Source organism: Streptomyces sp. NPDC047841, from assembly GCF_040704085.1.
Lineage (GTDB): Bacteria > Actinomycetota > Actinomycetes > Streptomycetales > Streptomycetaceae > Streptomyces > Streptomyces argyrophylli.
Genome location: NZ_JBEYRP010000039.1, coordinates 1 through 54,326, shown reverse-complemented (window position 1 = coordinate 54,326; position 54,326 = coordinate 1). Strand labels below are relative to the sequence as shown.

Sequence of the window (54,326 nt, the reverse complement as noted above, 5' to 3'; positions counted from 1 at the left end):
GCGCCGTTGCGAAAGGCGCTACCTCCTGCCACTCCTGGTCCTTGACGGCGCGTACGTCGTGAGGGCTGTAGACCAGGACGGTGGGCGCGTCCGGGGCCTCGGCCGGCCAGCGGGCGAACACGGTCTGCAGGCCGTCGGTGTCCCATTCCTCGACCTCGGGAAAGCCGGTCTCCCGCAGGTGGGCCGGGAGCCAGCGCGCCGAACGGGGCACGTCCCGCTCGTGTGCCGGGTCGGCGGACACCGACGGGATGCGCACCCAGGCGGCCAGATCGTCCTGCAGTGCGCCGACGCGGTCGTGCGGATAGCAGCGGACGGCGGGGTCGGGGTCCTGCATCACGTGCTTCCTTCCTGGCCGGCGGGTGGGGCGGTGGGGGCCGACACCGGCGGGAACAGCGCCGAAAGGTGGTCCCTCAGCGCCTTGCGGAGGTCGCCCAGACCCTCGCCCGTGCGGGCGGAGACGGCGACTGCGCCCGGGTGGAGGCGCCGCAACGTGACCATCTGTTCGGGTTCGGCGAGGTCCGCCTTGTTCAGCACCAGCAGTTCCGGCACGTCCTGCGCACCGATCTCCCGCAGCACCTCGCGCACGGTGGCGATGTGCTGGGTGGCCTGCGGGGAGGAGGCGTCGACGACGTGCAGGGCCAGATCGGCCCGCGTGACCTCCTCCAGGGTCGACCGGAAGGCGTCGACGAGCTGGTGCGGGAGGCGGCGGACGAAACCGACCGTGTCGGTGAGGGTGTAGGACAGTCCGTCGAGGGTGCGGACCTGGCGTACGAGCGGGTCCAGGGTGGCGAACAGGACGTCGGCGACCTCGGCGTCCGCGCCCGCCAGGCGGTTCAGCAGGGCCGACTTGCCGGCATTGGTGTAACCGGTGATCGCCACGGACGGCACGCGGTCACGCACCCGGCGCCCGCGGGTCACCTCACGGCGGCGCGCCGTGCGGCGCACCTGCTCGCGCAGGGTCCGCATCCGCCGGCGCAGATGGCGTCGCCGGATCTCCAGACGCATCTCACCACGGCCGCGCACACCGATCCCCGCACCGCCGGCGACCCGGCCGCCGCCGATCCGGGACATCTCCCGGCCGTGGCCACGCAGCCTCGGCAGCTCGTAGGCGAGCTGCGCCAGCTCCACCTGTGCCTTGCCTTCCGAGCTGTGGGCGTGCTCGCCGAAGATGTCCAGGATCAGCCCCGTCCGGTCCACCACCCGCGCCCCGACGCCGTCCTCCAGACCTCGTACCTGGGCCGGGGTGAGCTCACCGTCGGCGATCACCAGGTCCGCCTGCCGGGCCTCGGTCAGCTCCGCGAGCTCGCGCACCTTGCCCGAACCGAGGTACGTCGCCGGGTCCGGGCGCTCCCGCACCTGTACGACCCGGTCCGTCACCTCGATCGCGTCGGTCGCGGCCAGGCGCTCCAGCTCGTCCAGGGAGTCCGCCGTCGCGGAATCCGGGCTGTCGCGGTCCGCGAGTCCGACCAGCACCGCCCGCCACCCGCGTGCTTCCGCAGCGTCCGCAGGGCTCGTCGCGCTCGTCGCTCCGGGCTGCCCGCCTGTCAACCACGTGCCTGGCATGATCGTCTCCGCTCCTGCCGAGGTCGGTGCACTCCCAGCCGGAGCCCGGTGCCTCGCCGAGTGAGGAGCCGGCTCCTCTGACCGCGGCAGGGGCCGCGCGGCCGGGGAGGACGACAGGATTCCCAAGTACCCCGGGACAGCCGTGCATGCTTCCGCGCCGGCACCCAGCCGTCGGCGGCCGGTGCGTCGTGCCGGGGCCAGGAGGCGGGTCGTTCGTGCGCGCCCCCCTCGATCGGGGGACCAGTCGGCTCCGCGGACCCACGGTCGGCTGAGCCCGGCGGCCTTGGCAATGGGTGCCGGGCGGCCTATGGGTGCCGGGCGGCCTGCGGGTGCCGGGCGGCCTTGGCCAGACAGGCGGGAACACGGCTTCGGACTACCGGGCCGTCACCCGCAGGGTTTCGGCACTGGGGTCGGCAGCGTCGGGGATGAGCATGCCGGCGGCCACGCCGCTGGTCAGGTAGTCGACGACCTCGCGGGTGATGACCTCGCCCGGGGCGACGACGGGGACGCCGGGCGGGTAGGGGCTGATCGTCTCCGCCGCGACGCGTCCGACGGCGTCCCGGGCCGGGACGTGCTCGGCGCTCGCGAAGAAGGCGTCCCGGGGCAGCATGGCCTGCTCGAGTTGCAGCGCGCGGGGCTCGGGCAGGCGGACCGAAGGCCGCGTCTCGATGGTGTCCGCGTGCTCGACGAGGCGGTACAGGGAGTCGATGAGGAGGTTCTCGGTCCGGTCGTTGTCGGCGTGGGTGATCTGTGCGCTGATCCGGCAGGTGTCGGAGGAGCCGATGTCGACCTGGCAGTGGGCGCGCAGCCATTCGGTGGCCTGCATGCCGCTGATGCCGAGCTCCCGCACGTCGATGGTGATCTTCAGCAGATCCAGTTCCGTCGTGAGGCCCTGTTCGACGACCTCCTGGCCCATCAGGCGCAGGCCGGGCATCCCGGCGACGGCCTTGCGGATGCGTGCCGTGCGGTGCAGCGCCGCGTCCAGCAGGCCGTGGCCGTGCTGGACCATGTGGCGGCGTCATCCGTCGAGGGTGGCGTACACGAGCGACGAGGAGCTGGTGGTGCCGAGCAGGTCCTCGCGCTGTTTGAGCACTTCGGGTGAGACCCGGTCGCCCTGGAGGTGGAAGACGGAGCTCTGCTCGACGGCGCCGCCCATCTTGTGGACGCTGGTGACGACGAGGTCCGCGTCGGCGTTCATGCCCCTGGCCGGCAGGTCGGGGTGGAAGGGCAGGTGGGCTCCCCAGGCTTCGTCAACGATCAGGGGGGATGCCGTGGTCGTGGCAGACGGCGGCGATGCCGCGGATGTCGGCGCACGAGCCCCAGTCCGTGGGTGTGATCAGCAGCATGCCCTTGACGTCCGGGTGCTCTCGCAGCGCGCGGCGTACGTCGTCGGGCTCCGGCGGGTGGGCCAGGTGCCACTCGGTGTCGAACTTCGGGTGCACCCACACCGGGTGGACGCCGTTGACGATCACGCCGGCGATCACGGACTTGTGGACGTTGCGCGAAACGAGGAGTTTCTCGCCCGGTCCGGCCACCGCCAGCATCGCGGTCTTCACCGACAGGGAACTGCCGCAGGTGGAGAAGAAGGCCTGTTCCGCTCCGACCGCGTCCGCCATCAGCTCCTCCGCCTGGGTGAGGACCCCTTGCGACTGGCGGCGGTCGTCGAGGCCGTTCAGGGACAGCACGTCCGAGGTGAAGACGCCCTCCCCGACGATGTCCAGGACGCGGGGATCGGCTCCCAGGCCCTGCTTGTGGCCGGGAGGTCCGTACACCACATCGCCGCGGCGCCGGAACTCCTGCAGTGCTTCCAGCACGGGGACACGAGAGTGATCCATCACTGTCCTCCTCATGGGTGTCACGGCGGCGTAGGCCCATCCCGGCCGGAGCGCGTACCGGTGTCAGGACGACCGGGTGGCACGGAGACGAGGGCCGAAACTGGTGGCGGGCCGGCACACGCGGGACGGGTATCGGGCGTGTGCTCCGGCGGTCCCCGTCAGTCGGCGGTCAGCAGTCGGCGTCCTCCGATCAGCGCGTGGTCGGCGCGACTCCACCGCGGCGTCGGTGCCAAGCGTCCGGGCCGCGGGCGGCAGGGGCCGTGGGCGACCCCGTCTATGCACGTCACGGGCCGAACGGGCCGCCGCGCCCGGACGAGCGGGTGCGACCCTCGCCGAGCGGACGCGCGGCCCGCGCCCGGACGGCGGGCACGGTGGCGGGCCTTGCCTGGCCCGCGCACGCCGCGCGGCTACTCCTCCGGCATGTCCTCCGGACGTACCCCGGCCTCTTCCAGGGCCTCGGCCATATCGCGGCTGCTCGCCCCGCCTGCCGCCGATTCGGCAGTGCCCCGTTCGTCGCGCTGATCGACGACTTAATCGGTCGTCGTGGTCTTGGGCTGGTTCTCCTCGGGCACGGTCATGATCTTGTTCCTCCGCACGCTGTCGATCTCAGCGGCCGGACACGGGATGGTCCCCGGCTCGCCCGGAGCGCCGGGTAGCCCGGCGCCTGAGCACGCAAACGGGCACGAGCGGCAGCGTCAGCCGAGGACCGCCCTGGCCGGAGGACGGCCAGAGGCGGGGTCATCGTCAGCGGCCGGCGCACGATCAGCGGTACCCGGCGTCGCAGGAAGCCCCGCATGATGACCTGCCCGGCGAAGGTGCCGACGCCTGCGGAGGCCAGTCCGGACGCGAGCAGGGCCAGGGCGAAGGCGAGGGCCGCTCCTGGGCCGAGCGCGATGCCCAGGCCGTCGTGCAAGCCGTCGAGACTCTGCTCGCCCCGGCCGCTTCGGCCACCGGCAGGGCGCAGGGTCGCTGCGGCGAGGGTGAGCATGCCGGCGTTGACCAGTCCGGCCAGGGCGAGCGTGGCGATCAGCGAGGTGCGCTGTCCGCGCAGCACCCGCCGCTGCTCCGCCGAGGACCTGGCGGCAGGCAGTCTGCCGAGGTGGGAGGGCAGGTAGATCACGTGGGGCATGATCGTGGCGCCGACGATGCCGGTGGCCGGCATCAGGCTCTGGCTCCCGGCCAGCTCGGGGCGCAGACCGGAGAGCACCGCGTGCCAGGACCCGGCGCGCACGCACTGGTAGGCGAAGCCGGGGACGAGCACCAGGAACAGAAGCGCGGTGACGGTCTGGAAGCGGCCCCGGCCCTCGGGCGCCAGGACGAGCAGCAGCAGGGACAGGCCGGCGACCAGGAGCGCGGCGGGCAGCAGCGGCAGTCCGAACAGCAGGTGCAGGGCCACCGTACCGCCGACGAATTCCGCGAGGTCGGTCGCCATGGCGACGAGTTCGGCCTGGACTCCACAGCGCGTAGGTGACGGGGCGGGGGGTGTGCTGCGACTCTGGCCAGCACGATGACCCAGAGGAGCAAGGGCCCGAAGAGGCTGCCCGCGGTCATGTTCGTGGCGAAGTTGCCGAGGGCGACGCCACCGAGGCGCTGCGGCACTTCGTGTCGTACCGGCGCCGGCTGCGCCGGGAGCTCGGCCTGGTGCCCTCCACGGAGTACCGCCGCCTGCTCTCCCCGTACCTGAGCCACCCTTCCGGCACGCGGTGACGCCCGGCGACCGGCAGCAGGGCGGGACTCCCCCGCTCCGCGAGCACGCCGGGCGCCAGGATGCCGACGCCAGCCCGGTCGACGGTGAACCCGGCGGACAGCGAGCCGTGCCGGGACGGTCCCCGCACGTCACACGCCCGTCCCCGTCTGCGGCCGGCCCCAGGGGGTAGCCGGGCATGGTGACACCCCCTACCACTCCTTCCACGCCTTCCACTGCCGAGACGGACGGTTCACCGCACAGCGGAGCCCCCGCGCTCAAGAAGGCCCTGACGACCCCCCTGCTGTACTTCTTCATCCTCGGCGACGTGCTGGGCGCCGGTGTCTACGTCCTCGTCGGCCAGATCGCCGCGGAGTCGGGCGGCGCCGTGTGGCTGCCCCTGCTCCTGGCGCTGCTGCTGTCGCTCCTGACGGCCGCCTCGTACGCCGAACTCGCCACGAAGTACCCGAGGGCGGGCGGCGCCTCCCACTACGCGACCCTCGCCTACGGGCCGTTCACCGGCTTTCTCGCCGGGTTCTGCATGCTCGCCGCGGGCATCGTCTCCGTCGCCGCGCTGGCGCGGGGTTTCGCCGGCGACTACCTGGCCGTCTTCGTCAGCCTGCCGGTCGTGCTGGTGGCGGCCGCCTTCCTGTGCGCCCTGGCCCTGCTGAACGCCCGCGGCATCAGCGAGTCCACCCGCGCCAACGTGGCGGCGACGGTGGTCGAGGTCGGCGGTCTCCTGCTCGTCGTCGGGCTCGGGGTCTGGCTGTTCCTGCGCGGCGACGGCGACCCCGGCCGGCTCGTCCACCTCGGCACCGCGCACACGGGAGCCGCCGCCGGTGTGCTGGGCGGAACGGTGCTCGCGTACTACTCCTTCGTCGGCTTCGAGACCTCCGTCAACGTCGCCGAGGAGACCCGTGACCCGCGCCGCTCCTACCCGCGGGCCCTCTTCGGCGCGCTGGTGACGGCGGGAGCCGTGTACGTCCTGGTCGGTGTCGTGGCCTCGGCCGCCGTCCCCACGGCGACGCTGGCCCGCTCCAGCGGTCCGCTGCTGGAGGTGGTGAAGGAGGCCGGCGGGGTGCCGCCGAAGGTGTTCGGCGCCATCGCCCTCGTGGCCGTGGCCAACGGCGCGCTGCTCACCGGCATCATGAGCTCCCGCCTGGCCTACGGCATGGCGCGGGACGGGCTCCTGCCCCGCTTCCTGACCCGCGTGCTCCCCGGCCGCCGTACGCCGTGGGCCTCGATCGCGGCGACGACCGTGCTGTCCTTCCTGCTGGCGCTCACCGGTGACGTGGCCAGCCTCGCCTCCACGCTCGTGCTGCTGCTCCTCGTGGTGTTCTTCATCGTCAACACCGCGGTGCTCGTCCAGCGGCGCGACCGCTGCGACCGCCCGCACTTCCGGGCGTACACCGCCGTCCCCGTCCTGGGGGCGGCCTCCTGCGTGGCGCTCGCCACGCAGGTCGAGGCCGAGGTCTGGGCGCGCGGGCTGATCGTCATCGCGGTCGGTGTGGTCCTGGGGGCCGTCGCCGCCCGGCGCCGCCGCCGGGTCTCCTCCTGAGCGACGCTGGGGCCTGCGGCCCAGGTTCTCCCGCCGCGTCGCCGATGAGCCGGCACGCCGATGGGCGAGCCGTTGCCCCGGGCCGGCCCGGACAGCGCCGGTCGGGCTGCGCGGCCCGCGCGGCGGTCCTGCTGTGCTCACTCGCCGCCGGCCGGGACGGCGACGCGGCGGCTCGGGCCGCCCGGCCGCGGGCCGAACCGCGTCACGGCCACGGAGCCGGCGGCGAGGCCCCGCTCCGGCGAGGACCGGTGTCGGAGGGGCGTCAGCCGTCACACCTTTCGGTTCTCGGATGCCCGTCCCGGGTCTCCTCTCCCGTCACGGGGACGGTGAGGTGTTCCAGCACGTTCGTCAGGCGCAGCAGGCGCAGCAGGCGTTCCAGGACGTCGGGCCGGTGGTCCAGGTGCAGCGTGGCGCCGACGGCCCGGGTACGGCGGCGGACCATCAGCAGCGCGGCGGACCATCAGCAGCGCGGTCAGGCCCCGGACGGGCGGTGCCGTCGGGCGCCGCGGCACCGCCTCGTGCGGCAGGCGCGGGGTGCGGGGGGGACGGACGTGCGGAGCTGCTGGGGCGTGGCTGGCTGCGAGAGTGTCGGCGGTCCGGGGCGGGAACGCGGTGGAGATCCCGGGGTCGTCGACGTGGGGGGCCGGGGTCAGGGCCGGGCCCTCGTGCCATCGCGGTCCGCCAAGCAGGTCGTCCGCCCCGTTTCGGACGGCCGGCCACCCGTCGGCGCCCCGGACGCGGGCGTGGCTGCCGTCCGTCAGGACGGGGGCGATGACCGTGGCATGGACGGCCGGCAGGACGGCGTCGGGGTTGGTGCGGTGCGGGTGGGCGACCAGATGCGGTGTGGGGGTTCGGGTGCCGGGATGGTCGGCCCGTGGGCCGCGCGGGCGGACTGCCTCGGCGACGAGCCGGGCGGGGACGGCGTGCCGTTCGCCGTCGACGCAGCCGACCGTGACCCGGCCCTGACGAGCAGCGTGGCGTCCCGGTGCCGGACGGCGGTGGGCGAGGGTGGCGACCACCTGTCCGCCAAGGACGGTAGCGGCGTGTTCCTGTGCCACGGTGGTGCGGCCGGCGGCCGAAGGCAGAATCTGTTCGCCCGCACCGTCACCCGCTGCCTAGTGCGGGATGTCGACGGCCGCGTGTGCGTCTTAGGCCGCTGCCGCCCACAGCCGGTCCGGCAGATCGGCCGCCGCGGTGGGCTACCTCACGTGCTGCTCGTGTTCCTCGCTCGGGAGCGCCCGTTGACAACGGTCAGGGGGCCGGTCCGGGGGACGCTGATGGCGACGGCGGCCATGTCGTCGTGGCGGCCGGCACCCAGCCAGTGGGCGGCGAGCATCTGCACCCGTTCGACGACCGCTTCGGCCGGGAGGCCCGCGCACTCCGACAGGGCCCGGCGCAGGCGGTGCTCGCCGAAGAACTCGTCGCCGAGCGGGCCGCCGCGCGCTTCGGTGATGCCGTCGGTGTAGAGCAGGCAGGTCTCTCCCGGCGCCAGCACCGTCTCGACCGTGTGTGCCGTGACGGCGGGCAGTGCCCCGACGAGGGTCCCCCTGGCGGGTACTTCTTCCACCGTTCCGTCGGCGCGGAGGATGAGCGGCGGCAGGTGTCCGGCGCTGGTCAGGCGGAGCCGGGCCCGGCTGCCGCGGCGGCGGACGGAGGCGAGGACCAGTGTGGCGAAGCGTGTGTGACGGGAGGTGAGAAGGGCGCCGTTGAGCAGGTCGAGGACCCGCTGATGGTCGTCGGTCAGCGGCAGCAGCGCGTGCAGCGTGTTGCGGATCTTGCCGGTGAGCACCGCCGCGTCCAGGCCCTTGCCCGCGACGTCGCCGAGGACGACGAGGGTGTCCTGGGAGGGGTCGGAGCCGGGGTGGACGTCGTAGAAGTCCCCGCCGACCCGTTCGTGGTCCTTGGCCGCGCGGTAGCCGCCGGCGTACTCCACTCCGTTCACGCTGCTCAGCGGCGGGGGCAGCAACTCGCGCATCAGCGTGGCGGTGACGGTGGCCTGTTCGCTGTAGAGGCGGGCGGCGGACAGGGCGGCGCCGGCGCGCGCGGCGAAGAGCCGGGCGAAGACCTCCTCGCCTTCCGTGAAGGACTGCTCGGTGCCGGCGCGCACCAGGATCAGGGCTCCGGCCGGTACGCCGTGGCCGGGGAGCGGAGCGACGATCACGGATCCGACCGGGCCGGCGAAACCGTCCGGGGTGACCCAGCCGGGGAGGTCGGCGGGGTTTATCCAGCGGGCGGGTACCGGCGGGAAGCCTTGCAGGGCTTCGGTCAGGCCCGGTACGCCGGAGACGTCGACCAGTCGCGTGACCTGGGTGGCCGGCCCGCCCCTGGTCGCGTAGGTCAGCGGGTGGCGCCGCCCTTTCGGCGGGGCGACGAGGACCGCGGCGTCGGCGAGGTGTTCCGCGGCCATGGCGGCGGTCACTTCCATGCAGCGGGGCACGTTCAGCGTGGACAGCAGCGTGCTGGACACTTCCGAGAGGATCTCGGTGCGCGTCTGCGCGTCGGTCAGCGCGGTCTGGGCCCGGCGGCGGTCGGTGTCGTCGACCAGCCACCACACGACGTCGCCGTCGTCGGCCGCCGTCGGGTGCGCCTCGAAGTGGCGCTCCTTGATGGGTCCGCTCAGCGGCTCGGCGTGGGTGCCACGCAGTCCCCCACCGACGCGCTGGTGGGCGTCGCAGAGCCAGGACGGGACGTGCTCGTACAGCCAGTCGCCGCTGACGGCACCGGGGAGGAGTTTCCGGGCGGCCCCGTTGATGTCCACGAGGCCGCCGTGCCGGTCGACGACGAGGACGGGACAGGGTGCGTCAGTCCAGGTCGCGCCGACCGTGTGGCCGGCGTCGGGGGAACGGGCGGAGGTACTGGGGGAAGAAGACACAAGCGGAGGCACGCACGTGCGCACCTCACCACCTTCCTGCCATGGGGAAACAGATGTCGTACGGCAACAGTCCCGCACCCGCACCCGCTGTCGCAACCCGTCCCGGAAAGTCGCACCGGACCACTACATCCGTTTCGCCCAGAGTCCTGCGGACGAGTCACGGGCATGTCATCGACGTTTCGGGGAAGGGGAGCCGCAGCCGTGGCAGGGGGAATGACGGAGCGTCGGGGGTGAGAACATCCGCCTCATGGAGGACGGTGACGATCGTGCGGCCGGTTGGGGGGCGGTGCCACCCCGGACACCGGTGGCCGGGCGGGACCGCGACGTCACCGGCCGGGCCGCCGCGCCGGCGCACGAGGCGGCCCGGATCCTGCTTCCGGTGGTCCTGACCCGCCCGGTCGTCGGCCGTGCGCCGCAGGCCGTCCCCGTCGCCTGCCGCGTCCGGGGGCGCGGCGCCCGTGGCGGCCGCCCGAGCGGCGAGCGGGCCGCTCAGGTGCACCTGCCGGGGCGGCCGGGTGGTCCCGCGCCAAGAACGCTGCTTGCCGACAAGCCGCTCGGGTACAGCGAGAGATTATGGGTGGTGCTCGCAGCACCCGGATCCTATGGAAAGTGATGAGTTCGTGACTTCTCCCGGCGGCGCCGACGATCGCGCTGAGAGCTCGGGTGACGTGCCGGGCGCCGGCGCGCGTGAAATCGCCGATGCCGTGGAGAGCCTTGCGGACCTGTGGTCGACGGCCGCCCAGGAGGCGGCTGTGCGGCTGTCGCTCCACCAGCTGCGGGCGCTCAGGGCCCTGGAGACGGCGCCGGAGGTGAATCTCACCGGTCTGGCGGAACGGCTGGACATAGGGCTTCCCACCGCCAGCCGGCTGTGTGACCGGCTGGAGGCGGCCGGGATGCTGGAGCGCTCGCTGCACCCGCGCAACCGCCGTGAGGTGCAGCTGAGGCTCACGGGGCAGGGGCGGCGGGTGCTGGGAGACGTGGCCCGTCGGCGTACCCAGGCCCTGGCCGGTGTGCTGGCACAGATGGCGCCCGCGGAGCGAGCGGCGCTGGTCCGCGGCATGAAAGCTTTCTTCTCGGCACACGGGAAGGTGCCGCCCGGGTCACCGGAGGCACCGTAGGGCCGGCCGGCCCGCCACGCTCTCTCAGGATGCCCCGCCGGGGCGGCCGCTCCAGTCGACGCAGACCACGGCGGCGTCGGCGAGCAGCTCCTGGTGGCCGACGTGTTCCAGGAGGCCGGCGACGACCGAGCGCGCCGTCTCGTGCGGTGGTGTTCCCCGGGTCGCGCTCAGGACCTGGCGCAGGACGCTCTCGCCGAACACCTCTCCGGTCGCCGAACGGGTGCCGTGGGCGCCGGTGCTGATGGCGACCAGGCGGTCGCCCGCTTCGACCTGGAACGCCTGCTCCTCGTAGAGGGTCTCCTCGAGCATGCCGAGCGGCAGCTGGGCCTCCAGTTCGATGCGTTCGATCCTGGTGCCGCGGAGGCGGTACAGCTGGGGGGACCCGGCGTCCACGGCATGGACCCGGCCGGTGGCGAGGTCGAAACGCAGCAGGAGGGTGGAGGCGTACGACTTGCCTCGGTACTGCGAGTAGAGGGCCTGGTCGGCGAGGCAGGCCTGGTCCGCGAGGCCTATCCCGGCACGGCGGGCGTTGCGCAGCGCCCCGACGGCGAGGTTGGTGAGCAGGGAGGCGTCGATGCCCTGGCCCATGCCGTCGGTGACGGTGAGGGTGAGGTGGTCGGCGCTGGAGGACCAGTCGAAGTTGTCGCCGCCGATGGCGTAGGCCGGCTCCAGGTGGGCGCCGATGGCGTACTCGTCGCGCACGCAGCCCGTGCCCGGCAGCAGCTGCCACTGCATTTCGGCGGCGAGGGTGAGCCGGCGGGTCCGGCGTGCCAGGAGGTACAGGTCGGTGTCCCGGCCGGCCGTGGTGAGTTCGTGGCCCAGTGCGGTGGCGAACTCCCCGAGCCGCAGGACCGTACCCGGATCGGTGGCGGTGTCGGGAACGCGCACGCAGAGCACGCCGAGCCGGTCACCGCGTACGGTGATGGGCAGGTGGACCAGCTCGGTGGCCGGTTCGGCGGTGACTTCGATCACCGGGGTCTGCGTGGTGAAGGCGGTACCGGCGGGACCGTCGTGCGCGGAGACCGGATCGCCGGTGTGCGGCAGCTCCGTGACGGGTTGCAGGACGCTCAGGCCGTAGTCGGCGAGGAGGAGCGTCACGTCCCGGGCGCCGAAGCGCTGCGCCAGCAGGCGGCCGGCGGTGGGCACCAGGGCGTGGGGCGGAGCAGCACGCAGCTGGGCTTCCACGGACGGGACCGGTTCAAAGGCGTTCACGGATTCTCCATCCTCTCCCCTTGTGGCCTCCACGCTATCGCGTTCCGGGGCGGCTTCCGGCGTGATCGGCGCGGCGGTGACGGACGCGCGTGCTCGGCCATGACGGCAGGCGCCTCCGCCTTCGCCGCACGGGGAGCGCCGGGTACACGCGGCGGGCCGTCCGGGCGGCGGGTCCGCGCACTGGGAGCGTCCCTCACGGACGCGGGGCCCGTCAGCGGGCGGCCGGCGCCGGGCGGGCCGGGGCGGGCCGTTCGCCGGCTCGGTGCGGCCGGACCGCGGTCGCGGTGGGACGGGCGTCCGGGCGGCATGGACCCCGGCATCGTCGGCTGCCACGTCCCGCACCCGGAAGGAGTCGTGGCCGACAGCTCCCGCACCCGCGTCATCCGCCGTTTCCCGTTGGGCCGGCGGGCCCGCCGGTCACCCAGGCGACGACCGTGACGACGGCGCCCTGCCCTGCCCGGCTGTCGACGGTGAGCTCGTCCACGAGCCGCCTGGCCCCGCCGAGGCCCAGCCCGAGACCGCAGGCGCTGCTGTAGCCGTCGGTCATCGCCAGGTCCACGTCGCCGATGCCGGGTCCGCTGTCGGTGAAGGCCAGCCTGATCCCCCGCCTCGGGCCGTCGGCGAGTGAGGTGATCTCGACCTGTCCCCCTCCGCCGTGGACCAGCGTGTTCCGGGCCAGCTCACTGGCCGCGGTGACGAGCTTCGTCTGCTGCACCAGCCCGAACCCGAGTCCGGCCGCGCACTGGCGTACCCGGTGGCGGACCCACGCGAGATCCGCGTCGGAGGCGATGGGCATGGTGGTCGTGGCGGCGGGGTCGGAGGCGGGCATCACATGCCCCCCGGAGGAACGAGACGACGGCCTCGGGGGGCCGGGAGGACGGCCCGCGGTGCCGCCGGCGGCGCGGTGGGCCGTCCTCTCGGGAGGGGGGCGGTCATCGTGGTGTCGCACCGGCCGCGCGTAGGGAGAGTTCGATGCCCTGCCGGGCGAGCGCGTACTCCAGGGCGTCGGCCAGCGAGCCGCGCGTGTGGACCGGACTCAGGTCGATGCCCAGGTGCACGATCGTCTGCGCGATGGCGGGGCGGATGCCGGAGATGATGCACTCGGCACCCATCAGCCGCACCGCGGCGACCGTCTGCATCAGGTGCTGCGCGACCAGCGAGTCGACCGCGGGGACGCCGGTGATGTCGAGGATCGCGTGGCGGGCCCCCCGCTCGACGACGGCCTGGAGCAGCGACTCCATGACGACCTGGCTGCGGGCGCTGTCCAGCGTGCCGATCAGGGGCACCGCGACGACGCCTTCCCAGAGGCTGATCACGGGGGTGGCCACCTCGAGGAGTTGGTGCCGCTGGCGGGATATCAGCTCCTCACCGGCCAGGACGGCCGTCTCCATGATCAGCAGTCCCAGCGTTCCCGTCAGGACGGTGAGCGCCAGCAGGGCTTCGCGCGCCTCATGATCGGGCAGGTCCTCGCCGCGCAGCAGCTCGGCGGCCGCCGCTCGCAGGCCGGCGGCCTCGTTCGCGATCCGCGCCGGGCTGACGCCCGTGCGCGCACGCGAGGCGGCCATGCGTCCCAGCTGTTCGCGCGCCGAGTCGAATCCGGACGCCGCGACGTTCTCCAACCGGCCGCTCGACGCGACCTCGCGCAGAGCGTCCACCACGACCCTGCAGGCCTCCACGGCCTCGTCGCGGGAGACGGTGAACACGGTGCGGAAGAGGGGCACGTCCGCCCACCGCTGGGCGATCTGTTCGCGGCGGCGTTCCAGGAAGTTCCCCAGTTCCCGCGCCGCCACCCCTTCCGCGGGCTGCTCCGGCACCTGCATCGTCTCCCTCCGCGACGGGCCGCTGCGACCGACGCGTCGGGCACAACAGCGACAATTATTGTCTCATGACAAGTATGGGCGCTGCGGGCGTGGTGAAACGACACAGCATCGACACATCCGGCTCGTGGACGCGACCGCCCTGGCGCTCGACGTCAGCGTCCGTGCCAGTCCAGGCACACCACCAGGGCGTCGTCGTCCGGAACGGAACGGCCCCGATGGCCGGTCAGCTCGCGCAGGATGGCGCGCGGCACCTCGGCGGCCGGCAGGAGGCGGGTGGAGGTGATGGCCCGGGCCAGCGCCGTGTCCCCGTACGCCTCCCCCTTGGGCGAGGCGACCGCGTGCACCCCGTCGCTGACGAAGACGAGGCGGTCCCCCGGCTGGACCTGGAAGTCCTGTGGCACGTAGTCGGTCTCCTCGAACATCCCGAGCGGCAGCTGCGCCTCGAAGGCGACGGGCTCGACCGAACCGTCACGCAGCCGCAGCAACTGCGGTGAGCCGGCGTCCACGACCTTCGCCCGGCCCGTCGCGAGGTCGAAGTCGAACATGAGCACGGAGAGGTAGCAGCGCCCCTGGTAATGGGCGTACACCGCCTGGTCGGCCAGGGCCGCCTGGTCGTCGATGGCGATGCCGGCCCGCCGGGCGTTGCGCAGCGCGTTGATGGCCAGGTTGGTCAGCAGGGCGGCCTCTATGCCCTCCCCCATGCCGTTGGTGACGTAGAGCATGAGGCGGTCCGCGGTGGCGGACCAGTCGAAGTTGTCACCGTGGATGGCGTACGCCGGCTCCAGCTGCGCGCCGAGTTCGTACTCGGGACGGGAGCACGCGCGACCGGGCAGCAGCTGCCACTGCATCTCGGCGGCCAGGGTCAGCCGGTCCTTGCGCCTGGCCCGCAGATACACGTCCGTGTCCCGCTCGGCGACCACGATCTCGTGCCCGAGCACCTCGGCGATCTCCGCGAGCTCGTCGAGGCGGCCGGGCTCGGCCTCCCCGTCCGGCAGGGTGACCGACAGCACGCCCAGTCGGTCCCCCCGCACGGTGACCGGCAGATGCACGCGTGCGGGGCCCTCGTGGACCACCTCCACGAACGGCTCCTGGGCGCCGAACGCACGACCGGCGGCGCTGCCGTGCACCGACACCGGCTCCGCCCCGTGGGACGCCGCCGACACCGGCTGCAGGACGGTGAGGCCGTAGTCGGCCAGGTACAACTCGACGGAGCGCGCGGCGTACTCCTTGGTGAGGACACCGCGCACAGCGTCGAACAACGCATGCGGGGCCGCCGTGCGCAGGGCGCGCTCGGCGGTCACAAATCTGTTCACGACGGTAAAAACACCTATCCTTCGACGGACACGGGCCCGGCCCAGGTGACGAGGCCACCCGGAGTCGAATCGCGCCGTTCGTCCGAACCATCTCTTGCCGCTCCCGGCACCTAGTACGCTGGCGGCCGTCCCAGTGCCTGCGAGAGTGTGACGGTGACTGTCTTCCGCCCCCGCCCAGAGCCCGCCCAAGTCGCACGCGTGACCTTGACGGCCGTGGAGTTGCTGGAAGTCCTCTGGGGGCGGGCCTCGACCGCGCCCGCCTCTCCGTCCCAGCTGCGCGTCCTGCTGATGCTCGAGCACCAGGACGGCATCAACCTGCGCACCCTCGCCGACTCCCTCGCCTCCACCCCGCCGTCCACCAGCCGGCTGTGCGACCGCCTGGTGGCCGCCGGCTTCCTGGAGCGGGTGGTCAGCCCGGCCGACCGGCGCGAGGTGCGGCTGCATCTCAGCAGCCGCGGTCGCGCCTTCCTCGCCGACCTGCGTGCGCGCCGGGAGCGGGAACTGCACGCGGTCCTGGAGCTGATGCCCGCCGCGAAGCGGACCGCGCTCCTGGAAGGACTCGAGGCGTTCTGCGACACGGCGGCACTGCAGATACACGACGCCGCACCGGACGCCGGAGACCAGACGGCCTGAAGACAGGGCCCAGCCACCGGTCGCCCCCGCGGTTCAGGGCTTGGATGGCCGGCACACGGAGCGACCTCCGTCCACCGGAGCATTGCGGTTCCTTCCCCGTGCGTCACGACTCCGACACTTTGTTGCCTCACGGCCATAGTTGTCAAACGGCAACTGTCAGGTCCGTGAGTCTCCCGGTTCGGATACCCCGCCGTCACCGCCGCCCGCTGTGAGCAGCGTCTCGGAGTCACCCGGAAAGCGGAATCGACCACTCCGGCAGGAGCCGATCAGGTGCGGGGCCCGCCGCCGGCAATCGTGCGAGCCGGTGCGGGCCGTGCGTACGTCCCCGCGCGGGGGTCACCGTCTCACCGGGTGTCGTCGGGCGGCTGGCCGTGCCGCGGGGCGTCGGGCGGTGGTTCGAAGTGCACGCGGATCTTCTGGAAGCCCTTGAACGCCTCGGTCGCCGCGTACGACTGGTAGGCGCGGCGGTCCGCCGGGCTCAGGTGCACCCGGTCCGTGAACGGGGACAGCAGACTGCGCGGCCACAGCCGCATGATCTGCACGGCTCCCACCTCGGCGGCTGTGACGAAGATCAGCGCCCCGGCGTAGAGCCAGGCGAGCAGCCCCAGCACGATGCCGAACAGGCCGTAGGTGGCCGTGGCACCGCGCAGGACGTGGCTCACGTAGTAGGAGCCCACCCACTGCAGTGCCTGCCAGGCGACGGCGGCGCCCAGCGCCACACCGAGGAGCCGGCGCAGTGGCAGCGGCCGGTGCGTCAGCAGCTGGTAGCTCAACAGCAGCAGCACCGTGCTCAGACAGACGGAACCTGCCGTGGCGGCGATCCAGGTCGCGCCCCGCAGCCGTGCGCCGAGGACGCCCGTCGCCGAGCCCGCCACGGACAGCAGGGTGAAGGCACACAGTCCGAGTGCGAGGAGCAGCAGGAAGACCAGGCCCTTCAGGCGCGACCGCAGCGGATCGGGGCGGGCGTGCCTCGGTACGGCCCAGATCTTGTTGAGCGCGTACTGCGCGGCCTGGGCGACGCCGAGAGAGCCGTAGAGGCTGCCGACGATGCCGGCGGCCAGGGCCACACCGTTGCCGTGGAAGGAGCGGATGTTCTCCCCGATCTGGTCACCGATGACCGGGAACTCGCTCAGGGCGGAGTCAAGCACCCGTTGCCGCAGGTGGGGGTCGTCGCTGAGGAAGGTGCTCAGGACCACGACGAGGATCAGCAGCAACGGGAAGAGCGAGAGGAAACCGTAATAGGTGAGGAGGGCCGCGAGGTACAGCGCCTGGTCGTCGTAGAACTTGTACAGGACGCCGAGCGGCTGGCCCACCCAGCGGTGCCGTCGCTGATACCGGTCCAGGCGTGCGAGAACACTCATGGTTCACCCCCGGTGAAGGGCGCTCGGCCGCACGGGGAGCAAGCAACGGATGGTCGGCGCCGCGGGCGACGAATCTACGCACCGCACGCCATCAGAAGTCTCCGCCCACACCGTTCCGAAACGGGCGGGCCGGTTCTCCACCCGTGTGGAGTGACCGGCCGTGAGTCGGCGGTGCGGGCCGGTCCTGGTCCGCGGCCGCGGACGCCGGCTGCCTGCGGTGCGGGGCAGACCGCGTGTCACACCGCCGTGTCACAGCGCCGGAGCGCGCCGATGAGGCCGGACCCGGTGACGGTCCGGCCGACGGCCCCCGGTGTCAGGTGGTGCTGAGCATGCCTTCGCGCAGGCGGGTCAGCAGACGCGTGATCAGGCGCGAGACGTGCATCTGCGACACGCCGAGCCGTTCGCCGATCTGGGCCTGGGTCAGTTCCTCGACGAAGCGCCAGTGGATGATCTTGCGGTCGCGTTCGTCGAGCTCGGCGATCATCGGAGCGAGGGCGTGGAAGTCCTCCACCAGACCGAGGGCCGCGTCCTCGTCCCCGATGAAGTCCGCCAGCGCGGCCTCGCCCTCCTCGCTGCCGTTGATGGCGGCGTCCAGGGAGGCCGACCTGTAGCCGTTGGAGGCGAGCTGGGCCTCGACGACCTCGTCCTCCGGGAGGCACATCAGCTCGGACAGTTCCTTGACCGTCGGCGTCCGGCCCAGCCGGCTGCGCAGTTCCTCGTTGGCGCGAGCGAGCTGGACGCGGGCCTCCTGGAGCCGGCGCGGGACGTGCACCGCCCAGGAGGTGTCACGGAAGAAGCGCTTGATCTCGCCGACGATGTAGGGGACGGCGAAGGAGGTGAACTCGACCTCTCGGGACAGCTCGAACCGGTCGATCGCCTTGATCAGGCCGATCATCCCGACCTGGACGATGTCCTCCATCTCCTCCTGCCCGCGGCTGCGGAACCGGGCCGCCGCGAAGCGCACGAGGGACATGTTCATCTCGATCAGCGTGTTGCGGGCGTACTGGTACTCCGGCGTGCCCTCCTCGAGCACCGCCAGCTGTTCGAAGAACAGCTTCGACAGCTCCCGCGCGTCCTTCGGCGCCACCTTGGACGGGTCCGCGATCTCCGGCACCGTCACCGTCTGCTCATAGGTCCGCACGGTCGTCGTCGCCACGGTCGCGCCCCTCCCAGTTGATCGGATTCTCGTCTTCGCCGGTCCGTCGGCCGACAGGCGAGCGTCTACCCCGGCTGTCGGCCGGCATTCCTGGGATGTCCCGGCTTCCGGCGGCACCGGCACCGCGCCGGTCACACGGCGGTGATGACCAGGGCCGCCTGGTCGTCCTCCACGTCCCGGCCGTCGCCCAGGAAACCGCGCACGTCCTCGGCGATCGTCCGCAGGACCTCCGCGGCGGCCGGCCGGGGCGGAGCGGACGCCAGCGCTCCGGCCAGCCGCGTGTCGCCGTACTGGTCGGTTCCGGCGGCCCGGCACTCGGTGATGCCGTCGGTGTACAGGAGCAGGCTCTCGGCGGGGCGGAGGGTGAGGCGGCGGCCGGTGAGCCTGGGCGGGATGCCGATGCCGAGCAGTCCGCCGGGCGCCTCGACCGGCGCGACCGTGTGATCCGCGTCCAGCAGCAGGGGCATCGTGTGACCGGCCCTGACGAGGTGGACGGTGACTCCGTCGGCGGCCGGTGCGAGGTGACCGTAGACGAGGGTGACGAAGCCGTTGTTGTGGTGGGCGTTGCGGTCGTTGAGGGCCTTGTCGACGGCCTTGACGATGTCGACGGGGTCGTCGAGCAGCGGGGCGACGGCGCGTGCGGTGTGGCGGACGAGGGCGGTCGTGGTGGCGGCCTTGGCGCCGCGCCCGCAGACGTCTCCGAGGATGAAGGCCCAGCTGCCGTCGTCCCGGCGGAAGACGTCGTAGAAGTCGCCTCCTATCTCCAGCCCCTCGCCGGCCGGGTGGTAGAAGGCGGCCAGCTCGGCGCCGGGGATGTCGGGCAGGTCGGGCAGCAGCAGACCGGTCTGCAGGTCCCGGGCGATGGCGGCGCGCTGCGCGTACTGGCGGGCGTTGCGGGCGGCCGAGGCGGCGCGGCGGGCCAGTTCCTCCGCCAGGGCGATGCGGTGCCCGTCGAAGCTGTGCTCCTCGGTGGACAGCAGGGTCAGGGCGCCGAAGGGCCGCCCGCGGTCCACGAGGGGCACGCACACGTAGCCGGTGACACCCAGGTCGCGCCAGGGACCGGGCCCGGCCGGGGTACGGCGGGCCACTTCGGTCAGCCCGGTCGCCAGGACCCGGTCGATCGCTTCGTCCCCGCCGCCGGCCGGGGCGTGTGCGTGGAGCAGGTCGCGCGCCTGCTCGGTCGGGGCGGCGGTCGCCACCCGCCGCACGCGTCCGGCCTCCACGACGTCGACGGCGGCCAGCGGGGCCAGGACCGGGCTGGCCAGGGCGGCCAGGCACTCCAGCGTCTGCTTCTCGTCCAGCCGGCCGGCCAGGGCGGTGCTGGCGGTCAGGAGGAAGGCGAGGTCGTCGCGGGCCGCCTTCTCCCTGGCGTCGGCCGCCAGGCGGGCCTGTTCGGCGTGGTGGCGCTCGATGGCGAGGGCCGCGGTGTCGGCGAAGACACGGGCCAGCGCGAGGTCGCTGTCGTAGGGGGCGCGCGGGGTGCGGTGGTACATCGCGAACGTGCCGAGCAGCCGGCCGTCGCGGGCGAGGATCGGCGTGGACCAGCAGGCGGCGAGCCCGGCGCGGTCGGCGAGGTCGCGGAAGTCGTCCCACAGGGGATCGGTGGCGATGTCGTTGACGGCGACGGTCCGCCGCCGGTGGGCGGCGGTTGCCGCAGGAACCCACGCCTTCCCCCGTGGCGATGCCGTCGATGGCCTGGTTGTAGAACCCGGGCAGGCTGGGGGCCGCGCCGTGCCGCAGGTGCCGGCCGTCGTCGTCGGCCAGCAGGACGGAGACGATCACGTCGGGAGACAGCTCCTCGATCGCCCGGCACATGCCGTCCAGCACCTCGGGCAGCGGGGCGTGCCGGGCGATCTGCTCCAGCAGATCGCGCTGCTCGGCGGCGAGTCGCCGGGCGTGCTTGATGTGGGTGGTCTCCACGCCGATCATCCGCACGCCGACGACGTTGCCGCCGGCGTCGCGGCGGGCCTCGCTCCGATGACGGCGCGCGCGTCACGGCCGACGTGCCGCTCCCCCGACCGGTACACCTGGTCCAGGAGGGCGATGAATCCCTGGTCGACCAGTTCGGGCATGAGGTCGGCCAGCGGTACACCGGTGCGCTCCCGCCGGCCGCCCCCGACGGCCGCGAAGAACGCCGGGTTCGCCGCCTCCAGCACGTGCGCGGGCCCCGCCATCGACGCGAACAGCGCGGTCGACGTCCCGAAGAGCAGCGACAGGTCCTCGCCCGTGTCGCGCACGGCATCGGACCGGCTGGTGCCGCCCGTCGGCCGCCGGTCACGTTCAGCCGTCACCTCGCCCCCCTCACCGGCCGCCTTCCGGCAGCCATCATGTCGTTCGGCATCGGTCCATGCCTCACCCGGGATCGTGTGCACCGGGACGACCGGCGCAAGCCTGCCGGAAGGACGCCGCGCTCAGTCCAGCGCCAGGTGCAGGCGTACGACCAGCCCCGTCGGCGGTGTCCGGATCTCCACCAGGTCGCACAGATGGTGCATCATCCACATGCCCCGGCCGCCGGCCGGGGAGAGCGGGTCGGGGCGGCGCCGGCCGACCAGGGGATCCCGGAGCCGGCCGCGGTCCCGTGTCTCGGCGATCAGGGTGCCGTCCGCACGCCACAGCCGCAGGGTGCCGTGCCCTCCGCCGTGCCGCACCGAGTTGCCGGTGGCCTCGTTGACGGCGAGCAGCCAGTCGGTGCGGCGGCGCGCCGACAGGCCCTGCGCGGCCGCCCAGTCCGCGGCGACGCCCCGGACCTTCGCGAGGTCCCCCTCCGCGAAGTGCAGGACGAGGGGGTCCACCGGTTCGGGCAGCGGCTCGTCGCAGTCGCGGCACACCGCGTGTGCGGGCGCGTAGGCCGGGCTGTCCCGGTGGCCCTCCGGATCACCGACGACGGGATGGGTCCGGTGTGCCTGCGCCAGTACGCGCTCCGGCAGGGCGGAGTCGTAGGGGCACAGGATGGTGGCGTCCCGGTCGGCGAAGGCCAGGTTGATCAATGCCTCGTGGCGCGTGGCCTCGCGTGCTTCCGCGGGAGTGCGGCCGACCCAGATCGGTTCGCTGATGATGGACGGACGCCGGTCCGCGTGCTGGTCGGCGAACTCCTGGAGCATCGACAGGATCCGCCCCGGATTGCGTCCGGTCTGCCGCATGTCGGCCCAGGTGACGTCCTCGTGTGCGGTGCCGAGGGTGTCCCGCAGCAGGCGCAGGCGGGCGCCGGGCACGGCGACCAGCAGGGGGCGGCCGCCCGCCGCTTCGGCGCGCACGAAGTCGCCCACGCCTCGCAGGTAGTCCTCCTGCGTGGTGTAGAAGAAGGCGGGGTGGCGGACCGTCCCGGTCCGGCCGGGTGTGACCGACGGTCGTGTGTACGTCGTCACCGACCGGCCTCCTCCGGGCGGGCACCGGGCTCACCGGGTGCGTGCCGGGCGCTCCAGGACACCTCACCGACCAGCCGCCCGGATCGGGCCCCGGCCAGACGGGTCCCGTCGGCGGTGGTCGCCGGCGGCCGTCCGCGCCGCGTGGCGGAAACGGCGTCGACGCCGCGCTCGGCGTGCGTACGCGTCCCGTGACCGCGGCCGGTCGCGTCGGAGAGGTACCGCGCCTGCTCGCCCCCGACGGTCCCGGCCCGCACGAAGGGGACCGGATGACCGGCCCATGCGTCGTCGGTGGGGCGCTGCACCGGCACGTGCCGGGCGGGCGCGGACTCGCCGCGCGCCTGAGCGGGTATGCCCTGCATCAGACCACCGTTTTCCTCCCTCGTACGGCGGGGCCCCGTAGCGTGCGCAGGTGACAAGTTACCGCAGGGTGCTCCCGGCCCGGGAAACCGGACCCCGCCGCGGACCGACCTGCGGCATGACCATGGCACCGCGGGCTCAGCCGGACGCACCGGCGCCGTCGGGCGCGGCGTCGACGGGTCCGTCGGCCAGTGCGTCGGCCACCGTGGGATGGACGGGCAGCAGCTGCGCGATGCCCGTCATGGTCACCATGCGCGTGAGGCGGTCGGGGACGTCGGCGAGGCGGAGCGAGCCACCTGCCTCCCGTGTCGTGTGCAGCAGGGAGATGAAGGTGCTCAGCCCCGTCGAGTCGACGAAGTCCACGCGTGCGAGATCCAGGACGAGGTGGGGCACTCCCCGTTCCACGAGGTCCAGGGCGTGCGCGCGCAGGGATGGCGCCGTGTGCAGGTCCACGTCTCCGGCGACGGCGAGGACGGCGGTGCCGTCGCTGACGTGCTGGACGGTCATGTCGAGGGGCTCGGACACGTCGGTCATCACTCCTGGCCGGGGTTCGGGCACTGCGGTGGTGTGCGCTGGGCGAAGACGTCGGGGGCGGACAGGGCGTGGTTCGCGCTGTGGCGGGTGGTCATGGCCGCGGCGTGTCGTCGGTTCCGCGACCGCGGACGGTGACCAGGTCGGCGAGGCCCGAGACGGTGAGTACGGGCTCCAGCAGCGGGCTGACGACGAGTTCCAGCCGGTCGGCGTGGGCGAAGAGCACGCTCAGCCCGGCGCTGTCGAGGTACTCCACCCCGGTCAGGTCCACGACGAGCGGACCCGATCCCGCCTCCAGGGCGTCGGCGAGGGAGCCCGCGTTGCTCATGTCGATCTCGCCGCTGACGGTGAGACGGGGGGTACCGTCCGGGCGTCGGCCGGGGGTGAGCGTCAGGGCGGTGGTCATCAGGCGATCCTCATCTGCATGTCGACGGTGGTGCCGGACGGGCCGGGAGTGATGGTGACCTGCTGCATCATGGCCCGCATCAGGGTCACGCCCCGGCCGCGGTGGGCGTTGAGCTCCGGCTGCGGCACCTTCCACCGGCCGCTGTCGGCGACGGTCAGGCGCAGGTTGTCCACGAAGGCTTCGGCGCGCAGCCGCACCGCTTCGCCCGGCGCGTGCCGGTGACCGTGCTCGATGGCGTTGGCGCACGCCTCCCCCGCGGCGACGAGCACGTTCTGCACGGTGTTCGGAGGCAGGCCGCACTGGCCGAGCCAGTTGCGCAGCGCCTTGCGGACGGGCGCGAGCTGGCCTGACTCGGCCGGGAAGGACAGCTCCAGCGGCGCCGGATGACGGTAGAGCAGCAGCGCCACGTCGTCGTCGTACCCCCCGACCGGGGCGAGCCGCGCCATGACCTCGGTGGCGAGGTCGTCGACGGGCACCTCGCGGCCCCGCTGCACGGCCTCGCTCGCCTCGTCGATCCCCGTGCTGAGCGGCCGCCGGCGGCGTTCGACCAGCCCGTCGGTGTACAGCAGCAGCGTGGCCCGCGCGGGCAGGGTGCACCGGGCCTCGGGGCGCTGCCGGCCCGGGCGGACGGCGAGGGGCAGGGACCGGCCCTCGTCCAGGAGCCGGGTGGTGCCGTCGGGATGCGCGAGGATGCCCGGGGGGTGTCCGGCGCTGGAGTAGGTCAGGTCGCCGGTGCCGGGATCGAGGACACCGCAGAAGACGGTCGTGCACAGCGCGCCGGGGACGCTCGCCGCGAACTGGTCGAGTGCCATCAGTGTCCGGGACGGGCTGGGCTCGCGCAGCATCAGGGCGCGGCAGGCGCTGCGCAGCTGCCCCATGACGCTGGCCGCCTCCAGGCCCCGTCCGACGCAGTCGCCCACGACGATGCCGATCCGCCCGTCCGGGAGGGCGACGGTGTCGTACCAGTCGCCTCCCACCTCCAGCGGGCGGGTCGCGGGTTCGTACCGCACGGCGAAGCCGTCGGGGAGCCGGGCGGGACCCAGTATGGCGCGCTGGAGCGCGATGGCGGTCTCGCGCTGCTGGTCGATCTGGTGGGCTCGTACCAGGCCCTGTGCGAGGTGCCCGGCCAGCAGGGAGAGCAGGAGCCGGTCCTCGGAGGTGAACGGCCGGTTCTCGCCCAGATCGATCCACACGGCCAGCGGGCCGTGGGGGTGTTCCAGCAGGACTCCGGCGCCGGTGTCCGCGGCGACCGGGGTGAGCGGTGACCGGTGGCACAGTGCGGCGACTTCCTCCCGGCGCTCGGCGGGCAGGTCCTCCCAGCGCAGGTCCGCGTCCGTGGCGGTCAGGGCGGGTACGTCACCGCGTCCGAAGACGGCGGCGACGACGCTCCGCGCGCGCCACAGCGCCCTCAGTTCGGCGAGGGCACCCGACAGTGCTTCGGGCAGGCTGGCGGCCCTGGACAGGGACGTGCTGAGCGCGGCCAGCGCCGTCTCGCGCTGGACGGCGTAGTGCTCGGCGGTGACGTCGCGGAAGGTGCCTACGGTGACGCTGCGTCCGGTGTCGGGGTCCTCGGCCTTGTTGTAGGTGACGGCCACCCACACGCGGTGACCGTCACGGTGGGTGACCGGGACGGTGTAGGAGCCCTGAGGGTGTTCCAGCAGGGCGGTGAAGGCGTCACCGACCTGACGGTGCGCTTCGGGGTCGGCGGCCGCGTCCGGCCACCACGGGTGGACCGGTGCGTACGGCAGGTCCTCGGGACCGTAGCCGAGGATGTCGGTGAACGCCGTGTTGATCTCGACGACGGCTCCGGACTCGTCGCAGACGAAGAACGCCTCCTGGAGGGAGTCGATGAGCGCCGCCCGCCAGCGGACGTGGTGGCTGCGCAGCCGGGACAGTTCGATGTTCGCGCGCACGCGCGCCAGCAGCTCGGCAGCGGCGAAGGGCTTGACCAGGTAGTCGTCGGCGCCCGCCTGCAAGCCCTCGATCGACGCCTCCTGTCCGGCCCTCGCCGACAGCAGGAGGACGGGTACCGAGGCGGTACGGGTGTCGGCGCGCAGCCGGGCCACCAGCTCCAGTCCGCCCAGCCGGGGCATCATCACGTCGCTGACGACGAGGTCGGGGGTGTCGCGGCGGGCGGAGTGGAGGGCTTCCGCGCCGTCGGTGACCGTGGTGACCTGGTATCCCGCTCCGGACAGGATGCGGGTGAGGTATTCGCGCATGTCGGCGTTGTCGTCGGCCACCAGCACGCGGGCGGTCACGGCGGGCACCGGGCCGGAGGCGGTGGTGTTCGCCTCGGCGGGCATCCCCATGTCGTCGGTGTCGGTGCCGGTGGTCCCGCCCGGAAGCCAGCGCAGGGCCTCCTGGACGTAGGGGTCGGCGGTGGCGGACGCCGCGGTGCCGCCCGCTTCGGGCAGCACGGAGTCGGAGGGCAGGTGGGCGGCCCCGAACGGTATGCGGATGGTGAACGCGGTGCCCTTCCCCTCGGTGCTCTCGGCGGTGATGGTGCCGCCGTGCAGAGTGACGAGTTCCTGTACCAGGGCCAGGCCGATGCCGCTGCCCTCGTTCGACCGGGAGCGTGCGTTCTCGATGCGGTGGAAGCGCTCGAACAGCCGGGGCATCTCCGCTTCGGGTACGCCGATCCCGGTGTCCGCGACGGTGACCACCGCGTGCCGGCCGGCTCCGCGGACGCCGACGCGGACCGTACCGTCGAACGTGAACTTCAGGGCGTTGCTGAGCAGGTTGAGGACCACCTTCTCCCACATGCCGCGGTCGACGTACACGGGTTCGTCCAGGGCCGGGCAGTCCACGTCGAACGCGAGTCCGGCCTTCTCCATGGCCGAGCGGAAGACGCTGGCCAGCTCCGCGGTGACCAGGGCGAGGTCGACCGGCTCGTAGCGGGCCTGCATGCGGCCCGCCTCGATGCGCGAGAAGTCCAGCAGCGTGTTGACCAGCTTGCCCAGCCGCAGTCCGTTGCGGTGGATGACGTCGAGCTCCTGCCGTACGTGGCCGTCCGCGCCGGCGAGCCGCGTCCGGAGGTCCTCGACGGGTCCCATGATCAGGGTCAGCGGAGTCCGGAACTCGTGGCTGATGTTCGAGAAGAAGGTGGTCTTGGCCCGGTCCAGTTCGGCGAGTTCCTCCGCCCGCCGCTGCTGGGCCTGGTAGCTGCGGGCGCTGCCGATGCCGGAGGCGATGTGTCCGGCCGTCAGTTCGACGAAGCCCCGGTAGCCCTCGTCCGGCACGCGGTAGCGGTTGAGTCCGGCCACGCAGAAACCGTAGGGGGCGCTGCCCTGTTGCAGGAGCGGGACCACGAGTGCCTGCACGGGTGGCTGGGGCCAGTCGCCGCAGGGCAGGTCGGCGAAGACCTCGCCGTCGAGCGGCACCAGCGCCGTCTCGGCCCCGGCCAGCGCCGCGGCGGGCCACACGGCGTCAGGGTCTGCCACGGAGAGGGCGGTCGGTGCGGCCGGGTGCCCGGCGGGGATCCCGGTCCTGCCGGACAGCCGGGCGGTGTCGCCGTCGAACAGGTAGGTGAGGGTGAAGGGCAGATCCTTCCGGTTGCGGTTCAGCTGCCGGTCGGCGAAGGCCAGCACCTCCTGCTCGGTGCGGATCACGCTGGGGTCCGAGCCCAGGTCCCGCAGCGTGGCCATCCGCCGCTCGCCGATCACCCGCTCGGTGTCCTCGCTGACCACGCAGAGCATGCCGACGACGGCACCGGAGTCGTCCCGCAGGGGACTGTAGGAGAAGGTGTGGTAGGTCTCCTCGCTGTATCCGGAGCGCTCCAGGAAGAGCAGCAGTCCCTCGTCCCAGGTGGCCTTCCCGGTGTTGAGCACGGCTTCGATGCGCGGGCCGATGTCGTCCCAGATCTCCGCCCACACCTCGTTCGCGGGCCGCCCCAGCGCCCACGGGTACTTGCGGCCGAGCGTGTCACGCCGGTATGCGGCGTTGCAGAAGAACGTCAGCTGCTCACCCCAGGCCATCCACATGGGAAACCGCGAGGAGAGCAGGATGCTGACGGCTGTCCGCAGGCTCTGCGGCCACTCCCGCGGCGGGCCGAGGGGCGTGGCCGCCCAGTCCACCCCGGCGAGATCGCCGCCCACCTCCCGGTCGGCGGCGAACACGTCGCCGTCGGCGGCCGTCGGCCGCGGCCCGTGCCCAGCCGTGTGCGAATCCTCCACGCGACACCTGTCCCCTCATGCCCGGCCCGCCCCTGCGGCCGTTGCCATGCCGATCGCACGCCTCATGCCTGACCGCGTGCCTATGTCCCTGACTGCCCCGGAAGCGGCGCCCGACGCCCCCGTGCGCCCACTGCCGTCTCGTACGGTGACGGCCCCTCCGGCCCGGCCGCCATCGCCCCGGACACCACGAACGCATGATTCATACGGGATGCGGGTGATTCCCCGGACGGGCAGTTGCGGCTCATAGCATAATGCGGGCGGGAAAGCCTGTGCGGATGGTGCGGGGCGACCGGGTACCCGCGCGATGGAGTGCCTCTCGCACGACCGACCTCTGCCGAACGGCATCCGCTGCCTCGCCGTAGGTGACTCGCCGCACAGGAGAACTGGTGAACGACACAGGAAGCACCCTCGCCATCGCCACGCAGGCCTGGCCGACGGGGCCGGTGGTGCTGCGGGTGGCCGGGGAGCTGGACCATCACACGGGCCCCCGCCTCCGGCACACCGTCGAAGAGGTGCTGCGCGACCCCGGCACAGGCATCCTCGCCGACCTGTCGGAACTGGACTACTGCGACTCCACCGGAGTCACCGTGCTGATCACGGCCTGCCGGCGCGCCCAGGCCCTGGGCTCCTCCTTCTCGGTGGCGCGGCTCAGCCCTGCCATGACCCAGCTCTTCCGCGTGGTGGGCCTCGACCAGATGTTCACGTTGCACTCCAGCGTCGAGGAGGCCGTGGACGCCCTGAACGAGGGCTGACACACGGTCGCCCGTGGCACGTCCGCAGTGCGGGGGGGGCGCCGTGCGGGCGGGGTCGCGGCGCACAGGATGCCGTCACCGTCCGGTCGTCCGGCGCAGGCCACGGCCGGGCCCCTCCCGACCCCATGCCGCGACCAGGCTGACGCGGCCGCCGGAGCGGTGTGACGGACGCACGGGTGCACTCGGCGGGACCGGGGGAAGACGTGCGACATCGGATGGGAGGGTGCCGTGGGTGAGGGAGATGTGGAGCTGGGTGAGCTTCTGGCCGCGGCGGAGGCCGCGCCGCCCGGGGAGTCCGTCGGCGTGATCGCGGACGACTTGCGCAAGCGCTTCAGGGCCGAGCGTGTGTCGTTCCTGTTCGCCGATCTGCTGGGGCAGCAGCTGCTGCGCCTGGCCGTGTCGCCCGAGGGCGGCGCGTCGCACCGTGCCGAGCGGATCGACTTGCGGGGCAGCGTGTACGACAGGGTCCTCCGCAGCCAGCTGCAGCATGTGGAAGCGGACGGCCCGGGCCGGCGGCGCGTGATCTCGCCGGTGACCAACCGCGGCGACTGCATCGGTGTGCTGGAGGTGACGCTGCCGTACCCCGACGACGGCGTACTCGCGCAGGTCGCGGACGCGGCCCACGCCCTGGCCTACGTCATCGTCACGGACCGTCGTTTCACCGACCTCTACCACGTGGGCCGGCGCACCACCCGGACCAGCCTCGCCGCCGAGATCCAGCACCAGCTGCTTCCCTCGGCCTCCTGCTGCGAGGCCCCCCAGTTCACCCTCGCCGCCGGCCTGGTCCCGGCCGACGACATCGGCGGCGACACGTACGACTACACCCTCGACCGCGACACGCTGCACCTGTCCATCACCGATGCCATGGGCCATGACACGGAGTCCGCACTGCTGGCCACATTGCTCATGGGTGCCCTGCGCGGCGCCCGCCGCAGCGGCTGTGACGCGCTCCAGCAGGCCCGTCGTGCCCACGAGGCCCTGCTGAGCCACAAGCGCGGGCTGGCCACGGGCCAACTGCTGTGCGTACGCCTCGAGACGGGCGTGTGCGAGCTGGTCAACGCGGGACACCCCTGGCCGCTGCGCCTGCGGGCGGGCGCTGCCGAGGCCGAGGAGGTCCCGCTCGCCGTCAACCTGCCGTTCGGCGTGGCGGCGCCCACCTCCTACCGGCTCCAGGAGCTGCGGCTGTGCCCCGGCGACCGTCTGATCCTGCTCACCGACGGCATGCAGGACCGGGGTGCCGCGGCCGCCGACCTGGCCTCTCTGGTGCGCGACACGCGCGACTGCCACCCCAGGGAGGCCGTACGCGCAATGACGACCGCGGTGTGGGAGGTCTGCGACGGCAACCTCAAGGACGATGCCACCGTGCTCATCCTGGACTGGCACGGTCCCAGAGGGTGACCGGCCCCACCGGTCCGGCCCGGCGACGAGGCGCGCCCGTCCCGCCGCATCAGCGGTGTCGCTCCCCGGGCCAGGGCCGAACCCGCGCGGAAGCGGTCGACGGCGACGAGACACACCAACCGAGGTGCCGCGAGGGGACGTTCGTCTTCCCGGGGCCGGGACACCGGCGCCGCTCACGGCGCTACGATCACCCGTGTGACCGCTGCGGAACCGACCATCCTCGCCACGTCCGGAGGGCATCGTGCCGGTACGCGCACCCGGCTGCTCTTCGACGCCCTGGTCCACCACGCGGTCGACCTCTCGGGGGTGCACGGCAGGCGCCCCCGCATCCTGTACGTCGGCACGGCGACCGGCGACGCCGAGCACGTGACGGCGCGGGTGGCGGAGGCGGCCCGGGTGGCGGGGTACGACCTCACTCCCCTGCAACTGTTCCCGATGCCGAACGTCGAGGACGTCGAGGGCACGGTCCTCGCCCACGACGTGGTCTGGGTGATGGGCGGTTCGGTGGCCAACCTGCTCGCCGTGTGGCGGGTGCACGGCCTGGACGTGATCATGCGGCGCGCGTGGCGGGCGGGCGTGGTGCTCGCCGGCGTCAGCGCGGGTTCCATCTGCTGGTTCGAGGGCGGCGCGACGGACTCCTTCGGTCCCGGCTTGCGCCCGGTCACCGACGGGCTGGGCCTGCTGCCGTACGGCAACGGCGTGCACTACGACTCCGACGCGGGAAGGCGTCCGCTGATCCACCGGCTGGTCGCCGAGGGCGCCTTCCGCACGGCCCACTGCACCGACGACGGGGTGGGTCTGGTCTACCGGGGCACCGAGCTGGTCGAGGCCGTGGCGGAGCTGCCGGGCAGGGGCGCCTACGTGGTCGGCCGCTCCGGCACGGGGACGGTGGAGGAGCGCATCGAGCCACGGCTGCTGCCCGCGCCCCGGTTCTGAGCGACCGTTCCCGCCGGTACGGGACGTCCACGCGGTGACCGCTCCGCAGCGGTGCGGCACGCGCGCGGACATGGGGGCCGCCAGAATATGGGGGGCACTTCCCCATGTGGGGGTCGCGGAGGTCTGGCACCGTCTTCCCCGTGACTGAGACCACCGGCCTCCCGGCTCCCCGGACCGCCAGCCTTCCGAGCCCGCTCAGCGCCGGCCCGCCCCACGCCTGGTGGGCCCCGGCGCTGACCCTCGCGGAAAGGCTCGTCGCGCCCGGCCTCCCGGCGGCGGCGCCCGCCGGTGCCGCCGCCGGCCGGGCCCCGTGGAACCTCGGGGACGGCGACGGCTTCGCCCTGCGACTGGCCCATCTCGGGGTGGACGGAGCCACCGCGGCGGCCCTCGCCGCGGAGACCGCCGAGCGCCTCGCCGCCCGCGTGGCCAAGCCCCGCTGGGCCGAGTACGCCGAGGCGGCGCTGGCCGCCGCCCCCGGGACCGTCGACGTGCCGGCCGTGGACGGTACGGGCCCCGGGGTCTTCGCCGCCGTCGTGCGGCCGCTCGTCACCCCGGCCTCCGACCTGCTGGCCCGCCGCACGGCGGACGTGTCCGTGAGCGAACGGGTCGTGTGGCGGGAGGCGTTCGAGCGGCGGCTGACCGAGCAGCTGACCCGGCAGGCGGCCCGGACCCTGGTCCACGAGCTGTCCCAGGCCCGACGCGCCGGGCGGCTCGTGGGCGCGGACCCGCGGGAGCGGTTCGTCTCGTTCGTCACCGCCACCGGCGGCCGGCGGGGCCTGTCCGCGCTGTTCGCGTCCTACCCGGTGCTGGCCCGGATGCTCGCGCAGACCGCGCTGGACGCCTCGGATGCCGCGGTGGAGCTGGTGACGCGGTTCCGGGCCGACCGGGAGGACCTGGTCCGTGAGCTCCTCGACGGGCGCGGGCCCGGTGCGCTGGCCGGGGTGGACCTCGGTCTGGGCGACGCCCACCAGGGCAACCGGGCGGTCGCGATCCTGCGCTTCGCCGGCGGCGGCCGGCTCGTGTACAAGCCCCGGCCGCTCGACCAGCACGCCCTGCTGGACGACCTGGCGGCCTGGCTCGGCACCAAGGTGCCCGGCCTGGCCCTGCGCACGCCACGCAGTGTGCGCAGGGCGGGGTACGGCTGGCTGGAGTTCGTGGAGCACCGCTGGTGCCGGTCGGGCACCGAGGCCGATGCCTTCTACCGGCACCAGGGCGCGCTGCTGGCCCTGCTGTACGCGGTGGACGGCGCCGACATGCACTACGAGAACGTCATCGCCTGTGGCGACCAACCGGTCCTGGTCGACGCGGAGACCCTGCTGCACACCGGCCTGCCGCAGGCCATGACGGCCGGCGCCGATCCTGCGGCGGACGCCCTGCAGGCCTCGGTGCACCGCACCTGTCTGCTGCCCCACCTGCTGATCGGTGAGCACGGCGCGCTGGACATCTCCGCGCTGGGCCGGGACGCCGAGGGCACCTTCCCGAGCGAGGGCCTGCACTGGGAGGACAGCGGCGAGGACACGATGCGGGCGGTACGGGGGGCGGTGCTCAGCCCGGCCGCGCAGAACCAGCCGCTGCCCACGGGGGCGCCTCTGGAAGGGGCCGACCACCGGGCGGCCCTGCTGGAGGGGTTCCGCACCGGCTACGCGGCGCTGGCCGCGCACGGCCGTGAACTGCTCGCCCCGGGTGGGCCGCTGGCGCGGCACGCGGACAGCCCCGCGCGCCTCATCGTGCGTTCCACCCGTCTGTACGCCACGCTGCTGGAGGAGTCCGCCCACCCGTCGCTGCTCGCCGACGCCCTGGCCCGGGAGGGCGTGTTCGCGGTGCTGTGGACCGAGTCGGAGTGCGACGAGGCCCGCCGGCGCCTGGTCGAGCACGAGACCACGGAGCTGTGGCGCGGTGACGTCCCCCTGTTCGTGCATCGGCCGTCCGGTACAGGGGTCCGGGCGGCCGATGGCACGTGGCTGCCGGACGTGCTGCCGGTGGCCGCCCTGACCGCGGTCGGCGAGAAGCTGGCCCGGATGGACGAGGTCGACTGCCACGACCAGGAGTGGATCATCTCGGCGACGCTGGCGGCGCGCGGCAGTGGTTCACCCCTGGCGCGGCGTTCCGAACTCGCCGTCGCCCCGCTCCCGGCGGTCGTGCCGGACGCCTCGCGGCTGCTGGCCGCCGCGTGCGGCGTCGCCGACGAGATCGCCGCCCGCGCGGTACGCGGCGGCGGCCGGACCAACTGGCTGGGCCTGGAGCAGGTGTCGGGACCGCACTGGGCCGTGCTGCCGATGGGCGCCGGGCTGGGGCAGGGCTACTGCGGGGTGGCGCTGTTCCTGGCGCAGGCGGACGCGCTGACCGGGGCCGGCCGGTACGCCGCGCTGGCCCGGGAGGCGGTCCGGCCGCTGCCCGCCCTGATGAAGGCGCTGGCCGCCGATCCGGACCTGAGCGCGGCGGCCGGACCCGGCGCCTACGCGGGGCTCGCCGGTGTGGTACACGCGCTGGTGAGGCTGTCCGTGCTGCTGGGCGAGGACCTGACGGGCTGTCTGCCCGACGCGCTCACCGCGCTCGGGCACGCCGTGGCCGGCTGCGCCGATCCGGGGCTGGCCGGTGGTGCGGCCGGTGCGCTGACCGCCGCCGTCGCCGCGCACGAGGCGACCGGGACGCCCGAGGCGCTGCGGCTGGCCGACGCGGTGGCGGACCTGCTGCTGGCCGCGGTGCGCGGACCGGGCCGGCAGGACCCGTCCGCGGACGCCGCGGTCGTCGGTGGCGGGCCCGGGTTCGCGGACGGCGCGGCGGGAATCGGCTGGGCCCTGCGGCGCTACGCCGGCTGTCGCCCGGAGCGGGCCGCCGCGCACGCGGGCGCCGCCGACGCGCTGCTGCGTGCCGCGGTCCGCACGGTACGGACCGCGCCCACGGACCTGTCCTGGGTCTCCGGGCTCGCCGGCGTGGCCGCCGCGGCGCCCCTGAGTGCCGCCGGCGCGCTGACTCCCTTCCTGGCGGACGCCGAGGTGGGTCCCGGTCTGAGTCTCGGGCAGGGCACGCTCGGCACGCTGGAGGCGCTGGTCACGCTCGCCGGGCGGGGGGACGCGGTGGCCGCGGGGGCGCTGTCCCGGTGTTCCGGACAGGTGCTCGCGCTGGTCGAGGCGCAGAGCCACCGGTGCGCCACTCCCGACCACGTCCCCTCCCCCGGGCTGCTGACGGGCCTGTCCGGCATCGGCTACGGACTCCTGCGTCTCGCCCACCCCGAGAGCGTGCCGTCCCTGCTGCTCCTGTAGGAGCCCGGTTCGGTGACCGCTCACCTCCCCGCTCCGGTGCGCCACGCCCGCGGGCCGCGACCGGGCTCGCGCCTTGGACGGTGCTTTCGGCCGCCGTGGTGCTCACCCGCGGTGTCGTCGGCACACTCGGTACCTCGCCGGCGGCGGCACCGGGTCCGTTCCCGTGGGCGTGGCGGCGGGGTCCACGCCCGGCGCGCCGGGGGGGTGGCGGAACCAGTCCCCGGCTGCGCGGCCTGCCGCGGTGGCCGATGTCCGATTACTATCTGCGTTCATGCGTTCCCATGCGCCTTCTCTGGTCGGACGGGACTCCCAACTGGCCCTGCTGGACCGTGCTCTGGCAGACACGCGCCAGAGTCGCGGCGGTGTCGTGTTCCTCGTGGGAGAGGCCGGTGTCGGCAAGTCGCGGCTCGCCGCGGAGGCCGTCGGCGGAGCCCTGGGTGCCGGGATGCGGGTGCTGCGGGGCCGCAGCAGCACCACAGGACCGGCCGTACCGTTCCGACCGCTCACCGAAGCCCTGATGTCGCTCTTCCGCGGTGGCGAACCCATCGACGACCTGGCCCTCGGTCCTTACCGGCCGGTTCTCGGGCGGTTGATCCCGGACTGGGACACCGGCGAACGGGACAGCAGTTCCATGGTGATCCTGGGCGAGGCGGTGCTGCGCCTGCTCATCGCCGCCGGGCGCGGGCAGGGCCAGTTGCTGCTGCTGGAGGACCTGCACGACGCCGACCCGGAAACGCTCGGCGTCCTCGAGTACCTGGTGGACAATCTGGAGTACTCGCCCGTCCTGCTGCTCGCCACGGTCCGGACGGATTTCAGCGACGCCCTCGACCTCGCGCAGTCCGCCCGCCGGCGCGGCGCGGCCACGCTGGTGGAACTGCCGCCGCTGACCCGGCCCCAGACGCACGAGATGATCGCGGCGCAACTCGGGGCCGACGCTGCGGAGCAGGTGCCCGCGGCGGTGCTGGAGCGGCTGTGGGAGGACAGTTCGGGGAGTCCGTACCTGGTCGAGGAACTGCTCCAGTCGATGATCGGAGCCGGCACCCTGGTGCGGGGGCCGGAGGGCTGGCGGGCGGTCGACAACCTCCGCAGCGACGTGTCCTCGTCGCTGGCGCGTGGCATCGTGCGGCGTATCGACCGGCTCGGCGCGCAGGGCCTGACCCTGCTGTCGGCCGCGGCCGTGCTCGGCCGGCGCTTCCCGCTGACGGTCCTGCAGCGCATGACCGGCGTCGACGACCGGGCCCTGCTCAGCCATCTGCACGCCGGGGTGGCCGCGCGGCTGGTGGTTCCCGACGAACCCGCGCCGGACTGGTACTCCTTCCGTCACTCGCTCACCGTGGAGGCCCTGTTCACGCAGATGACCCCGGGCCTGCGCGCGGAGTTGGCCCGGCGGGGCGCGGAGGCGGTCGAGGAACTGCATCCGGACCTGGCCGGTGACTGGTGCGCGCTCGCGGCCGGGCTGCGCGGCACGGCGGGCGACAAGGAGCAGGCCGGCCTGCTGTTCGCGGAGGCGGGCGAGCGGGCGCTGGCGGCCGGGGCGCTCGGCTCCGCCGTCACCCTGCTGAGCCGGTCCGAGGGCCTGCTGGCCGACGCGGGCGATCCGCAGTCGCGGGCCATGGTCCTGGAGAACCTGCTGCCGGCCCTCGCGGAGGCCGGCGACTTCGCCCGCGCCCTCGACCTCGCCGAGGACCTGCACGCGCTGGACGGTTCGGGGCTCAGCCCGGTCCGTCTGGCCACGCTGCACACCCGGCTGGCCAAGGTCGCCCACACGGCGGGCCGGTGGAGCGACGGCAACCGGCAGATAGCCCGCGCCCGTGAGGTGCTGGCCGCGGCACCGGACGAGTCGGTCGCCGCGGCCGTCGACGTCACGGCCGCCTACCTGGCCCTGGACACACCGGGGCCCGACCGCACCCAGCACGCGGAGAAACTGGCCCGGTCCGCCGCCGACACCGCCGAACGGCACGGTCTGCCCGTCGTCGCCTGCCAGGCCCGGGAGCTGCTCGCGACGGTGGCCCGCGAGCGGGACCCCGAGGAGTCGGCGGCGATGCTCGGACAGGCACTGGCCACGGCGGAGCGCCACCGTCTGCCGCTCCAGCGCATGTACGCGGCCACCCGGCTCGGTGGCAACGCCTGGCTGGCCGACGGCGACACCACGGGCCTGCTGGCGGTCCGCGAGGAGGCGCTGCGGCTCGGCTCCGTGAACATCGTCCACACCGTGGACGGCATCCTGGTGCTGGACGCCGTGCTGCGCGGCCACTACGACACCGCCCGGTCGGCCGCCGCCGAGTGCCTGGCCGTCGTGCGCAGGCTGCGTCTCGCGCCCGTCGTGCGGTACGTCCTGATGGCCCAGGCCGTCCTGGCGGCCCACCACGCCGACCGGGGCGCGATGGAGCGGTCGCTGGCGGCCTTCGCCGAGTGGGACGGCGCCGGTTCGCAGGAGGAAGCGCTCGGCCGCGGTCTGGCCCGGGCGTTCTGCGCCCTGCTGGAGGAGGACCGCGGCCTGGCCCGGGAGGAACTGCGGCAGGTGCTGGCGCTGGAGGCGGTCAACCCCTCGACCTACCATCTCGGCGGCACCCACGGCCTGGTCCTGCTGCTGGACGTACTCGCCGGGGACGCGGACCGGGCGCGGCACGAGGAGATCACCGCCACCGCCGTCGCCCGGATGCGCTGGAACCGACAGTTCGTGCTGCTGAGCGACGCCGTGCTGCTGGGCCGCGAGGGCGCGGGTGAGCGGGCGGCGGCCACGGTGGAGACCGCGCTGGCGGTGGCCGAGCCGTACCCGCTGGCCCGGCACCTCGGGCTGCGGCTCATCGCGGACGCGGCGCACCAGGACGGCTGGGGCGATCCGGTGGGCTGGCTGCGGCGGGCGGAACACTACTTCCACGAGCGGGACGTCCAGGCCGTCGCGGGCGCCTGCCGGGCGGGGCTGCGCCGGCTCGGCGCCTCCGTGCACCAGCACCGCACCGGCACCAGCGGCATCCCCGACCGGCTGCGCGCCCAAGGCGTCACGGTACGGGAGTTCGAGGTGTTCCGGCTCCTGGCGGAGCGGCTGAGCAACAAGGACATCGCCGACCGGCTGTTCATCTCACCGCGTACGGCGGAGAAGCACATCGCGAGCCTGGTCACGAAGACGGGGGCGGCGAACCGCGCGGAGCTGTGCGCGCAGTCGGCCGCCCTGCGGGACCTCTGAAGGCTGGCTGCCGGATTCCCGCGCCGGAAGGGGAGCGCCGGACGGGCCCGCGGGACTCGGCGGCCGGCCCTGGCGGACGAGGTCCGGCCGGCCGCGTCCGGCCTGCCCGGTGCGGTACGGGAGCGGAAGACCCTGCGTGCCGGCCGTACGGCGTCCACGAGGCGCCGTGCCCGGTCGGCCGGAGCGGTCCGGCTTCCCCGCCTCGGTCCGGTCCCGCCGGTCCGGTGCTGTGCGCCGTCCGGCGCCGGTGAGGACGAGGTGCGGCCGGCCCGGCCGTCGCCCGCGCCCCGGCGCGGGGCGGGGCGTGCGTTTCAGTGCGGGGCCGAGACCGAGGTGTCGATCGAGGTCAGGGTGATGACGAGACCACTGGTGAGGACCATGCCGGCCAGGACGCGGGCTCGGGCGCAGGCGCGGTTGCGGCCCGACAGGGTGATGCCACCGGCGGCGTCCGAGTCGTCGGCCGGACGGGCGGGAAGGTCGGCGGGAGCGGAGGAGGCATCGCGACGGAGCTCGGCCATGGGGAGAACCTCGTGTCTGTGAGGGCGGCTACGGGAAGGTGTGCGAACGGCGTGGGCGGATCCGCCGGGTGACGCTCAGCGTGCGGAGGACCCGCCGGTGGGACGACGTGCGGCGATCGCCGTGGCCGGGACGGGAGCGCCGGTGCGGAGCGGTTCGCGGCCGGTGCCGGGCTGGGCGATCGTGACGGCCCGTCGGGCGAGGGCCGGGTGGTGCGCGCTGCGGGGAGTCGCGGGTGCTGCTGATGGGCTCACGAGAACAAGGTCACAGATGCGGTGGGGGCCCGCATGGGGAACTGTTCCCCATATTTCCCGGCGGCCCCTGCCCGGTGCCGCCGGCCGATGGGGAGGCGGGGTGCCGCGGGGCACGAGGCGCCGGGCGACGACGGATCGGGCCGTGCCGCCCGGCCGGGTGAGAAGCGCAGGCCGGCGGCGTAGGGGCGGCTGACGACGGGGCCAGGTGCCCGGTGGCCGAGGGGTGTACGGGGCGGGTGGCCGGCCGTGCGGGTATATGGGGGCGCGCACGACCCGGGGTGCACGCCTTTCGTGCGTACGGGGCGACGGGTCGGCGGCCGGGGAAGCGGCCGGTGCGCGCGGTGGTGTCCGGTCCGCGCTCGGGGCGCGGTGGGCGCGAGCGCCGGAGCGCCGGCGGCCGGGCGGGAGCGCCGCCCGTGGTGGTGCCCCCGCCCGACCCGGGCGCGGTGGTGCGCGAGGAACTTGGGGGTTCGGCCCGCATCCGCCGTCGCGGCGGCTCCCGCTGTACTGGTGTCCGGCCGGCGGCCCGCGGTCGTGTCCCGGGGGGGCGCCGCCGGCCCGATCTCGACCCGTGTCCCACAGCCAACAGGTGCCGTACGACAAGACTTACAGGAGTGGACGACATGCGGACCTCTCTGGGTATCGACTCCGTTGCGCGAAGCGTGTACATCGCGATGGCCGACCGGCCCGGCGCGAAGGTGTCCGAGCTGGCCGAGCATCTGGGAGAGACCGAGGAAACGGTCCAGGAGGGGCTGGAGCGGCTGTCCGCCCTGCTGCTCGTCGTCCCGGGGGATTCCGCGAGCGGCTGGCGTCCGGTCGATCCGGAGGTCGGGCTGGCGGCGATGCTCGCCCGGCAGCAGGACGAACTCGCCCGCCACCGCCTCCAGGTGGAGGGCAGCCGGCTGGAGGTGACGCGGCTGCTGTCGGAGCGCGGGCGGCGCGGCCGTGCGAGCGTTCCGGACGTCGAGTGGCTGGCCGGCGCCGACGCCGTGTGGCGGCACGTCACCTCTCTCGCCGAGGAGTGCGCTAACGAGTGGCTGACCGTCGGACCGGCCGAGCGGCTGGACACGGCGGCCCTGGAGGCCGGCCGGCCGGTGGACGAGATCCTGCGGCGGCGTCGCACTCCCGCACGCGCCATCGTGCTGGAGAGCGTGCGCAACGACCCCGGGGCGACGGAGCATTTGCGCCGCGCCGAGGAGTACGGCGGCACCGTCCGCACCCTGCCGTCGCTGCCGGTGTGGATGATCCTCTCCGACCGCAGGCATGCCGTGGTGCCGGTCATCGGCGGCCACAGCGTGATCGGCGCGATGGCGTGCAGCGTCGAGTCGGTCACGGAAGCCTTCGCGACCCTGTTCGCCCGGCTGTGGAAGGAGGCCGTGCCGTTCACGGAGGCGCGCCCCCGTACCCGCGGCGACCTCTCCCTCCAGGAGCAGCATGTGCTCCGGCTGTGGGCGCAGGGGCTCACGGACGCGGCGGCGGCCCGCAGGATGGACGTCTCGCTGCGCACGGTGCGCCGGCTGTCGGAGAAGCTGACCGACCGGTTCGGCGCCCAGAGCCGGTTTCAGCTCGGCGCGCTGGCGCTCGCCAGCGGCGGCATCCGCGCCGAGGACGTGGCCTGAGGCGCCGCGCACCCGGCGTGACCGGCGCACGGTGAAGGGGCCGGGCCTCCTCGTGGAGGTCCGGCCCCTTCACCGTGTGGCACCGGGCACCGTCACCCGGCCGGTGCGAACTGCGCCGTGATGGCCGCCATCATCAGGTCGGCGATGCCCTGGGCGAGCCCCGCCGGGGTGGGCGAGTCGAACACGGCCCGCACCGGCACGTCGACCCGCAGCGCCTTCCGCAGCCGGGAGGCGACCTGTGTGGCGAGCAGCGAATGCCCGCCCAGCTGGAAGAAGTTGTCGTGCACGCCGACGCGTTCGATGCCCAGCAGTTCCTGCCACACGGCGGTGACGGTCCGCTCGACGGCGTTGCGCGGGGCGGTGTACTCCGTCCCCAGGTCCGGCCGCTGGTGGTCCGGCACCGGCAGGGCCGCCCGGTCCACCTTGCCGTTGGCGGTCAGCGGCAGCCGGTCCAGCGTGACGAACGCCGCCGGGATCATGTAGTCGGGCAGGAACCGGCCCAGGTGGGCGTGGAGGTCCGCGGTGCTCGGCGCGTCCGCGCCGGTGGCCACGAGATACGCCACGAGCCGCTTGTCGCCGGGTGTGTCCTCGCGGACGACCACGCTGACCTCGCCGATGCCGGGGTGGGTCAGCACGGTGGCCTCGATCTCGCCGAGCTCGATGCGGTTGCCGCGGATCTTCACCTGGTTGTCGATCCGCCGCAGGAACTCCAGCTGGCCGTCGGCCCGCCACCGCACCAGGTCACCGGTGCGGTAGACCCTGGTGCTCAGTCCTTCGGCCGCGTACGCGGTGAACTTCTGCTCGGTCAGCTCCGGCCTGCCCCGGTAGCCGCGGGCCACCGGCACGCCCCCGATGAGGAGTTCGCCGGGCACCCCGACCGGCACCGGGCAACCGTGCTGGTCCACCACGAACGCCAGGACGTTGGGGATGGGCCGGCCGATCGGCGGGACCGCGTCGCCGGGTTCGACCACCGTCGAGGTGACGATGATGGTGGTCTCGGTGGGGCCGTAGTTGTTGATGACGCGGAACGGCAGCCGGGCCCGGGCCGGCATCCGCAGCCGGTCACCGCCGGTCAGCACGTACCGGAGGGTGCTGCGGGCCGGCCACTCCACCGCCATCAGCGCCTCCAGCATCGGCGTGGACAGGAAGGTGGCGTGGACGCGCTGCTCGCACAGCCAGTCCCGCAGCAGGTGCGGGGTGAGCCTGACGGTCTCGGTGGTGACGCAGCAGGTCGCGCCCCGGGTCAGGCCGAGCCACAGTTCCCAGGCCGCCGCGTCGAAGCCGATGCCGGCCAGCAGCGCGATCCGCTGCCCGGGTTCCAGCCCGTACTCGCGCGCCGTCCAGTGCACCAGGTTGACCACGCTGCGGTGTTCCACCTGCACGCCCTTGGGGCGGCCGGTGGATCCGCTGGTGTAGATGAGGTAGGCCAGGTGGTGCGGTGCGGTGACCGGCCGGGGGTCGGTGTCCGGCTCACCGGCCAGCGTCGCGGTGTCCTCGTCGAGCAGCAGCAGGGGTACGTCCGAGGGCAGCCGGCCGGTGTGCGCGGTGCCGGTGAGGACGACCGGGGTCGCGGTGTCCCGGACCATGTACGCCAGGCGCTCGGCCGGGTAGTCCGGGTCCAGCGGCACGTACGGTGCCCCCGCCTTCAGGACGCCGAGTACGGCCGTCACCAGGTCCGGGCCGCGCTCCAGGCACACCGCGACCGGCATGTCCGGCCGTACCCCGTACCGGGTGCGCAGGTGGTGGGCGATCCGGTTGGCGCGGGCGTTCAGCTCGCCGTAGGTCAGCGTGCCGTGCGGCCCCTCGACGGCCACCGTGTCCGGCTGCCGTGCCGCCCGCTCCTCGAACAGGCCGTGCAGCGTGGCGGTGTCCGGGAAGGCGGTGGCGGTGTCGTTCCACTCGGCCACCGTGCGCCGCCGCTCCTCGGGGGTGAGCAGGCAGAGCCCGGACAGCCGGACCGCGGGCTCGCGGGCCACCGTCTCCAGCACGGTGCCCAGGTGGCCGGCGAGCCGGGCGACCGTGTCCCGTTCGAAGAGGTCCGTCCGGTACTCCAGGGTACCGCGCAGACCGCCGTCCGCGTCCTCGGACATCATCAGGGTGAGGTCGAACTTGGCGTCCGGCAGCGTGACCGTGAACGGCTCGACGTCCAGGCCCGGGAGGCTCCAGCCGTGCTGGTCCGGCGTGTTCTGGAGCACGAACATCGTCTGGAACAGGGGGTTGCGGGACGGGTCGCGGTCGGGGGCGAGTTCCTCCACGAGGCGCTCGAAGGGCAGGTCCTGGTGGTCGTAGGCGCCGAGCGCGGTGTCCTTGACCCGGTCGAGGAGTTCGGTGAAGGTCGGGTCGCCGGACAGGTCGGTGCGCAGGACGAGGGTGTTGACGAAGAAGCCGATCAGGTCCTCGGTCTCGGCGCGGTTGCGGCCGGCGACCGGGCTGCCGACGGTCACGTCGTCCTGGCGGCCGTACTTGGCCAGCAGCACCTGGAACGCCGCCAGCAGCACCATGTACAGGCTCGCGGAGCCGTTCCTTGCCGCTTTCCGCAGTCCTGCGGTTACCGTCGCGCCCACCTGGAACGTCACGGTGTCGCCGCCGCCGGGCGGTCCCGCCGGACGGCGGTGGTCGGTCGGCAGTTCCAGCGGTTCCACCCCGGCGAGCCGCTCCCGCCAGTACGCCAGCTGTCCGTCCAGCACCTCACCGGTGAGCCTGTGCCGCTGCCACACGGCGAAGTCCGCGTACTGCACCGGCAGTTCCGTCCCCTCGGGCGGGGTGCCGGTCGTCGCCGCCCGGTAGCCCTCCCGCAGTTCGCGCGCCATGAGCGGCTCCGACCAGCCGTCGCAGGCGATGTGGTGCACCGTCAGCAGCAGGTGCGCCTCCTCGTCGGCCAGCCGCAGCAGGTGCGCGCGCAGCAGCGGTCCCGCCGCCAGGTCGAACGGGCGGGCGGCCTCCGCCCGGGCGAGGCGCCGTGCCGCCTCCTGCCGTTCCCCGGGATCGGCGAGGTGCCGCAGGTCGTGGACGGCCGTGCGCACCGGTGCCGGCGGGTCGACGACCTGTGCCGGCTCTCCGTCCTCGTCGGCGACGTACCGCGTCCGCAGGATCTCGTGCCGTGCCAGCATGCGGGTCAGCGCCGCGTCGAGGGCGACGGTGTCCAGCGGGCCGTTGACGCGCAGCGCGAAGGGTACGGCGTACTCCGCGCGTCCGGGCTCCAGTTGGTCGAGGAACCACAGCCGCTGCTGGGCGAAGCTCAGCGGCAGCGGCCCGCCGGTCCGGTCGGCCGGCGCGATCCGCTCGGCGCCGGCCGCCGTGTCCGCCGCCTGCTCCGCGACGGCCGCGGCCAGCTCGGCGACGGTGGGTGCGGCGAACAGGGCCCGTACGGGCACCTCCACCCCGAGCGCGTCCCGCAGCCGTGACGTCACCTGGGTGGCGAGCAGGGAGTGGCCGCCGAGCTCGAAGAAGTTGTCGTCCACACCGGTGACCTCGGTGCCCAGCACCTGGGACCAGGCCGCCGCGATCGCGCGCTCGACCGGGGTACGGGGGGCGGGACCGCCGGCCTCGGACGCGCGGGGCTCGGGCGCGGGCAGCGCCCGCCGGTCCACCTTGCCGTTCGGGGTGAGCGGCAGCCGCTCCAGCGCCACGAACGCGGACGGCACCATGAAGTCGGGCAGTTCCCGGCGCAGCCGCCCGCGCAGCGCCTCGCCCGTCACGCGACCGCCCGCCGCCGGGACGACGTAGGCGACCAGCCGCCGGTCGCCGGGGGTGTCCTCGCGCACCACGACGGTGGCCGCGGCGACGTCGGGGCCGGCCAGCAGCACCGCCTCGATCTCCCCGGGCTCGATGCGGTGCCCGCGCAGCTTGACCTGCTCGTCCAGCCGTCCCAGGAACTCCAGTTGCCCGTCGGCCAGCCAGCGCACCCGGTCCCCGGTGCGGTAGACCCGGCGCGGGGTGCCGTCGACGTGGACGGTCACGAAGCGTTGTGCCGTCTGGTCCGGCTGCCCCCGGTAGCCGCGGGCCAGCCCGGTCCCGCCGACGAGGAGTTCGCCCGGCACTCCGGGCGGCACCGGCCGGCCGTGCCGGTCCACGACGTACACGAACGTGCCGCGCACCGGCCGGCCGATCGGTGGCACGGCCGTGCCGGGGACGACCTCCGTCGAGGTCGTCACCACCGTCGACTCGGTCGGTCCGTAGTTGTTGACGACGCGGAAGGGCAGGCGCAGCCCGGCCGGCAGGCGCAGTGCGTCCCCACCGGTCAGCACGTACGCGAGAGAGGTCGGCTCCGACCAGTCGAGGGCCGCCAGTGCCTCCAGCACGGGTGTCGAGACGAAGGTGCCCGTGACGCGCTGCTCGGTGAGCCAGCGCTGGAGCAGCGCCGGCGTCAGCCGCACCGTGTCGTCGGGTACGCACACGGTGGCACCGGTCGCCAGCGCGGGCCACAGTTCCCAGGCCGACGCGTCGAACCCGACGCCCGCGAGCAGCGCGACCCGCCGTCCCGGGGCCGCGCCGAAGGTGTCGGCCGTCCAGCGGACCAGGTTGGCCAGGCTGCGGTGCTCGATCTCGACGCCCTTGGGCCGGCCGGTGGAGCCGCTGGTGTAGATCACGTACGCCAGGTCGCCGGGGGCCGCGGCGGGCTCCGGGTCGTGGGCCGGCAGGTCCGCGAGGGACGGCCAGTCTCGGTCGGTGAGGAACCGGCCGGGCCCCTCGGGCAGCCGTGCGGCCCCCGCGGTGTCGGTGACGACGAGCCCGGCCCGGGCGTCCGCGACCATGTAGGCGAGCCGGTCGGACGGGTGCTCCGGGTCCAGCGGTACGTAGGCGGCGCCGGACTTGAGGACCGCGAGCAGTGCGGTGATCTGCTCGGGGCCGCGCTCCAGGCAGACGGCGACCGCGGCACCGGGACCGGCTCCGCGGGAACGCAGGTGCCGGGCGAGCCGGTTGGCCCGCGCGTTCAGCTCCCGGTAGGTCAGGTCCCCGCCGGCCCAGCGCACCGCCGTGGCGTCCGGTCGCAGGGTGGCGCACTCCTCGACGAGCCGGTGCACCGTCGCCCCGGCATCGGCACCGGCTTCGGCTTCGGTGTGCGCGGCGGCCTCCGTCCCGCTCCAGTCGGCCAGCACCCGGCGCCGCTCGGCGCCGGCCAGCACCTCCAGCTCCGACAGCCGGCGCCGCGGGCCGGTGACGGCCGCGCGCAGCAGTGTGGTGAAGTGCTCGGCCAGCCGCTCGGCCGTGTCCGGTGCGAACAGGTCGAGGGCGAACACCAGCCGGCCGTCGAGCGAACCGTCGGGCCGCTCGGTGAGGAACAGGGTCAGGTCGAACTTGGCCTCCTCCGCACGGACCGCGAACGGCTCCACCACCGTTCCGGGCAGTCGCCAGGCGTGGCCGTCCGGGGTGTTCTGGAGCACGAACATCGTCTGGAACAGCGGATGGCGGGACAGGTCCCGGTCGGGGGCGAGTTCCTCCACGAGGCGCTCGAAGGGCAGGTCCTGGTGGTCGTAGGCGCCGAGGGCGGTGTCCTTGACCCGCTCGAGGAGTTCGGTGAAGGCGGGGTCGCCGGACAGGTCGGTGCGCAGGACGAGGGTGTTGACGAAGAAGCCGATCAGGTCCTCGGTCTCGGCGCGGTTGCGGCCGGCGATCGGGGTGCCCACCGCGATGTCCTCCTGGCCGCTGTACTTCGCCATCAGCAGCTGGAACACCGCCAGCAGGGACATGAACAGGCTCGCCCCCTGCCCCGCCGCCAGCCGCCGGGCCGCGCCGGCCACGTCGGCGGGCACCGCGAAGGACACCGTGCCGCCCCGGCCCGACCGCTCGGCCGGCCGCCGGTGGTCGGCCGGCAGCTCCAGCGGCTGCACCCCGGCGAGCCGCTCCCGCCAGTACGCGGCCTGCCCCTCCAGGACCGGGCCGTCCAGTGCCGCGCGCTGCCAGCTCGCGAAGTCCGCGTACTGCAGGCCGAGGGGGGCCAGGGCGTCGGGCCGGCCGGCCACCGCCGCGCCGTACAGCTCGCCCAGCTCCCGCGCCAGGATGCCCTCCGACCAGCCGTCGGTGACGATGTGGTGCACGGCGAGCAGCAGGAGCCACTCCGCGTCGGCCACCCGTACGGCCACCGCGCGCAGCAGCGGTCCCGCGGCCAGGTCGAACGGCCGTCCCGCCGCCTCGCGCAGGATCTCCCGCGCGGCGCCGTCGCCGAGGTGGCGGGCGTCGTGGACGTCCACCGGCACCTCCCGCGCGGCGTCGACGACCTGGTACGGGCGTCCCGTGCCGTCCGCGAGGAACCGGGTCCGCAGGATCTCGTGCCGGGCGGTCAGCGCCGTCAGCGCGGTGCCGAACGCGTCCGGTGCGAAGTCCCCCGCCACGCGCAGCCCCACCGGGATCGCGTACTCGGCCCGGCCCGGCGCCAGCTGGTCCAGGAACCACAGGCGTTGCTGCGCGAAGGACAGCGGCAGCGGTCCCGCCGCGCGGTCCGCCCGCGGGATCGCGGCGGAGGTGCCCGGCCCCAGCGCGTCCACGGCGGCCGCCAGCAGCTTCGGTGTCGGTGCGTCGAACAGCGTCCGGTGCGGCACGTCCGCCCCGAGGTCCCGGCGCAGCCGGGAGGCGACCCGGGCGGCCAGCAGGGAGTGGCCGCCCAGTTCGAAGAAGTCGTCGTCCACGCCGACCGCGTCGACGCCCAGCAGTTCGGCCCAGATGCCGGTGACCGCCCGCTCCGTTGGCGTACGCGGCTCGGCGAACGCGGCGGAGACGTCCGGGCGGTGGCCCTCGGGCGCGGGCAGGGCCCGCCGGTCGACCTTGCCGTTCGGGGTGAGCGGCAGCCGCTCCAGTACGACGTACCGGGCGGGGACCATGTGCGCGGGCAGCTCTCGCGCCAGCGCCGCGCGCAGCCCGGCCGCGGCCGGGGACGCGCCGCCGGCCGGCACCAGGTACGCCACCAGCCGCTTGTCACCGGGGACGTCCTCGCGGACCACGACCGTGGCCGCCGCGACGTCCGGCCGGGCCAGCAGGGCGTTCTCGATCTCTCCGAGTTCCACCCGGTGCCCGCGCAGCTTGACCTGGTCGTCCATCCGGCCCAGGTAGACCAGGCGCCCGTCCGGCAGCCACTTCACCAGGTCGCCGGTGCGGTACACGCGGGCCTCGGGATCGGCCGAGAAGGGGTGCGGCACGAACCGTTGCGCCGTCAGCTCGGGCCGCCCCAGGTAGCCGAGGGCCACGTTGACGCCGCCGATCAGCAGCTCGCCGGGGACGCCGACCGGCTGGACCTCGCCGTGCGCCCCGACCACGTAGACCTCGGTGTTGTCGATCGCCCGGCCCATCGGCACGTGGTCCGCCGCCGGGTCCACCGACACCGTCCGGCTGACCACGTTGCCGACGGTCGCCTCGGTCGGCCCGTACTCGTTGACGATGGCCGTGTCCCCGGTGCCCAGCTCCAGCACCCGGTGCACCAGCGCCGGCGTCAGGTCCTCGCCGCCGGCGACCACCGTGGCGATGCCGTGCCGGACGCCGTCCTGCTCCAGCCGGGCGGTCAGCAGCTCCAGGTGCGAGGGCGTCGCCTTCAGGAAGCTGATGGGGACGCCGGACGCGACGATGTCCACGGCCGCGTCGAACACCGTGCGGCCCGGCTCCGGCCGCGGCACCACCAGGCACAGCCCCTGCACCAGCGGCAGGAACAGCGCGGTCACCGTCAGGTCGAACGCCGCCGACGAGCACAGCAGCGAACCCGTCCGCGCGCCGGGTGCCGGGGGATAGTTCCGGTCGCACCAGTGCAGGTAGTTGACGACGCCACGGTGCCCGACCCGGACGCCTTTGGGGCGGCCCGTGGAGCCCGAGGTGTAGATGACGTACGCCACGTCGTCCGGGCCCGCGGCGACGGCGGGGGCGGTGCCGGTGCCGGCCGGCCACTCCCGGTCGGCCAGCAGCAGCGCGGTGCCCGGCGTGAACAGGCCGGCGTGCGCGGACTGCGTCACCACCACCGGGGCGGCGCTGTCCTCGACCATGTACCGCAGCCGCTCGGCAGGGTAGGCCGGGTCCAGCGGCACGTAGGCGGCCCCCGACTTGAGCACACCGAGCAGCGCGCACACCAGGTCCGGGCCGTGGTCCAGGCACACCGCGACCAGCGTGCCGGGGCCGACGCCCCGCTCCGCCAGGTACCGCGCCAGCCCCTCGGCCCGTTCGTCCAGCTCCCGGTAGGTCATCCGCCGTCCGCCGTGTTCCAGGGCCACCGCGTCGGGTTGGAGGGCGGTCCGCTCCTCCACCAGCCGGTGCACGGTCGTGTCCGGGAACGCGGACCGCGGCCCGTTCCACTGGTGGAGGATCCGGTGCCGCTCGGGCCGCGTCAGCATCTCCAGCGCGCCGAGCGGCCGGCCGGGGGTGTCGCCGGCGGAGCACGCGAGTGTCGCGAAGTGCCCCGCCATCCGCTCCGCCGTGGCCCGCTCGAACAGATCGGTGCGGTAGCCGAGGACACCGCTCAGTCCGCCGCCGTCCGCGACGACCTCCAGGGTGACGGGCGCGTCCGGCGGGAACACGGCCGCCTCCCGGACGGCCGTGCGCGACGCGAACCACGCCACCGCGCCCGCCGGCACCGCGCCGGGCGCCGTCGCCCGGCCGGTGGCGTCCGCCATGTCCCGCGCGACCCGCGCCACGGCCTCGGTGAACACCGGGTCGCCCTCCGCGCCCGGTACGACGATCGCCGTGCCCGGGACGTCCGCCGGTACTGCCACCGGGACGTCGCCCCGGCCGGCGTACCGGCCCAGCAGCGTGTGGAACACCGTCAGCAGGACCGCGGGGAGTTCCACGCCGGTATCGCGGGCCAGCGCGGCCAGCGCGTCGGCGGTCCGGGCGGGCACGTCGAACGGAACCCGGTCCGCGGGGCCCGGACCGTCCTCCGACGGCCGTCGGTCCCAGGGCAGTTCCAGCGGTTCCAGGCCCGCCGACTCGTGCCTCCACTCCCCCAGCTGGTGATCAGCCACCGTTCACTCCCCATCGTCAGGACATCGTCAGCGGTACAAGCGGTTCACGGGCGGCACGTCGTACGACGGGCGGTGAGGGGTGGGGCGGGGCACCCCGGGCGCGCCGGGGGCCGCGCCGCCGGCACGACCACGGCCCCGGCGGAACGTCCGCGACAAGCACGCTAGGGCGCGCGGGCGGCGGGCTCCCAGTGGGCACAAGTGACGCCCCGCGGGGTGGTCACAACTGCCCAGTGCCGCCCGCGATCACCGCTGGCCACCATGGACGGCGTCACGAATGGACAGCCCGTACGCCGCGATCGAGGGCGCATGCACGGGCACCCGGCCCGATCGCAGCGGTCGCGGCCCCATCACGGTGTCGAGAGGAAAAGCCGGTCGTGTACCCGCATCACCAGCTCCCGGACGGCCCGCGCCACGCGGTCCTGACCACCATCGCCTCGGATTCACACACCTGGAACCTGCTCTTCCTGCAACTGCTGCTCGAGGAACAGGGCTGGGAGGTCACCAATCTCGGCGCGTGCGTCCCGGTCGGCGCCCTGGTCGAGGAGGCCGCGGCCCGCACGCCCGACCTCATCGTCGTCAGCACGGTCAACGGTCACGGCGCCGAAGAGGCCCCCGGCCTGGCCCGGGCGGTTCGCGCCGTGCCCGCGCTGGCCGAGGTGCCGCTCGTCGTCGGAGGCAAGCTGGACACCTCGGGCCGTACCGGCCCGGACGTCCACGCCGCGCTCACCGACGCCGGCTTCGACGCCGTCCTGACCGGCGCGAACGCCGTCCCCGGGCTGCTCGCCCTGCTGGACGGCCTGCCCGGGCACCGGCACGGAAGGTCCCACGCCGATGCCGTCCGCTGAACCCGCCCCCGCCGCGGGCGCCTTCCACCGCTTCATGGCGGACGCCGCCCGTGCCGGCACCCTCGTCGTGCAGCCCCGCATGGGCTTCGCCGACCCCGCCCGGATGCGTGCGGGCCTGATCGCCACGCGGGCCGCCGACGCCACCACCGTCGGCACCCTCACCCTGGACAGCTTCACCCGCGTCGGCGACTACGCCGCCGCCGCCCGCGCCGTGGCCCAGGGCCACCACCTCAACGGCTATCCGCTGGTCAGCATGGACCGTGCGACCACCACCGGTCTGCTCGACGGCGTCCACGGGCCCGGCTTCCCGGTACAGGTGCGGCACGGCTCCGCGCGGCCCGGCCGGATCGTCGAGTCCCTCATCGCCGCCGGACTCGACGCCACCGAGGGCGGCCCCGTCTCCTACTGCCTGCCCTACGGCCGTACCCCGCTGGCCACGTCGGTCCGCGCCTGGGCCGAGGCGTGCCGCAGCCTCGCCGCCCTGCGCGAGACCGGCGCCGAACCCCACCTGGAGACCTTCGGCGGCTGCATGCTGGGCCAGCTCTGCCCGCCCTCCCTGCTCGTGGCCCTCTCGGTCCTGGAAGCGAAGTTCTTCCGCCGGCACGGCCTGCGCAGCGTCTCCCTCAGCTACGCCCAGCAGATCAGTCCGGAACAGGACGAGGAGGCCGTGCACGCGCTGCGCGCCCTGGCCGCCGACCACCTTCCGGACACCTCCTGGCACGTGGTCGTCTACGCGTACATGGGGGTCTACCCGGAGACCCGGGTGGGTGCGCTGCGGCTGGTCGCGGACGCCGCCCGGCTCGCCGTACGCACCGGGGCCGCCCGTCTCATCGTCAAGACACCGGCGGAGTCGGCCCGCATCCCCTCCGTCGAGGAGAACGTCACCGCGCTGGAGACCGCCGCCGCCGCGGCCCGCACCGCGCGGCCGGCCGCCCCGCCGCCGTCCACCGGCATCGAAGCGGAGGCCCGCTCCCTCGTCGAGGCCGTCCTGCACCTGCACGACGACCTCGGCCAGGCCCTGGTCCGCGCCTTCGCGCACGGCTACCTGGACGTGCCCTTCTGCCTGCACCCCGACAACGCGGGCCGCACCCGCAGCTTCATCTCCGACCGCGGCCGCCTGGAGTGGTCCCGCACCGGATCGCTGCCGCTCGGCCGGTCCACCGCGGCGGCGCCGTCCCGGCGGCTGACCTCGTCCGGACTGCTGCACGCGCTCAACCACGTCAAGAACCGCTACGACGACCCCGCCGCCCTCCCGGGCAGGGCGGGCTGACCCCCCCCCTTACGGATCCCCTCCGCCACCGGTGGCCGGTCACCCCGCCCCGGTAACGACAGAACAGGACGAACATGACACTCCAGATGGATCTCCCGCCGGCCCCCGAGGCCCCCGTGCTGCCCTCGCCGCTGGAGCACCTGCGCGACCCGCGCACCCGTGCGGCCCTGCGCGTCCAGCAGGCACTGGTGGCCGGTGCCCGTGCCTTCCTGCGCTCCGACGGCGCCGTGGAGATGGCCCACCCGGTCATCGGCCCCGTCACCGACCCGGGTTCGCGCGGCGCCAAGCAGGTCGACGTCGACTACTACGGCCACCGCTACAAGCTGATGACCAGCGCCATCCTCTACAAGCAGGCTTCGCTGCTGGCCTTCGACCGCATCTTCCTCATCGCGCCCAACGTCCGTCTCGAACCCGTGGAGACCAGCAGCACCCACCGCCACCTCGCCGAGTTCCGGCAGATCGACGTCGAGTACGCGGGCGCCACCCGTGACGTCGCCATGGAGCTCGCCGAGGAACTGGTCCGCCGCGCCGTGACCACCGCCGTCGACGAGTGCGGCGACGACCTCGCCGTCCTCGGCCGCGACCCCGACACCCTGCGCCGCCACGTGGCCCGGCCGTTCGCCCGCGTCCCGCACGGCGAGGTCGTCGACGGCCTGCGCCGCGACGGCTACCCGCAGGCCGCCGGGACCGAGATCGAATGGGAGGCCGAGGAGCGCATCTCCCGCCAGGCCGACGCCCCGTTCTTCATCGTCGGCTACCCCAAGGGCTCCCGCGGCTTCTACGACAAGGAGAACCCGGCCGCGCCCGGTACGCTGCTCAACTTCGACCTCATCGCCCCCGAGGGCTGCGGCGAACTGTGCAGCGGCAGCGAACGCGAGTACGACTACGCGGCCCTGGTCACCCGGATGCGGGAAACCGGGGAGAACCCCTCCAAGTACGCCTGGTACCTCGACGTCGCCCGGCACGGCATCCCCAGCAGCGCCGGCTTCGGCATCGGCCTGGAGCGGCTGACCCGCTGGGTCACCGGCCTGGACTCCGCCTGGCGGACCACCGCCTTCCCGAAGGTCGCGGGGGTGGTGTCGCCGTGACCGCGCTGACCGCACCGGGCCTGCCCGAGGACGCCGTCCGCGCCCGGGCCCGCGACGGCGCCGCCGCCGTCTTCCCGCCCCTGGACACGTACGGCACCACCGTCTTCGGCGCCTCCCCCGCACCCGCCGGCGACGAGATCGACGCGCTGCGCCTGGTCCCGCCCGTGTTCATGCCGGGCCGCCTCGCCACACTCATCGACCTCGGCCGCGAACCCCTCTACTCGGACGTCCGGCTCGACACCGACCTCGGCGGCTTCACCGCCCCGCTGCCGGTGTACCTGTCGGCGCTCGGCTCCACCCGCGTCGCCGGCACCAGCCTCGCGCTCAGCCGCCAGGCCGGACGGCTCGGCATCCCCATGGTCATCGGCGAGAACGTCGCCCCCATGAACGGCTTCCGGGCCGGCGGCGACGACCACCGCAAGGGCCTGCTGGAGCGCATCCAGGCGTACTGCGAGGAACTGCCCGACGGGGTCGGCGGCGTCTGCGTCCAGCAGAGCACCGAGGACGCCGACTCCGAGGTCTGGAACCACGTCTACAGCGACCCGGCCGTCACCGGTCTCCTCACCTCCGGCCGCCTCGGCTTCGAACTCAAGGTCGGCCAGGGTGCCAAGCCCGGCCTCGGCGGCCTCACCATGATCAGCGAGGCGGTCGCGTCCGACCTGGCCGGGCAGTACGCGGTGGAACGGCTCGGCCCCGGCTCCTCGTCGCTCCTGCGCTGCGCGAGCCCCGGCACCTTCACCGACGAGATCTTCCGCCGGCAGATCCAGCTCATGCGCAACAACTACCCGCGCGCCCGCTGCTGGGTGAAGCTGTTCCCCGGCCGCGACGTCGGTCACGCCGCCGCCGTCGCCTGGGACGCCGGCGCCCACGCCGTCGCCGTCGACGGCGCCGAGGGCGGCACCGGCTGGGCCCCCACCGGCTTCCTCGGCCACGTCGGGCTGCCCCTCGCCGAAGCCCTGCGCCGTGTCGACCCCGCCGGCGGCACCCTCCTCGCCAGCGGACGCGTCTGGGACGGCATGCGCGCGGTGAAGCTGCTCGCCCTCGGCGCCCGTGCCGTCGGCCTCGGCCGCGCCGCCCTGATCGCCGCCGACGAGGACCCCGAGCACGGACTGGAGCGCCTTCTGGACGCCCTGGCTCTGGAACTGCGCATGGCCGTCAGCGCGCTGGGCCACTACACGGCGCGGGAGACCGGCCCCGAAGACCTGTGGGAGCCCCGGTCATGATCCACGAGCACGCCTACGAACTCGTCACCGACGACCTCTTCGTCCTTCTGCCCCGAATGGTGCCCGGCTCCGACGTCTTCCTGAAGATCGAGGGCCTCAACCCGGCCGGCTCGGTCAAGCTGAAGACCGCGCTGAGCCTCATCGAGGACGCCGAGCACCGCGGCGTCCTCACGCCGGGCGCCCGCGTGATCGAGTCCTCCTCCGGCAACCTCGGCATCGCCCTCAGCTCCATCTGCGCCGCGAAGGGGTACCGCTTCACCTGCGTCGTCGACCCGAACACCAACGCCACCAGCATCGACCACATGCGCGCCCTGGGCGCCGAGGTGGTCGTCGTCGACACCGTCGACGCCAACGGCGGCTTCCTCCAGTCACGCATCGCCCACATCCGGCGCCACATCGAAGCGGACCCGACCGTGGTCTGGCTCAACCAGTACGCCAACCCGGCCAACCCGCGCGCCCATTACGAGCAGACCGCGCGCACCCTGCTGAAGGAGGTCCAGCACCTCGACTACCTGTTCATCGGCGTCGGCTCCACGGGCACCTTCGTCGGGTGCGCGCGGTACCTGCGCGAGTTCTCGCCCCACACCCGGATCGTCGCCGTGGACGCCCTCGGTTCCGTCATCCTCGGCGCCGCACCCGGACCGCGCCGCATCCCCGGACTGGGCGCCAGCCGCGTCCCCGAACTGTTCGAGCCCGGCCTCGCCGACGACGTCGTCCTGGTCGCCGAGGAGGAGTCCGTGCGCGAGTGCCGGCTGCTCGCCCGCTCCCACGGCCTCCTCACCGGCGGCTCCACCGGCTCGGTGCTGGCCGCCGTCCGCCGCCGGGCCGACACCCTGCCGGCCGGCTCCCGCATCGCCGCCGTCTCCCCCGACCTGGGCGAGCGGTACCTCGGCACCATCTACAACGACGACTGGGTCGAGCGGAACCTCGGCGTCCTGACCTGATCCCGCCCGTGCCACCTGCCCCCGAAAGGCAACCACCGATGTCGACCTTCCACGTGATCGACGGCTCCGTCGCCCAGGATGTCATCGGCTCCGCGCCGTCGGACGTCCTGGACCTCGTGCGGGAGACCTACCTCCAGCACAGCCGCGGGGCCACCGTGAACCCCAACAGCCACTTCCTGCGCTTCCCGGACGATCCCGGCGCCCGGATCATCGCCCTGCCCGCCCACATCGGCGGCGACACACCGGTCTCCGGCCTCAAGTGGATCGCCAGCTACCCGCAGAACGTACGCCAGAACCTGCCGCGCGCCTCCGCCGTCCTCGTGCTGAACGACGCCGAGACCGGCTACCCGTTCGCCTGCCTGGAGGCGTCCGGCATCAGCGCCGCCCGCACGGCGGCGTCCGCCGCGCTCGCCGTGGAGACCCTCGCCGACGGCGACACCCCGAAGACGGTCCTCTTCGTCGGGGCCGGCGTCATCGGCCGGACCGTCTCCGACTTCCTCGCGGCCCGCGGCACCGACGTCCGCGAGTGCCTGGTCCACGACCACGTCGACGCGTACGCCGAGACCTTCGCCGCCTACGCCGCCGGCACCCACGGCTGGCGGACCCGCACCGTGTCACAGATCGACGCGGCCCTGGCCACCGCCGACCTGGTCGTCCTCGCCACCACCGCGCCGGCGCCCTGGCTGACGGACGGGCAGACCCTCCTGCCGGGCCAGCTCATCCTGAACCTGTCCCTGCGCGACATCCACCCCACCGTCATGATCAAGTGCCACAACGTCCTGGACGACATCGACCACTGCCTCACCGCGCGGACCTCGCCCCACCTCACGGAAACGGAGTACGGCACACGCGACTTCATCGACGGCACGCTGGCCGACGTGCTGCGCGGTGACGTGACCCTCGGCCACGACCGCCCCACCGTGTTCTCCCCCTTCGGTCTCGGCGTCCTCGACCTGGCCGTCGGCTACCACATCTACCGGACGGCCGTGCGCACCGGCCGGGCCACCGAGATACCGGGCTTCTTCCCCGAGTTGAAGCGCTGGTGAGCCGGGCGGCCCAGGAGTTCTTCGGCAGGGTGGCGCGGGTGAAGCGGCGTCCGGCTTCCAGTACCCCGACCTTGTACCCCTTCTCGGTGAGCC

The 54,326-nt window shown here is 74.0% G+C and carries 37 protein-coding genes and 3 pseudogenes; 17 read left to right on the top strand and 23 right to left on the bottom strand.

Going from position 1 to position 54,326, the window contains the following annotated elements; translation table 11 throughout:
* From AB0947_RS38530 to AB0947_RS38515, 4 genes and pseudogenes are all read right to left on the bottom strand, one after another.
* Positions 1-334 (bottom strand): annotated as a pseudogene (locus AB0947_RS38530) (peptidase M20); the annotation flags it as partial.
* A complete protein-coding gene (gene hflX, locus AB0947_RS38525; protein ID WP_366755044.1) occupies positions 334-1,473 on the bottom strand; it encodes a GTPase HflX in 1,140 nt (379 codons plus the stop codon). The gene hflX and the pseudogene AB0947_RS38530, both read right to left, overlap by 1 nt.
* A 463-nt stretch (positions 1,474-1,936) precedes the next feature.
* Positions 1,937-3,398 (bottom strand): annotated as a pseudogene (locus AB0947_RS38520) (aminotransferase class I/II-fold pyridoxal phosphate-dependent enzyme).
* A gap of 574 nt (positions 3,399-3,972) precedes the next feature.
* The gene (locus tag AB0947_RS38515; protein ID WP_366755043.1) at positions 3,973-4,830 is read right to left on the bottom strand and encodes an Nramp family divalent metal transporter; all 858 of its coding nucleotides are present in this window, start codon (positions 4,828-4,830) and stop codon (positions 3,973-3,975) included.
* Positions 4,831-4,865: 35 nt separating this feature from the next.
* On the opposite strand from AB0947_RS38515, the gene AB0947_RS38510 reads away from it, so the two are divergent.
* Together AB0947_RS38510 and AB0947_RS38505 are read left to right on the top strand one after the other, a co-directional pair.
* Positions 4,866-5,105, top strand: coding sequence for a BTAD domain-containing putative transcriptional regulator (locus AB0947_RS38510; RefSeq protein ID WP_366755042.1), 240 nt, complete (start codon positions 4,866-4,868; stop codon positions 5,103-5,105).
* Between the two features lie 278 nt (positions 5,106-5,383).
* Positions 5,384-6,640 carry an APC family permease gene (locus AB0947_RS38505; protein WP_366755048.1) on the top strand — a complete coding sequence of 419 codons (1,257 nt, stop codon included), beginning with the start codon at positions 5,384-5,386 and terminating at the stop codon, positions 6,638-6,640.
* Between the two features lie 262 nt (positions 6,641-6,902).
* Here the strand turns inward: AB0947_RS38505 and AB0947_RS38500 are convergent, their stop codons facing one another.
* Positions 6,903-7,082 carry a hypothetical protein gene (locus AB0947_RS38500; RefSeq protein ID WP_366755041.1) on the bottom strand — a complete coding sequence of 60 codons (180 nt, stop codon included), beginning with the start codon at positions 7,080-7,082 and terminating at the stop codon, positions 6,903-6,905.
* Positions 7,083-7,844: 762 nt separating this feature from the next.
* A complete protein-coding gene (locus AB0947_RS38495; protein ID WP_366755047.1) occupies positions 7,845-9,512 on the bottom strand; it encodes a PP2C family protein-serine/threonine phosphatase in 1,668 nt (555 codons plus the stop codon).
* Positions 9,513-9,759: 247 nt separating this feature from the next.
* Between AB0947_RS38495 and AB0947_RS38490 the strand changes: the two genes are divergently transcribed.
* Positions 9,760-10,125 (top strand): hypothetical protein, encoded by a 366-nt coding sequence (locus tag AB0947_RS38490; protein ID WP_366755040.1) that lies wholly within the window; start codon positions 9,760-9,762, stop codon positions 10,123-10,125.
* Positions 10,115-10,630, top strand: coding sequence for a MarR family transcriptional regulator (locus tag AB0947_RS38485; RefSeq protein ID WP_366755039.1), 516 nt, complete (start codon positions 10,115-10,117; stop codon positions 10,628-10,630). Before AB0947_RS38490 ends, AB0947_RS38485 begins: the two co-directional genes overlap by 11 nt.
* Before the next feature lie 24 nt (positions 10,631-10,654).
* On the opposite strand, the gene AB0947_RS38480 is transcribed toward AB0947_RS38485, so the two are convergent.
* The 4 genes from AB0947_RS38480 to AB0947_RS38465 form a co-directional block, all read right to left on the bottom strand.
* A complete protein-coding gene (locus AB0947_RS38480; RefSeq protein WP_366755038.1) occupies positions 10,655-11,842 on the bottom strand; it encodes a PP2C family protein-serine/threonine phosphatase in 1,188 nt (395 codons plus the stop codon).
* A 379-nt stretch (positions 11,843-12,221) separates the two neighbouring features.
* Complete coding sequence (locus tag AB0947_RS38475) at positions 12,222-12,671, bottom strand: anti-sigma regulatory factor (protein ID WP_366755037.1); 450 nt, start codon at positions 12,669-12,671, stop codon at positions 12,222-12,224.
* A 103-nt stretch (positions 12,672-12,774) separates the two neighbouring features.
* On the bottom strand, positions 12,775-13,662 hold the full coding sequence (locus AB0947_RS38470; RefSeq protein WP_366755036.1) for an STAS domain-containing protein: 888 nt from the start codon (positions 13,660-13,662) through the stop codon (positions 12,775-12,777).
* 152 nt (positions 13,663-13,814) lie between these two features.
* Positions 13,815-14,975: a PP2C family protein-serine/threonine phosphatase gene (locus AB0947_RS38465; protein WP_366755035.1), complete on the bottom strand. Its 1,161-nt coding sequence runs from the start codon at positions 14,973-14,975 to the stop codon at positions 13,815-13,817.
* Between the two features lie 198 nt (positions 14,976-15,173).
* On the opposite strand from AB0947_RS38465, the gene AB0947_RS38460 reads away from it, so the two are divergent.
* The gene (locus AB0947_RS38460) at positions 15,174-15,608 is read left to right on the top strand and encodes a MarR family transcriptional regulator (RefSeq protein WP_366755034.1); all 435 of its coding nucleotides are present in this window, start codon (positions 15,174-15,176) and stop codon (positions 15,606-15,608) included.
* Positions 15,609-15,952: 344 nt separating this feature from the next.
* On the opposite strand, the gene AB0947_RS38455 is transcribed toward AB0947_RS38460, so the two are convergent.
* The 10 genes and pseudogenes from AB0947_RS38455 to AB0947_RS38410 form a co-directional block, all read right to left on the bottom strand.
* Positions 15,953-16,969 (bottom strand): YhjD/YihY/BrkB family envelope integrity protein, encoded by a 1,017-nt coding sequence (locus tag AB0947_RS38455; protein WP_366755033.1) that lies wholly within the window; start codon positions 16,967-16,969, stop codon positions 15,953-15,955.
* A gap of 313 nt (positions 16,970-17,282) precedes the next feature.
* Positions 17,283-18,125, bottom strand: coding sequence for an RNA polymerase sigma factor SigF (locus AB0947_RS38450; protein WP_366755032.1), 843 nt, complete (start codon positions 18,123-18,125; stop codon positions 17,283-17,285).
* Positions 18,126-18,256: 131 nt separating this feature from the next.
* Positions 18,257-19,408, bottom strand: coding sequence for a GAF domain-containing SpoIIE family protein phosphatase (locus AB0947_RS38445; RefSeq protein ID WP_366755046.1), 1,152 nt, complete (start codon positions 19,406-19,408; stop codon positions 18,257-18,259).
* Between the two features lie 135 nt (positions 19,409-19,543).
* Positions 19,544-19,795 (bottom strand): annotated as a pseudogene (locus AB0947_RS38440) (GAF domain-containing protein); the annotation flags it as partial.
* Positions 19,796-20,050: 255 nt separating this feature from the next.
* Complete coding sequence (locus AB0947_RS38435) at positions 20,051-20,416, bottom strand: hypothetical protein (RefSeq protein WP_366755031.1); 366 nt, start codon at positions 20,414-20,416, stop codon at positions 20,051-20,053.
* A 120-nt stretch (positions 20,417-20,536) separates the two neighbouring features.
* The gene (locus AB0947_RS38430; RefSeq protein ID WP_366755030.1) at positions 20,537-21,490 is read right to left on the bottom strand and encodes a sensor histidine kinase; all 954 of its coding nucleotides are present in this window, start codon (positions 21,488-21,490) and stop codon (positions 20,537-20,539) included.
* Positions 21,487-21,849, bottom strand: coding sequence for a hypothetical protein (locus AB0947_RS38425; protein ID WP_366755029.1), 363 nt, complete (start codon positions 21,847-21,849; stop codon positions 21,487-21,489). The genes AB0947_RS38430 and AB0947_RS38425 overlap by 4 nt, the downstream gene beginning before the upstream one ends.
* A gap of 136 nt (positions 21,850-21,985) precedes the next feature.
* Complete coding sequence (locus AB0947_RS38420) at positions 21,986-22,381, bottom strand: STAS domain-containing protein (protein WP_366755028.1); 396 nt, start codon at positions 22,379-22,381, stop codon at positions 21,986-21,988.
* Between the two features lie 91 nt (positions 22,382-22,472).
* Positions 22,473-22,784, bottom strand: coding sequence for an STAS domain-containing protein (locus tag AB0947_RS38415; RefSeq protein WP_366755027.1), 312 nt, complete (start codon positions 22,782-22,784; stop codon positions 22,473-22,475).
* Positions 22,784-26,764, bottom strand: a complete 3,981-nt coding sequence (locus AB0947_RS38410; RefSeq protein WP_366755045.1) for a SpoIIE family protein phosphatase — start codon at positions 26,762-26,764, stop codon at positions 22,784-22,786. Before AB0947_RS38410 ends, AB0947_RS38415 begins: the two co-directional genes overlap by 1 nt.
* Positions 26,765-27,342: 578 nt before the next feature.
* Between AB0947_RS38410 and AB0947_RS38405 the strand changes: the two genes are divergently transcribed.
* The 5 genes from AB0947_RS38405 (at position 27,343) to AB0947_RS38385 (ending at position 36,492) form a co-directional block, all read left to right on the top strand.
* A complete protein-coding gene (locus AB0947_RS38405; protein WP_366755026.1) occupies positions 27,343-27,708 on the top strand; it encodes an STAS domain-containing protein in 366 nt (121 codons plus the stop codon).
* 228 nt (positions 27,709-27,936) lie between these two features.
* Positions 27,937-29,106, top strand: coding sequence for a PP2C family protein-serine/threonine phosphatase (locus AB0947_RS38400; RefSeq protein ID WP_366755025.1), 1,170 nt, complete (start codon positions 27,937-27,939; stop codon positions 29,104-29,106).
* Positions 29,107-29,301: 195 nt separating this feature from the next.
* Positions 29,302-30,042 (top strand): peptidase E, encoded by a 741-nt coding sequence (locus AB0947_RS38395; RefSeq protein ID WP_366755024.1) that lies wholly within the window; start codon positions 29,302-29,304, stop codon positions 30,040-30,042.
* A gap of 140 nt (positions 30,043-30,182) precedes the next feature.
* On the top strand, positions 30,183-33,305 hold the full coding sequence (locus AB0947_RS38390; protein WP_366755023.1) for a type 2 lanthipeptide synthetase LanM family protein: 3,123 nt from the start codon (positions 30,183-30,185) through the stop codon (positions 33,303-33,305).
* Between the two features lie 271 nt (positions 33,306-33,576).
* Positions 33,577-36,492, top strand: a complete 2,916-nt coding sequence (locus AB0947_RS38385; RefSeq protein WP_366755022.1) for an AAA family ATPase — start codon at positions 33,577-33,579, stop codon at positions 36,490-36,492.
* Positions 36,493-36,803: 311 nt separating this feature from the next.
* Here AB0947_RS38385 and AB0947_RS38380 read toward each other — a convergent pair whose 3' ends face one another.
* Positions 36,804-37,010, bottom strand: a complete 207-nt coding sequence (locus AB0947_RS38380) for a hypothetical protein (protein WP_366755021.1) — start codon at positions 37,008-37,010, stop codon at positions 36,804-36,806.
* A gap of 75 nt (positions 37,011-37,085) precedes the next feature.
* Positions 37,086-37,262, bottom strand: coding sequence for a hypothetical protein (locus AB0947_RS38375; RefSeq protein ID WP_366755020.1), 177 nt, complete (start codon positions 37,260-37,262; stop codon positions 37,086-37,088).
* 623 nt (positions 37,263-37,885) lie between these two features.
* Here AB0947_RS38375 and AB0947_RS38370 point away from each other — a divergent pair.
* Entirely contained in the window at positions 37,886-38,881 is a 996-nt protein-coding gene (locus AB0947_RS38370; RefSeq protein WP_366755019.1) for a helix-turn-helix domain-containing protein, read from the top strand.
* Positions 38,882-38,973: 92 nt separating this feature from the next.
* On the opposite strand, the gene AB0947_RS38365 is transcribed toward AB0947_RS38370, so the two are convergent.
* On the bottom strand, positions 38,974-47,817 hold the full coding sequence (locus tag AB0947_RS38365) for an amino acid adenylation domain-containing protein (RefSeq protein WP_366755018.1): 8,844 nt from the start codon (positions 47,815-47,817) through the stop codon (positions 38,974-38,976).
* Between the two features lie 374 nt (positions 47,818-48,191).
* Here AB0947_RS38365 and AB0947_RS38360 point away from each other — a divergent pair, with 374 nt between their 5' ends.
* From AB0947_RS38360 to sbnB, 6 genes are all read left to right on the top strand, one after another.
* Positions 48,192-48,662 carry a cobalamin-dependent protein gene (locus AB0947_RS38360; protein ID WP_366755017.1) on the top strand — a complete coding sequence of 157 codons (471 nt, stop codon included), beginning with the start codon at positions 48,192-48,194 and terminating at the stop codon, positions 48,660-48,662.
* Positions 48,649-49,932, top strand: coding sequence for a methylaspartate mutase (locus AB0947_RS38355; protein ID WP_366755016.1), 1,284 nt, complete (start codon positions 48,649-48,651; stop codon positions 49,930-49,932). Before AB0947_RS38360 ends, AB0947_RS38355 begins: the two co-directional genes overlap by 14 nt.
* Positions 49,933-50,006: 74 nt before the next feature.
* Positions 50,007-51,020, top strand: a complete 1,014-nt coding sequence (locus AB0947_RS38350) for an asparagine synthetase A (RefSeq protein ID WP_366755015.1) — start codon at positions 50,007-50,009, stop codon at positions 51,018-51,020.
* Positions 51,017-52,243 carry a glutamate synthase-related protein gene (locus AB0947_RS38345; RefSeq protein WP_366755014.1) on the top strand — a complete coding sequence of 409 codons (1,227 nt, stop codon included), beginning with the start codon at positions 51,017-51,019 and terminating at the stop codon, positions 52,241-52,243. The genes AB0947_RS38350 and AB0947_RS38345 overlap by 4 nt, the downstream gene beginning before the upstream one ends.
* Complete coding sequence (gene sbnA, locus AB0947_RS38340) at positions 52,240-53,187, top strand: 2,3-diaminopropionate biosynthesis protein SbnA (protein ID WP_366755013.1); 948 nt, start codon at positions 52,240-52,242, stop codon at positions 53,185-53,187. The genes AB0947_RS38345 and sbnA overlap by 4 nt, the downstream gene beginning before the upstream one ends.
* Before the next feature lie 38 nt (positions 53,188-53,225).
* Entirely contained in the window at positions 53,226-54,233 is a 1,008-nt protein-coding gene (gene sbnB, locus AB0947_RS38335) for a 2,3-diaminopropionate biosynthesis protein SbnB (RefSeq protein WP_366755012.1), read from the top strand.
* The last annotated feature ends 93 nt before the right edge of the window (positions 54,234-54,326 follow it).

Excerpts from the sequence above, each read along its gene's own strand:
- AB0947_RS38475 (WP_366755037.1), bottom strand. The coding sequence starts at position 12,671 with ATGCCCGCCTCCGACCCCGCCGCCACGACCACCATGCCCATCGCCTCC.
- AB0947_RS38500 (WP_366755041.1), bottom strand. The coding sequence starts at position 7,082 with ATGGTCCGCCGCCGTACCCGGGCCGTCGGCGCCACGCTGCACCTGGAC.
- sbnB (WP_366755012.1), top strand. The coding sequence starts at position 53,226 with ATGTCGACCTTCCACGTGATCGACGGCTCCGTCGCCCAGGATGTCATC.
- AB0947_RS38455 (WP_366755033.1), bottom strand. The coding sequence starts at position 16,969 with ATGAGTGTTCTCGCACGCCTGGACCGGTATCAGCGACGGCACCGCTGG.
- AB0947_RS38470 (WP_366755036.1), bottom strand. The coding sequence starts at position 13,662 with ATGCAGGTGCCGGAGCAGCCCGCGGAAGGGGTGGCGGCGCGGGAACTG.
- AB0947_RS38420 (WP_366755028.1), bottom strand. The coding sequence starts at position 22,381 with ATGACCGACGTGTCCGAGCCCCTCGACATGACCGTCCAGCACGTCAGC.
- AB0947_RS38355 (WP_366755016.1), top strand. The coding sequence starts at position 48,649 with ATGCCGTCCGCTGAACCCGCCCCCGCCGCGGGCGCCTTCCACCGCTTC.
- AB0947_RS38415 (WP_366755027.1), bottom strand. The coding sequence starts at position 22,784 with ATGACCACCGCCCTGACGCTCACCCCCGGCCGACGCCCGGACGGTACC.
- AB0947_RS38515 (WP_366755043.1), bottom strand. The coding sequence starts at position 4,830 with ATGGCGACCGACCTCGCGGAATTCGTCGGCGGTACGGTGGCCCTGCAC.
- AB0947_RS38370 (WP_366755019.1), top strand. The coding sequence starts at position 37,886 with ATGCGGACCTCTCTGGGTATCGACTCCGTTGCGCGAAGCGTGTACATC.
- AB0947_RS38380 (WP_366755021.1), bottom strand. The coding sequence starts at position 37,010 with ATGGCCGAGCTCCGTCGCGATGCCTCCTCCGCTCCCGCCGACCTTCCC.
- AB0947_RS38410 (WP_366755045.1), bottom strand. The coding sequence starts at position 26,764 with ATGTGGATGGCCTGGGGTGAGCAGCTGACGTTCTTCTGCAACGCCGCA.
- AB0947_RS38425 (WP_366755029.1), bottom strand. The coding sequence starts at position 21,849 with ATGCAGGGCATACCCGCTCAGGCGCGCGGCGAGTCCGCGCCCGCCCGG.
- AB0947_RS38485 (WP_366755039.1), top strand. The coding sequence starts at position 10,115 with ATGGAAAGTGATGAGTTCGTGACTTCTCCCGGCGGCGCCGACGATCGC.
- AB0947_RS38350 (WP_366755015.1), top strand. The coding sequence starts at position 50,007 with ATGACACTCCAGATGGATCTCCCGCCGGCCCCCGAGGCCCCCGTGCTG.
- AB0947_RS38385 (WP_366755022.1), top strand. The coding sequence starts at position 33,577 with ATGCGTTCCCATGCGCCTTCTCTGGTCGGACGGGACTCCCAACTGGCC.
- sbnA (WP_366755013.1), top strand. The coding sequence starts at position 52,240 with ATGATCCACGAGCACGCCTACGAACTCGTCACCGACGACCTCTTCGTC.
- AB0947_RS38490 (WP_366755040.1), top strand. The coding sequence starts at position 9,760 with ATGGAGGACGGTGACGATCGTGCGGCCGGTTGGGGGGCGGTGCCACCC.